Source organism: Arenibacter catalasegens, assembly GCF_002909235.1.
GTDB classification, from domain to species: Bacteria; Bacteroidota; Bacteroidia; order Flavobacteriales; family Flavobacteriaceae; genus Arenibacter; species Arenibacter catalasegens.
This window is the reverse complement of the sequence record NZ_PHQQ01000032.1, coordinates 1-57,671: the sequence shown is the minus strand read 5'-3', so window position 1 is coordinate 57,671 and position 57,671 is coordinate 1. Positions and strand designations below refer to the sequence as shown.

The 57,671-nt window shown below is 37.7% G+C and carries 46 protein-coding genes, 2 tRNA genes and 1 pseudogene (1 of these 49 running past the window's edge); 23 read left to right on the top strand and 26 right to left on the bottom strand.

Features of this window, described 5'->3' with window-relative positions:
• Together CWD90_RS20325 and CWD90_RS20320 are read right to left on the bottom strand one after the other, a co-directional pair.
• A protein-coding gene (locus CWD90_RS20325) for an AsmA family protein (protein ID WP_103477893.1) crosses the window boundary here: on the bottom strand, window positions 1–102 show its beginning. The gene continues 2,631 nt to the left of window position 1, outside the view; the window shows 102 of its 2,733 coding nt (coding positions 1–102); it begins with the start codon at window positions 100–102; the stop codon falls past the left edge of the window.
• Window positions 103–500: 398 nt separating this feature from the next.
• Entirely contained in the window at window positions 501–1,226 is a 726-nt protein-coding gene (locus CWD90_RS20320) for a queuosine precursor transporter (protein WP_103477892.1), read from the bottom strand.
• A 138-nt stretch (window positions 1,227–1,364) separates the two neighbouring features.
• Between CWD90_RS20320 and CWD90_RS20315 the strand changes: the two genes are divergently transcribed.
• On the top strand, window positions 1,365–3,356 hold the full coding sequence (locus CWD90_RS20315) for an OmpA family protein (RefSeq protein WP_103477891.1): 1,992 nt from the start codon (window positions 1,365–1,367) through the stop codon (window positions 3,354–3,356).
• Window positions 3,357–3,459: 103 nt separating this feature from the next.
• Here CWD90_RS20315 and CWD90_RS20310 read toward each other — a convergent pair whose 3' ends face one another.
• Together CWD90_RS20310 and sppA are read right to left on the bottom strand one after the other, a co-directional pair.
• Complete coding sequence (locus CWD90_RS20310; protein WP_103477890.1) at window positions 3,460–4,353, bottom strand: alpha/beta fold hydrolase; 894 nt, start codon at window positions 4,351–4,353, stop codon at window positions 3,460–3,462.
• Between the two features lie 266 nt (window positions 4,354–4,619).
• Window positions 4,620–6,380, bottom strand: a complete 1,761-nt coding sequence (gene sppA / locus CWD90_RS20305; RefSeq protein WP_103477889.1) for a signal peptide peptidase SppA — start codon at window positions 6,378–6,380, stop codon at window positions 4,620–4,622.
• A 186-nt stretch (window positions 6,381–6,566) separates the two neighbouring features.
• Between sppA and folK the strand changes: the two genes are divergently transcribed.
• Window positions 6,567–7,712, top strand: a complete 1,146-nt coding sequence (gene folK / locus CWD90_RS20300) for a 2-amino-4-hydroxy-6-hydroxymethyldihydropteridine diphosphokinase (RefSeq protein WP_103477888.1) — start codon at window positions 6,567–6,569, stop codon at window positions 7,710–7,712.
• A 203-nt stretch (window positions 7,713–7,915) separates the two neighbouring features.
• On the opposite strand, the gene CWD90_RS20295 is transcribed toward folK, so the two are convergent.
• Window positions 7,916–8,446, bottom strand: a complete 531-nt coding sequence (locus tag CWD90_RS20295) for an RNA methyltransferase (protein WP_103477887.1) — start codon at window positions 8,444–8,446, stop codon at window positions 7,916–7,918.
• 209 nt (window positions 8,447–8,655) lie between these two features.
• On the opposite strand from CWD90_RS20295, the gene mutS reads away from it, so the two are divergent.
• The 3 genes from mutS to CWD90_RS20280 all read left to right on the top strand — a co-directional run bounded on the left by mutS (window position 8,656) and on the right by CWD90_RS20280 (window position 11,588).
• Window positions 8,656–11,232, top strand: a complete 2,577-nt coding sequence (mutS, locus tag CWD90_RS20290) for a DNA mismatch repair protein MutS (protein ID WP_103477886.1) — start codon at window positions 8,656–8,658, stop codon at window positions 11,230–11,232.
• A 165-nt stretch (window positions 11,233–11,397) separates the two neighbouring features.
• Window positions 11,398–11,473 (top strand) — tRNA-Gly (locus CWD90_RS20285).
• Between the two features lie 31 nt (window positions 11,474–11,504).
• Window positions 11,505–11,588, top strand: a tRNA-Leu gene (locus CWD90_RS20280).
• Window positions 11,589–11,874: 286 nt separating this feature from the next.
• Here the strand turns inward: CWD90_RS20280 and CWD90_RS20275 are convergent.
• From CWD90_RS20275 to CWD90_RS20265, 3 genes and pseudogenes are all read right to left on the bottom strand, one after another.
• The gene (locus CWD90_RS20275) at window positions 11,875–14,175 is read right to left on the bottom strand and encodes a relaxase/mobilization nuclease domain-containing protein (protein ID WP_103477885.1); all 2,301 of its coding nucleotides are present in this window, start codon (window positions 14,173–14,175) and stop codon (window positions 11,875–11,877) included.
• A complete protein-coding gene (locus CWD90_RS20270) occupies window positions 14,172–14,558 on the bottom strand; it encodes a hypothetical protein (protein ID WP_103477884.1) in 387 nt (128 codons plus the stop codon). Before CWD90_RS20270 ends, CWD90_RS20275 begins: the two co-directional genes overlap by 4 nt.
• A 476-nt stretch (window positions 14,559–15,034) precedes the next feature.
• Window positions 15,035–15,331: pseudogene (locus tag CWD90_RS20265) on the bottom strand (immunity 53 family protein).
• Between the two features lie 828 nt (window positions 15,332–16,159).
• On the opposite strand from CWD90_RS20265, the gene CWD90_RS20255 reads away from it, so the two are divergent.
• The gene (locus tag CWD90_RS20255; protein ID WP_103477882.1) at window positions 16,160–16,993 is read left to right on the top strand and encodes an alpha/beta fold hydrolase; all 834 of its coding nucleotides are present in this window, start codon (window positions 16,160–16,162) and stop codon (window positions 16,991–16,993) included.
• A gap of 492 nt (window positions 16,994–17,485) precedes the next feature.
• The gene (locus tag CWD90_RS20245; protein ID WP_103477880.1) at window positions 17,486–18,874 is read left to right on the top strand and encodes an FAD-binding oxidoreductase; all 1,389 of its coding nucleotides are present in this window, start codon (window positions 17,486–17,488) and stop codon (window positions 18,872–18,874) included.
• A 446-nt stretch (window positions 18,875–19,320) separates the two neighbouring features.
• On the opposite strand, the gene CWD90_RS20240 is transcribed toward CWD90_RS20245, so the two are convergent.
• The 9 genes from CWD90_RS20240 to CWD90_RS20200 all read right to left on the bottom strand — a co-directional run bounded on the left by CWD90_RS20240 (window position 19,321) and on the right by CWD90_RS20200 (window position 25,470).
• Window positions 19,321–19,536 carry a hypothetical protein gene (locus CWD90_RS20240; RefSeq protein WP_103477879.1) on the bottom strand — a complete coding sequence of 72 codons (216 nt, stop codon included), beginning with the start codon at window positions 19,534–19,536 and terminating at the stop codon, window positions 19,321–19,323.
• Window positions 19,537–19,728: 192 nt separating this feature from the next.
• The gene (locus CWD90_RS20235; RefSeq protein ID WP_103477878.1) at window positions 19,729–20,025 is read right to left on the bottom strand and encodes a type II toxin-antitoxin system RelE/ParE family toxin; all 297 of its coding nucleotides are present in this window, start codon (window positions 20,023–20,025) and stop codon (window positions 19,729–19,731) included.
• Complete coding sequence (locus CWD90_RS20230; protein WP_103477877.1) at window positions 20,022–20,246, bottom strand: type II toxin-antitoxin system ParD family antitoxin; 225 nt, start codon at window positions 20,244–20,246, stop codon at window positions 20,022–20,024. The genes CWD90_RS20235 and CWD90_RS20230 overlap by 4 nt, the downstream gene beginning before the upstream one ends.
• A 106-nt stretch (window positions 20,247–20,352) precedes the next feature.
• On the bottom strand, window positions 20,353–20,940 hold the full coding sequence (locus CWD90_RS20225; protein ID WP_103477876.1) for an O-methyltransferase: 588 nt from the start codon (window positions 20,938–20,940) through the stop codon (window positions 20,353–20,355).
• A gap of 160 nt (window positions 20,941–21,100) precedes the next feature.
• Window positions 21,101–21,661 carry a hypothetical protein gene (locus CWD90_RS20220; protein ID WP_103477875.1) on the bottom strand — a complete coding sequence of 187 codons (561 nt, stop codon included), beginning with the start codon at window positions 21,659–21,661 and terminating at the stop codon, window positions 21,101–21,103.
• 59 nt (window positions 21,662–21,720) lie between these two features.
• The gene (locus CWD90_RS20215; protein WP_103477874.1) at window positions 21,721–21,930 is read right to left on the bottom strand and encodes a hypothetical protein; all 210 of its coding nucleotides are present in this window, start codon (window positions 21,928–21,930) and stop codon (window positions 21,721–21,723) included.
• Between the two features lie 72 nt (window positions 21,931–22,002).
• Window positions 22,003–22,749: a trypsin-like peptidase domain-containing protein gene (locus CWD90_RS20210; protein ID WP_103477873.1), complete on the bottom strand. Its 747-nt coding sequence runs from the start codon at window positions 22,747–22,749 to the stop codon at window positions 22,003–22,005.
• A gap of 47 nt (window positions 22,750–22,796) precedes the next feature.
• On the bottom strand, window positions 22,797–24,779 hold the full coding sequence (locus tag CWD90_RS20205; protein ID WP_192878049.1) for a tetratricopeptide repeat protein: 1,983 nt from the start codon (window positions 24,777–24,779) through the stop codon (window positions 22,797–22,799).
• On the bottom strand, window positions 24,769–25,470 hold the full coding sequence (locus tag CWD90_RS20200; protein WP_205161283.1) for a recombinase family protein: 702 nt from the start codon (window positions 25,468–25,470) through the stop codon (window positions 24,769–24,771). The genes CWD90_RS20205 and CWD90_RS20200 overlap by 11 nt, the downstream gene beginning before the upstream one ends.
• 309 nt (window positions 25,471–25,779) lie before the next feature.
• Between CWD90_RS20200 and CWD90_RS20195 the strand changes: the two genes are divergently transcribed.
• The 11 genes from CWD90_RS20195 (at window position 25,780) to CWD90_RS20145 (ending at window position 32,568) form a co-directional block, all read left to right on the top strand.
• Window positions 25,780–26,634, top strand: a complete 855-nt coding sequence (locus CWD90_RS20195; protein WP_103477871.1) for an AraC family transcriptional regulator — start codon at window positions 25,780–25,782, stop codon at window positions 26,632–26,634.
• A gap of 72 nt (window positions 26,635–26,706) precedes the next feature.
• Window positions 26,707–27,384, top strand: coding sequence for an SRPBCC family protein (locus CWD90_RS20190; RefSeq protein ID WP_103477870.1), 678 nt, complete (start codon window positions 26,707–26,709; stop codon window positions 27,382–27,384).
• Between the two features lie 2 nt (window positions 27,385–27,386).
• Window positions 27,387–28,067, top strand: a complete 681-nt coding sequence (locus CWD90_RS20185; RefSeq protein ID WP_103477869.1) for an SRPBCC family protein — start codon at window positions 27,387–27,389, stop codon at window positions 28,065–28,067.
• A gap of 7 nt (window positions 28,068–28,074) precedes the next feature.
• Window positions 28,075–28,476, top strand: coding sequence for a hypothetical protein (locus CWD90_RS20180; RefSeq protein ID WP_157941284.1), 402 nt, complete (start codon window positions 28,075–28,077; stop codon window positions 28,474–28,476).
• Window positions 28,477–28,483: 7 nt separating this feature from the next.
• A complete protein-coding gene (locus CWD90_RS20175) occupies window positions 28,484–29,467 on the top strand; it encodes an NAD(P)-dependent alcohol dehydrogenase (RefSeq protein WP_103477867.1) in 984 nt (327 codons plus the stop codon).
• 95 nt (window positions 29,468–29,562) lie between these two features.
• Window positions 29,563–30,009, top strand: coding sequence for a hypothetical protein (locus tag CWD90_RS20170; RefSeq protein WP_103477866.1), 447 nt, complete (start codon window positions 29,563–29,565; stop codon window positions 30,007–30,009).
• A gap of 1 nt (window position 30,010) precedes the next feature.
• A complete protein-coding gene (locus CWD90_RS20165; protein WP_103477865.1) occupies window positions 30,011–30,223 on the top strand; it encodes a helix-turn-helix transcriptional regulator in 213 nt (70 codons plus the stop codon).
• 5 nt (window positions 30,224–30,228) lie between these two features.
• Window positions 30,229–30,930, top strand: a complete 702-nt coding sequence (locus CWD90_RS20160; RefSeq protein WP_103477864.1) for a DUF4386 domain-containing protein — start codon at window positions 30,229–30,231, stop codon at window positions 30,928–30,930.
• Between the two features lie 15 nt (window positions 30,931–30,945).
• Window positions 30,946–31,251, top strand: coding sequence for a hypothetical protein (locus CWD90_RS20155; protein WP_103477863.1), 306 nt, complete (start codon window positions 30,946–30,948; stop codon window positions 31,249–31,251).
• A gap of 150 nt (window positions 31,252–31,401) precedes the next feature.
• Complete coding sequence (locus tag CWD90_RS20150) at window positions 31,402–31,863, top strand: GNAT family N-acetyltransferase (protein WP_103477862.1); 462 nt, start codon at window positions 31,402–31,404, stop codon at window positions 31,861–31,863.
• 6 nt (window positions 31,864–31,869) lie between these two features.
• On the top strand, window positions 31,870–32,568 hold the full coding sequence (locus CWD90_RS20145) for a hypothetical protein (protein WP_103477861.1): 699 nt from the start codon (window positions 31,870–31,872) through the stop codon (window positions 32,566–32,568).
• A gap of 139 nt (window positions 32,569–32,707) precedes the next feature.
• Here the strand turns inward: CWD90_RS20145 and CWD90_RS20140 are convergent, their stop codons facing one another.
• Window positions 32,708–33,922: a site-specific integrase gene (locus CWD90_RS20140; RefSeq protein ID WP_103477860.1), complete on the bottom strand. Its 1,215-nt coding sequence runs from the start codon at window positions 33,920–33,922 to the stop codon at window positions 32,708–32,710.
• 1,039 nt (window positions 33,923–34,961) lie between these two features.
• Here CWD90_RS20140 and CWD90_RS20130 point away from each other — a divergent pair.
• On the top strand, window positions 34,962–36,875 hold the full coding sequence (locus CWD90_RS20130; RefSeq protein ID WP_103477859.1) for a glycoside hydrolase family 97 protein: 1,914 nt from the start codon (window positions 34,962–34,964) through the stop codon (window positions 36,873–36,875).
• Window positions 36,876–37,048: 173 nt separating this feature from the next.
• Here CWD90_RS20130 and CWD90_RS20125 read toward each other — a convergent pair whose 3' ends face one another.
• From CWD90_RS20125 to CWD90_RS20105, 5 genes are all read right to left on the bottom strand, one after another.
• Window positions 37,049–38,866, bottom strand: coding sequence for a DUF5060 domain-containing protein (locus CWD90_RS20125; protein WP_103477858.1), 1,818 nt, complete (start codon window positions 38,864–38,866; stop codon window positions 37,049–37,051).
• 24 nt (window positions 38,867–38,890) lie between these two features.
• The gene (locus CWD90_RS23115; RefSeq protein WP_157941283.1) at window positions 38,891–39,028 is read right to left on the bottom strand and encodes a hypothetical protein; all 138 of its coding nucleotides are present in this window, start codon (window positions 39,026–39,028) and stop codon (window positions 38,891–38,893) included.
• Between the two features lie 265 nt (window positions 39,029–39,293).
• The gene (locus tag CWD90_RS20115) at window positions 39,294–41,180 is read right to left on the bottom strand and encodes a heparinase II/III domain-containing protein (RefSeq protein ID WP_103477856.1); all 1,887 of its coding nucleotides are present in this window, start codon (window positions 41,178–41,180) and stop codon (window positions 39,294–39,296) included.
• 97 nt (window positions 41,181–41,277) lie between these two features.
• The gene (locus tag CWD90_RS20110) at window positions 41,278–43,053 is read right to left on the bottom strand and encodes a RagB/SusD family nutrient uptake outer membrane protein (RefSeq protein WP_103477899.1); all 1,776 of its coding nucleotides are present in this window, start codon (window positions 43,051–43,053) and stop codon (window positions 41,278–41,280) included.
• A gap of 19 nt (window positions 43,054–43,072) precedes the next feature.
• Window positions 43,073–46,300 carry a SusC/RagA family TonB-linked outer membrane protein gene (locus CWD90_RS20105; RefSeq protein ID WP_205161282.1) on the bottom strand — a complete coding sequence of 1,076 codons (3,228 nt, stop codon included), beginning with the start codon at window positions 46,298–46,300 and terminating at the stop codon, window positions 43,073–43,075.
• A 757-nt stretch (window positions 46,301–47,057) separates the two neighbouring features.
• On the opposite strand from CWD90_RS20105, the gene CWD90_RS20100 reads away from it, so the two are divergent.
• The 4 genes from CWD90_RS20100 (at window position 47,058) to CWD90_RS20080 (ending at window position 51,026) form a co-directional block, all read left to right on the top strand.
• The gene (locus CWD90_RS20100; RefSeq protein ID WP_103477855.1) at window positions 47,058–47,909 is read left to right on the top strand and encodes a 3-keto-disaccharide hydrolase; all 852 of its coding nucleotides are present in this window, start codon (window positions 47,058–47,060) and stop codon (window positions 47,907–47,909) included.
• Window positions 47,910–48,479: 570 nt separating this feature from the next.
• Entirely contained in the window at window positions 48,480–48,932 is a 453-nt protein-coding gene (locus CWD90_RS20090) for a hypothetical protein (protein ID WP_103477853.1), read from the top strand.
• A gap of 175 nt (window positions 48,933–49,107) precedes the next feature.
• Entirely contained in the window at window positions 49,108–49,743 is a 636-nt protein-coding gene (locus tag CWD90_RS20085; protein WP_103477852.1) for a SanA/YdcF family protein, read from the top strand.
• Window positions 49,744–49,775: 32 nt separating this feature from the next.
• A complete protein-coding gene (locus CWD90_RS20080) occupies window positions 49,776–51,026 on the top strand; it encodes an NRAMP family divalent metal transporter (protein ID WP_103477851.1) in 1,251 nt (416 codons plus the stop codon).
• 161 nt (window positions 51,027–51,187) lie between these two features.
• Here the strand turns inward: CWD90_RS20080 and CWD90_RS20075 are convergent, their stop codons facing one another.
• From CWD90_RS20075 to CWD90_RS20065, 3 genes are all read right to left on the bottom strand, one after another.
• Window positions 51,188–53,116, bottom strand: a complete 1,929-nt coding sequence (locus CWD90_RS20075; RefSeq protein WP_103477850.1) for an OmpA family protein — start codon at window positions 53,114–53,116, stop codon at window positions 51,188–51,190.
• A 13-nt stretch (window positions 53,117–53,129) separates the two neighbouring features.
• Entirely contained in the window at window positions 53,130–54,122 is a 993-nt protein-coding gene (locus tag CWD90_RS20070; protein WP_103477849.1) for a PorP/SprF family type IX secretion system membrane protein, read from the bottom strand.
• Between the two features lie 8 nt (window positions 54,123–54,130).
• On the bottom strand, window positions 54,131–57,671 hold a 3,541-nt coding region (locus CWD90_RS20065), incomplete at its 5' end, for a Calx-beta domain-containing protein (RefSeq protein ID WP_157941282.1).

Here is a 57,671-nt window from a genome sequence, read left to right as displayed (position 1 = left end):
GATATCGGCAATTTTTCCCTTTAAGAAAAATGGAGTAGCAATTAATAATAAAACTAATACCAAAAATACCCCACCGACAATCTTTAAAATTTTCTTTTTCATCTGTTGCTATTTAAACTTTTTTGTATCTGAAAGACCTGTTTTTTATTGGTCTATGTAATTAATTCCCAGGCCTTGCATGTATATCAACCCATTATTCAAGATAATCCCGAAGGCCTTAAATACCAGCTGTAGCATACAAATCCTTTTCTACGATATCCTTTATCTAAACCAAATCGCCCAATATTACTTAAAACGGGGCTATTTCATTAAACATATGCATTAAAATTTTGACGCAATTCTACAATAAATAGACAAGTCCAAGCCCAATTTCCATATAGTTTAAATAATATTTAACATAGAAAGGAAAAACAGTTTAGGCCTTGGCCATCACCATTACAACGCTTTATCAAAATTGAACTATTGGGTTCTTCGTTAAGAACAACAAAAAGGTGATTTTATTATGCTTCAAGGTCAATTTCCTGGTTTACTTTCAAATTAAACCGCTTTCTAAATAGATATACGAAAAAATATAGAAAAGGGGTGTCGAAGAAGGCCACAATTATCTTAAAAATAAAACCGCTGATAACTAGTCCGTAAAACATAGACCATGGCAGTACTTTAAAAACACACAGAAGCCCCACTACCGTAAACGTATCTATAAATTGGGAGAGAAAAGTCGAGAAATTATTACGAAGCCATAAGTGTTTCCCATGCGTTATTCTTTTCCAAAAATGATAGATACCGATATCTATATATTGGGCAAAAAGATAAGCCAACATTGAGGCTAAAACAGCAATAGGGGATAATGCAAAAACATGGTTAAATACCTCATCGTTGACTGGTGAGTTTGGTAGTGCGGGAACACTATTGGCCAACAGAACGATTCCCATTGAAAAAAAGGACGCAAAAATTCCTGCGGTTACAATCTGGTTTGCTTTTTTTCTGCCATAAATTTCCGATATCAGATCCGTAATCAAAAACGTTAAGGGATAGGGTAAAATGCCCACAGAAATTTCAAAAAGCGACGCTCCCAAAACCGTAACATCCCCAAAAGGCTTCCAATAAAAAAACTTTTGAAAAATTAAATTGGAAACCACCAAAGAGGTAATGAACAAAGCTCCCAAATAGAGGTAAATCTTAAAAGCTAGCTTTTTATCCTCATCCTTTAAGACTGAATTCTCCATACAACAATAAAATATTTTAACATATTATAATTTAATTCCAATAAAAACGTTTCTACACTTTGATTCTTGAAAAAAAATCAAATTTAAGGGAACAAGAATCGATTAACAATAAAAAAGAAATAAACAAAATTTTTAAGCATGAACAAAAGTATTTTAGTAGCATTCCTAATTCTAATAACCGCAGTAGTAAAGGGTCAGTCTTATATTGGACTAGGTACTGACAATTACAATGGGGTGCATGGGCTAATGTCCAACCCGGCCAATATAGTGGACTCTAGATTTAAAACGGACATAAACCTTATAGGGGTTAGTGGATTAATAGGAAACGACTATTACAGTGCAAAATTTGGCGATATTTTTAAAGACAGTTTTGATTTTGATGATGATGGAACAAAATCGCCCAAAAATGCAAATAACGCTTATGGCAATGTTGATATTTTGGGACCATCATTCTTGTTCAACATCAACTCTAAAAATTCATTAGCTGTTTTTACCAGAGGTAGGGTATTTTTCAATGTCAACGAAATAAACGGAGATACCTATGATAATATTTCCAATGAGTTCGATGAAAATGAGGATTTCAACGTAAATGAAGGCGATTATCAGATGAGCGCCAATGCTTGGGCAGAAACAGGGATTACCTATGCCACAGTGCTTATGAACGAGGAACAACATTTTCTTAAGGGAGGTATCTCCTTAAAATACTTAATGGGTTATGGCAACGCTTATTCCAGTGGAAAGAATATAATTATAGATTATGACGCTGACGGTTCCGGAACTACGGGAAGCATTGATTCCCAAGGTGAAATATCCTATGGCAACAGTGACAACATAACGAACGATTTTGAAGACTACGAATTTGTTAAAAGTGCGGACGGCTTTGGGGTAGACCTAGGTTTTGTTTACGAATGGCGCCCAAATTTTGCGGACTATACGGTGATGGATAAGGATGGCAATCCCTACGCTCCCAAAGACATTAACAAATACAAATTGAAATTTGGACTATCCTTAACGGACCTAGGTAGCCTTAAATATAAAGGGACCGAAGAGGCTTATGACATTACCAATTCTATTAGCGAAGACGATTTTGACAACGAAGAAGGATTTGAGGACAAACTAAACAATCTTTACACACAGATTAGGTCTGGAAACGCATCCAAAGCCGTTTTGCCCACAGCCTTGCATTTAAATGCTGATTGGAATATCAACAATCACTTTTATATGAATCTAAATACCGATTTATCAATAACCTCAAAAAGTAATACCAATACCAATAGTATTGCCAACATTGTTTCGCTTACCCCTAGGTTCGAAAGCAAATGGTTCAGTTTTTATTCTCCTGTTAGCTATGTCCAAAACATAGGCGTACAGTGGGGAGCTGGATTAAGGGCAGGGCCATTGTATATTGGTTCCGGATCTATTCTAACAGTATTAACAAGCGACCAATCTAAAGGTGCGGATGTTTATGCAGGTTTAAAAATTCCAATTTACCAATCCAGACCAAAAGACAAAGACGAAGATGGCGTATTGGATAAGGTAGATGGTTGTCCTGAGGTTCCAGGACCAGTGGAAAACAACGGTTGTCCTTGGGAAGATACTGATAGTGACGGTGTATTGGATAAGGATGACAACTGTCCCGAAGAAGCGGGAGTAGCAGAAAATAATGGCTGTCCTTGGCCTGATACGGATGATGACGGTGTATTGGATAAAGATGACAATTGCCCTGATGTAGCTGGAACAGTGGCCAACAAAGGATGTCCCGAACTTACTGAAGAGGTCCAAAAAACCTTAAACGAATACGCCAAGACCATTTTGTTCAATTCTGGAAAGGCCACGATCAAAATAGAATCTACCAATGTCTTGGTAGACATCATTAAGATCCTTAACGAATATCCCAATGCCAAATTTACGGTTGAAGGGCATACCGACAGCATAGGCAGTGTACCGTCCAATCAAAAACTTTCCGAGGAAAGGGCACTTTCGGTTAAGAATTTCTTAGTTGAAAAGGGAATCGACAGCTCTAGGTTAACATCCATTGGATACGGCGAAAGCAAACCAATTGCTACCAATATGTACAAAGCAGGACGTGCGGAAAACAGACGTGTAGAAATAAACTTGGTTAAAAATTAATTAATAAATTAAACCAAACTAAATAAGGCCGTCCAACCATTTGTTGGACGGCCTTATTATTATCAATATCGTTGTCCAAAAATCAAAACCTGATTTTCAATTATTAAAAATCCCTATCCCTATCCTCAATTATCCTGTATTTTGTTGTAAAGAAGTCATCGGCAACTTTATTAAATTCATCTGTATGGGTCACCAATGTATAATGCCCTGAATTGGGTAAAATCCACAAATATGCATTTGGAATATTTTGAAATATCTTTAAGGTATGATTAGGTCTAATGACATCGTGATCCCCTCCAACAACCAAGGTCGGTAAGGTTATTTTATGCAGATCTTCCACAGTAATATTTGGCTGTTCTACCAACAACTTACTATACTTGAATACTATAGAATCCAAGGGTGTTTTAGCTCCTACTTCGGCAAACATTTTTTTAAACATATTATAGGTTTTTGTTGCCCTTTGAAGCACATTCGGCGAAACTGCCGATGAGTCCGATTGCAGGTTGGCTCCTGTTATAACCAATTTTTTTACTTTTTCGTGGTGCCTGATCGCCATTAGCAACCCATTTACACCTCCGTCACTCCAACCCAAAACAAAAGCTGAATCAATTTTCATTTGCGATAGTAAGGCAGCGTAATCATCGGCCATCATTTCATAGGAAAGTGAATCCAACTTATCCACTGACTTACCGTGATTTCTGCTATCAGCGACAATAACCTTATACTTTTTTGAAAAGAAGGGTATTTGTTTTACAAATGCGCTGATACTTGCTCCATTTCCATGAATTAAAAGCAATGGTTCCCCTGTACCATACGTTTCGCAATACATTTTAAAACCCCTAATATCATAATATTTCCCAGTGTCAGGATTATTGCCATAAACTGTGTTTTTTGTTAAACTATCATATTCCTTCCTGATTTTATCTATTGAGTTTTGTCCTAAAGAAACAAAACAGGAACAGATAAATAATAAACGAAACAAAGTAGTTTTAGTCATCCTATTTTATGTTTTAATCCATATTAAATTTAAAACAAATAGACTATTTCCGGAATAGCATAAAGATGTGATAATTGAAGAATAACAAAACTCAGTGAATAGTTAAGAAATCAATTGCCACAAAGGGTTAACTGGCCAATTGGGATATCCGAAGGTAACAGGGAAAGGTTTAGTTATTAAAACCGATGATCTAGAATTAAAAAAGACCGCCCAATTGTTTTTGGACGGTCTTTTTTGGTTTAATTATATTTTCGATTTAATAAATCCTATTTGATATTCAAGGTAAAAGGCATTCTGGCCTGAACTCCTTTATTTTCCATCGCGGATTTTATTTCCTTTAGAATGGAATAGGCTTCTAACCCAATTTCCTGCTGAATAAAGGTCTCTTTGCTCTTGGCACTGGCACCACCCATATCTTCCATAAACTTCTCGAAATCAGATTTATATTTTGGAAGTTTTTTAATGCCATATTTGTCAAGATTCACCATTTTGGCTGCCTCGGCAATAGCTTCATCGAGTCCACCGAGTTCATCAACCAATCCCAATCGTTTAGCATCTACCCCGCTCCATACTCGGCCTTGGGCCAGACTATCTGCTTGAGCCATAGTAATACCCCTGCCCTGAGCCACCCTTTCCAAAAACGTTTCGTAAGTTGCCTCTATCCCCTCTAGCACATTATTTCTAAAATTATCGTTCATTGGTTCAAATAGGGAATACTCCACCGAGTTTTTGTTGGTCCCCACTTGTTCTGCATTTACACCCATATTCTTGGCCAGTTCACTAATATTGGGCACTGTACCAAAAACACCAATAGACCCCGTAATGGTGGTGGGTTCAGCAAAAATTTTATCGGCTCCGGCGGCTATGTAGTACCCCCCAGAAGCAGCAACATCGCCCATAGATACCAACACTGGTTTAGACGCCTTGGTAATTTCAATTTCGCGCCAGATAATATCGGAAGCCAACGCACTACCTCCTGGAGAATTTACCCGAAGCACTATCGCTTTAACTTCATCATCTTCCCTAGCTTTTTTGAGCGCATCATTAATAATTCCTTGACCAATTACATCCGAGCCGCCCTCACCGTACCATATTTCACCCTGAGCATAAATCACAGCTATCTTATCTTCACCGCTTTTAATTTTTATCCTGTTGGCTGTCCTAATGTAGTCCGATATGGCAACATAGTTAATATCTTTATCATCCTCGATCTCCAATGCCTTCTTGATTTTTGATTCATATTCATCAAAGAACACCACATCATCAATCAATCCAGACAAAACTGCATATTTTGGTTTTCTGGTGCCTAAGGTATCCGCTATTAGGTTTAAACTTTCCATGGAAATATCCCTACTATCAGAAATATTAGTAAGCATGGAATTCCATAAGGCGTCCAGTAACTCCTTGATCTGTGTCCTATTGGCATCACTCATTTCGTTTGCCAAAAAAGGTTCAACAGCACTTTTGTATTTCCCATGGCGAATTACCTCCATTTTAATGCCGGTCTTTTCCTGAAGTTCCTTAAAAAATAACACTTCAGTAGAAAGTCCTTTAAAATCCAAGTCTCCCACAGGATTAAGATATACTTCCTTAGCAACACTGGCTAAATAATAATCTTTCTGGGTGTAAAAATCTCCAAAGGCGTATATGAATTTCCCACTACTTTCGAAGTCCAACAGCGCATCACGTATTGCTTTGGTTTGTGATAAACCAGCCATAATCACATTATTATTTAGGCTTATCCCTTTTATCTTGTTATCGTCCTTGGCTACACGAATGGCATGCAAAATATCGTCCAATCCTTGATTTACATTAAAAAGCCCCGCAAAAGGATTGCTTTCGTCCATCCCTACATAATCGTTGATCGGGGTTTGTAATTGAATTTCCAATACGGAATTATTCTTGACTACCACTGTATCTTCACCTCTTCCTATGAGGGCTGCCAAAACCAGGAACATTACAAACACAATTCCAAAGGCAATGAGGCAACCAATAATTGCCGCTAATAAATTTCTTAAAAAGTTCATTCGATATAAGTATTGCTAATAACCAACAAAGATAGCCAAAGTGGAATTTATGCAATTATAAATATTGAATTATATCCCTAAGAGCCATTAGAATTAGTAACTTGAATAAGTCCTATAAAATTTACCCGTGTTTTTGTTATTTCCCTTTATGAAGTAAATTTCTTTTGTTTACTTTGCCCGCTGATTATGAAAAAGACTGTAACAACATATCTTTCACTTGGAAGTAATTTAGGGGACAAACTAAACCACCTACAGGAGGTGGTGTTTTTGATCCAAGCCACTATTGGAAGAGTTGTTAAGATATCACCGATCTACCAAACACCGGCATGGGGTTTTGAGGGTGAAGATTTTTACAATGGCTGCATTGCTGTAGAAACCTCCCTAACGCCATTGGTTTTATTGGAAAACTTATTGAAAATCGAAACTAGGTTGGGTAGGGAGCGCAATCAAGGAACTGGTTACGCTTCCAGGACCGTAGATATCGATATTTTATATTATGATAGGGAAATAATTAAAACCGAGGCCCTGACCATACCACACCCCAACCTGCAATTGAGAAGGTTTGTACTCAAGCCACTGGCGGATATAGCCCCACAGTTCTATCACCCTATCTTAAACAAGGATACTAGAAACCTATTACAAGAATGCAAGGACAAAAGCAATATTACCCGAACCGAACATACCTTATACCCTACCAGATCACAACTTTTCTCCCAATTGCATTATATAGCCATTGAAGGAAATATTGGTGCTGGCAAAACCACATTGGCCCATAAGATAGGACAGGATTTCAACGCTAAATTGGTGCTGGAAAGATTTGCGGACAACCCATTTCTGCCCAAATTTTACGAAGACCAGAGTAGATTTGCCTTTCCTTTGGAAATGTCATTTCTGGCGGACCGCTATCAGCAATTTATGGACGACACCTCACAATATGACCTGTTCAAGAACTTTATGGTGAGCGATTACGACATTAACAAATCCCTTATTTTTGCCAAGATCACCTTGCAAGAGGAGGAGTTTAAACTTTACCGGAAGCTCTTTACTCTAATGCACAAAGAGATTAAGAAACCAAAAATGTACATCTACCTTTACCAAAACACGGAACGTTTACTTCAAAATATACAGCAAAGGGGAAGAGATTACGAACAGAATATTGCTCCTGAATATTTAGAGAAGATAAACCGAGGGTATTTCGACTTTTTCAAAAGTTTCCCAGAACAGAACAATCTAATTTTAGATGTTAGTGAACTAGATTTTGTCGAGAACAATGACGATTATGAGGTGATATTGGACCAAATCCAAAAATTTGCGATGAAACTATCATTTTAAGATAATTTTCACATATTACTTGCACAGAACAAATCAATTTATTTACTTGCGCCTCCAAGAAAGCGGTTTTGAGTGGTAATTATCATTAAAAATTACGATGGAAAGACGCTTAGGTTTTGAACTAACTAACTCAAACTATATATTGCCGACCCAACCAATAGGTTGGGTTTTTGGTTTTATATAGGCATTCTTTTTTATTGATTTTACGCCTTCAATTTGGCCCAGAGATCCCATACCACGATACCCACACTTACCGAAATGTTCAAAGAATGTTTGGTGCCGTATTGCGGAATTTCCAGTACGCCATTACTGTTTGAGACCACATCTTGGGAAACCCCTTTTACCTCATTGCCAAAAATCAAGGCATATTTTTCGTTTTTATCCACTTTGAATTCGTTCAACATAACCGCATTTTCCGCCTGTTCCACAGAAAGCGTAGTATATTCGTTCTTCTTTAATTCCTCCAACAAATCCCTTGCGTTTTCACGATATTCCCAGGCAACACTATCTGTTGCCCCCAGGGCCGTCTTATGAATTTCCTTATGAGGCGGGGTTGCAGTAATGCCACACAGGTAGATTTTCTCGATCAAAAAGGCATCCGCCGTCCTAAAAACGGACCCAATATTGTTAAGACTTCTTACATTATCCAACACAATGCAAATTGGAGTCTTTTCCACCTGTTTAAACTCATCCACATTAAGTCGGTCCAATTCGCTATTCTCCAGTTTACGCATTCAATTAAATTTAAATATTCACTTTTTACAATACCGATAATCTTAGTCAAACACCTCTCTAACCAACATAAAGTTATTCCCAAAATATCAACAATAGTGTACATTCCAGTAGATAAACCTTACATTCGTTGTTTCAGAAAGGAATGCAAAAATAAGTTAATAAAATCGCTTTGGCCGACTCAGGAAAAACAAAAAAGGTAACCCCTTTAATGAAGCAGTACAATACCATTAAGGTGAAATATCCTGATGCCTTATTATTGTTCCGCGTTGGGGATTTTTACGAGACTTTTGGAGAAGATGCCGTAAAGGCTTCAAAAATACTGGGCATTATCCTTACCCATCGTAACAACGGAGGAGACAGAACAGAACTGGCCGGCTTTCCACACCATTCCTTAAATACTTATTTGCCCAAATTGGTAAAAGCGGGGCAACGTGTTGCCATTTGCGATCAGCTGGAGGACCCCAAACTAACCAAGACCATTGTTAAAAGAGGTGTTACTGAACTGGTGACCCCAGGCGTGGCCATGAACGATGATATTCTATCGGCCAAGACCAACAATTTTTTATGTGCTGTCCATTTTGGACGAAAGCGATTGGGGATATCCTTTGTAGATATATCTACAGGAGAATTTTTAACATCGGAAGGCAATGAAGAACAGATAGACAAATTACTTCAGAATTTCTCACCCAACGAGGTATTGGTATCAAAAGCCAATAAAAAAGAATTCCTTGAAGTATTTGGCAAGAACTTCCATACCTTTTTTACGGAAGATTGGATCTTTCAGGATGATTATGCCCTGGAGACACTTACCAATCATTTTAAAACTAAAAGCTTAAAAGGGTTCGGTGTAGACCATTTATCCCATGGAATAGTAGCGGCAGGGGTGGTGTTACATTACCTTTCCGATACCCAGCACAGACAATTACAGCATATCAATACCCTTCAACGTATTGCGGAAGAGGAATACATTTGGATGGATCGGTTTACTATAAGAAACCTGGAACTATACCATTCCAACAACCTAAATGCGGTTACGCTTATAGATGTCATAGATAAAACCATTTCGCCTATGGGTGGAAGAATGCTAAAAAGGTGGTTGGCACTTCCTTTGAAAAATATCGAAAAAATCCGAAGAAGACATCAGGTCATTACCCATCTTACCGATAATGAAGTTGCCCACCATAAATTGCAAAGTGGCATTAAGTTGATCGGGGATTTGGAACGGTTAATTTCCAAAGTGGCCACGGGAAAAATAAATCCCAAGGAAGTGGTTCAGCTTAAAAATTCCTTGGAGGCCATTGTACCCATAAAACAAATCACCACCCAAAGTAAAAACGAAGCCCTAAACCTTATTGGGGATCAGTTACATACCTGTGATATGTTAAGAGCCAAGGTCAAAGAAATGATCAGTGAGGAGGCTCCTGTCAACATGCTAAAAGGCAGTACTATTGCAAAGGGATATTCAGCCGAATTGGATGAGCTCAGAGGTCTTGCTTTTTCTGGCAAAGACTATTTGGATAAAATGCTGAAAAGGGAAACTGAGCGCACTGGCATTAGCTCCCTGAAAATAGCCTCCAACAATGTCTTTGGTTATTATATAGAGGTACGCAACACCCATAAGGACAAGGTCCCCGAAGATTGGATCCGAAAGCAGACCTTGGTAAATGCCGAACGTTATATTACCGAAGAGCTTAAAGAATATGAAGCTAAAATATTAGGTGCGGAAGAGCGAATTCTAAGTTTGGAGCAACAGTTGTTCTCCCAATTGGTAGTTTGGATGCAGGAATATATTGCCCCAGTACAAAATAATGCTTATCAAATAGCCCAACTGGACTGTCTTTGTGGATTTACCCAATTGGCCAAGGAAAACAATTATGTTTCTCCGGACATGGATGATTCCACCGAACTATCCATTATTGGAGGCAGGCATCCAGTAATTGAAAAGCAATTGCCCTTGGGAGAGGCCTATATTGCCAACGATGTAAACTTAAATAGGGACGAGCAACAAATAATCATGATTACCGGTCCCAACATGAGTGGTAAATCGGCCATTTTAAGGCAAACGGCGCTAATTGTTTTGTTGGCTCAAATGGGCAGTTTTGTACCGGCCGATTCCGCAAAAATTGGTTATGTGGATAAAATATTTACACGTGTAGGTGCCAGTGACAACATTTCCATGGGAGAATCTACTTTTATGGTGGAGATGAACGAAACCGCCTCCATTCTTAACAATCTCTCCGAACGCAGTTTGGTCCTATTGGACGAAATAGGACGTGGCACTAGTACCTATGATGGTATCTCTATTGCCTGGGCCATTTCGGAATACCTTCATGAGCACCCGGCGCGGGCAAAGACCTTATTTGCGACGCATTACCACGAGCTAAATGAAATGACCTCTACATTTAGTCGCATTAAAAATTTCAACGTATCAGTAAAAGAATTAAAAGACAATGTCCTCTTTTTAAGAAAATTGACCCCTGGGGGCAGTGAGCATAGTTTTGGGATACACGTGGCCAAAATGGCCGGCATGCCACAGCAAGTCATCCATAAAGCCAACAAAATTCTTAAGAAGCTGGAAAAATCACATTCCAGCGAAGAACTCACCGATAAATTACAATTGGTACAAAATGAAATGCAGCTTAGCTTTTTTAATTTGGACGATCCATTATTGGAACAGATAAAAGAGGAAATTACACACTTGGATATCAACACCTTAACCCCTGTTGAAGCCTTGATGAAACTTAACGAAATTAAGCGTTTGCTCACCAAAAAGAAAAATGCCTAGGAGTTGTACCAAAAGGCCGTATCGCTCATAATTCCTTTCTAATATATTCACCTTGGGCATATTATAAATATTTTGATTCTTTTTAGCGAAAAGTTCTTTGCTTTTTATAGAATTATATTAAATTTGCTCCCGCATCCTGAAAAGGATGCACGTTCATTTTAAATTGCGAAAATAGCTCAGTTGGTAGAGCGCCACCTTGCCAAGGTGGAGGTCGCGGGTTCGAATCCCGTTTTTCGCTCCATTGTAAAAATGCTACTGCACAGAGCAGCTAGGCTCGAGTGGTGGAATTGGTAGACACGTTGGACTTAAAATCCAATGGACATTAGTCCGTGCGGGTTCAAGTCCCGCCTCGAGTACAAGGGAGATAGCCGAGGTTTTGCCTCGGCTTTTTCATTCGAAAAAAAGTACTTGGTACAACATAGGTACAACAAATCGTATTTTTCCTTTGCCTTTTTGTTCCTTCATTCTAATTGTTATTAGCTGTCTCGGGCTAAAATTCATAGACTAGGTTTCTATTTTCATTTAGTGAAACACTATATCATACTTTACCTTAGCAAGGTTTTAACTTTCTTTTTACTCCCTATCCATAAAAAAGTACCCCATAGAGTGCTAAATCCAATTACTAAATCACTTTTTTGAGTTCTAAAACGAAAGTCCCCTACCCTTTTTCTTAGAATAATCAGTCATTTCATCCTTGAACCCGTTATAGACCTCTTCTTGTCCTTTGCCCCGATTGCCCAATAATGAACTGATGGCATAAACACCTTTTCTGATCAAACGGTTTTGTTGGATACTGGATTGCCTTTTGATTGCTTCGTCCAAACTTTTACGAAGTCCGCTGTCCATATGGTGCTGCACCATCTCTGGATGCAGGTTGGGATAAACCTTTTCCTCCGTCAACATAAAAGCTACCCTATCGTACATCTCCCTTTCCATTAAATGGCCCGCCCATAGGTTTTTTAGATTATCTCTACCATCTTTAACAAGTCCGCCGATGACGGTATATTGTTCCTCTAATAGTTTAGTTATATCGGGAATGGAGTTCAAATAAAGGCCTGTCTTTTTAGACAGCGTATAACTAGTTCCGTTGTCCGTATAAATGGATTTGACTTCGAAATCATTTTCCGTTCTGGTAAAACAGAACCCTTTGGCGTTGAAAAAAGCGATATAGTCTTTCGGTGATTTTTCATAGGGTGCGTGCATGCGTTCGGCATATTTTAGGTAAGAACCCAATGCCGCACTCTCGTACCGTTGCCTATACATCGGTGCCATTGTTTGATAAAGTTTCGGAAATACCATGGGAAGAAAAATGGCAGATGCCGTCAGCTTAGTGCTGTTATTGGAATTCTGTGCCGTTAATAGTTCCAGCACCGAATGATTTTGACGTACAAATCCAGCGGACACATATTCCTCCATGGCCTTGGAAAAGGGCAGTTCGCCCAAACGAACGGGGACCTTATGCCTGTTCGAATTGGCAAAAGACAACTGGTTATCGTGATACTTTACACCCAAAGCTTGGAATAAAAGCCGGACGCTTCCCTTTTCCATCCCAACATCGAAAATGCCCTTTTCCAATACCTTGCCGATAAGGTTGAACTTACCTTTCAAGGTTTCTATTTCCTTCTTGGTCTCCAATTGGAACAATCTATCCCTTACCGTTGGGAACTCTCGTTTAAGTATTTCCGGCAGCAATTTTTTTTGAGCCCCTGGTAGATAGCGTTCAAAGAATATGTGGATTTTTGAGTCTATAATAAACGGAAGGATATCCATTAGATTTTTGGTCATAATACTTTCCGAGAGCAGTCCCTCCCGTTTTGGGGATTTAAGATAGGTTGTTTGGAATGCCTCCTTTATCAGTTTTTGGATCTCTATTCCGAACTGTTTGCTGTCGGTATCAATTTCGGTATTTTCGATTCCATTTCCGAAAATTTTGGGTCGTTTCTCCATCCTGATGTATTGCCCCAGCTCCCTTTCCGTGAATACATATCCAGATCTGTCATAGATGCTATATCCCTTGATGGCATCCCCTTTTCTGTCCAGTTTGATGTCGATATCCTGATATTCCTTGAGTACTTCTGGTAGTTCGTGTGGACAGATGGACTTGAAAAGACCATAGGTAGTTTCTATTTGTTTCATCAAACGCTTGCGGTGCATCGGAAGTAGCTTCGATTTTGAATTGGCCTCGAAATTTTTTTGTAGTTTGGGGCCGCTCAAGCTTCGGTGCACGGTGGAGCCGTTGATGAACCGGGTCCTATAGCCCTTTTGATTGTCCAGGCCATAGGCCACCCCTATCCTCCCCGATATGTTTTTTGTTTGCCTTACCTGTATGTGATAGGGTTTTACGAGTTTTGCCAGTTCCCCGAAACTCCTCACTTTGTGTTTCTGCAGGATGCCGTTCAGTACGTCCTGCAAATAGAACTTCGTCCCTTGGGCAGGGTCCGTGCCGAACTGTAGTTCTGGCGACCTGTAGACGGGGAGTTCCCTCTGCTGTTTTATCCGTGGCGATGGCGATAGGCCGAACTTTTTTTCAAGGTATTGCTGGGTCGCCACATTCCTTCGGTAGCTGTTGAAGATTCCGAGGACCTTTCCATCATTGTCCACATTGGTCGTAATTATATGGACATGCTCATGGCCGGTATCGGTGTGCCTTACCATTACATAGGGCTGTTCCCCGTAGCCCATTTGCTCCATATATTCCCTTGATACTGCTTGGAAGGTATTGTCATCCAGGTGTTCCCCTAGGGGAAGGTTTAGGGTAATATGGACATAGCGGTTCTTGGTGGCATTACGTTGCCCCTGGAAATGGAGTACGCTACCGAAGAATTTATGTGATATGTACTGTGAGTACATATTCCCATAACCGAGTATGCGCATACCTTCCTTGCCGAAGACATAGTTCAGCATTCCCTGACAGCTTTCCCCATATCCTATCCTTCCTATCATCCCAATTGTTCTTCTTTTGTGATTTCGATAAGTACATCCATAAGTTCATTGGTCCTTTGTATCTCGTCTACCAAACTACTGTTGGGACTTCTCTGGTTCTTGAAGTGTGCCAGTTTTACCAACTGGTTGATGTTGCTGCCTATCCTGTTGATAAGGTGGGCTATGTCCAAGGTGTTCGGCAGCCGTTCCTTTTCCTCCGATTCCCTGTCCAATACCAACCTTCTCAGAAGGGGGCTTATCACGCCCCGCTGCGAAATGTCCAGGTTGTAGGTTCCGGCAATTGTCTTGAGTCTCTCATATTCCATATCGTTGAACCGGAGCATTATGTTATGGTACCGCTTACTTTTTCCCAATCGTTTTCGGCCTCTTTTCCGTTGTTCCATTTTCTTTGACCTTTTAGGCAAACACTTCGTCAGAAGTAGACAATTCTAAGTTACTTAGAATACAACTTGCTATCTTTTTCAAAGATAAATGTAGTTGATTAATATTACATATAACTATCTTATAATCAATAATTTAACCTCTTAAAACATATGAAGCCATATCAGTATAAATGGGTGCAGACAGAAAGTTTGTCTGGTCCAATATGGTATTGAAAAAATTAAGGAATCATGGAAATATCCAAGTTTTTTGTGGGTAGGGAAAGGAAAGGGCAAGCGGCTTTTTTTGCCGTTTGTTCTTTTGAGCGGTTCCGAGGGGGTTAAAAAACCAGAAACGGAATGACCCTGGATGCGGATTGGCGGATTTTGTCCGCTAAGGTGGTTTTGGAGTTGAGTGTTTTTTAACTTCCGCAGGGGCAAGGGAAAAACTATCCTTTGTTTGAACTTTGGTGAAGCACAGTTCTTTGTTAACAATTGTATTAATTTTCGAGTTTCTCTATCATCTCTTTAAATAAGCCTAATAGAAATTTTAGTTTTCCGGAATCAACTGCAGTATTAAATTTTTGATTCTCAATTTTCACACCATACCAATCTTGTTTTCCATTTTCGTTAAGAATCCAATTTATATTAGTATTTGCTATAGAAGTTTACGAAATGTCAATTTCTACATCCCACCCTGAATTGTCTAGAGTGGTTATTTGGATACCTGTGCCATGTTCCCATTCCCCATCACAATTATCCTTAAACCATTTCTGTATCCAATCTAAAATTTCCATTTACCTTAAATTATTAAAATTTGAATTTTTATTTGGACTTTAAAATGCCTAATAACTTGAACGAAGATATCGAAAATGTTATTAAGGGGTAATGCCAGATGAACACCTAATCACTTACCCTGTTAACAAAGATGTCTATAGCCATAAAGAGCATTCCAGCAGGGTTGAAATCACACGGCCATTGCAATATATGGAAGGTGAGTTTGGTTAATGGTATTTTCTGCTTAATAGTGGATGCTGTTATTTACGTTCAACAAAAAATAATCCTAATTTTTATAAAAGGTTTAAAAAATAGTCTTACTTTTAGATTACAACAATTAATTCTACATTTTGTTGCTTGGGTTTTAAGACCTAAGATATTTTTCAAGCATAAAAAATATCCCCCCCGTTTTAATTCCTCTTAAAGGGGAATATAAATAATTCCCTCATTCTCTTGCAGTTGTTTAAGCACTGAATTTTAAAGGGATAATAAGCACAGTTGTCTTTGGCAATGTGAGAATATATAATAAGTGTTTCCTCTCAAAAGCACGTATTATTGGGGAAAGGGTTACGACATTCGGAAGTGTTATAATTTGTTATTAATTCTTGTTAAGAAATTGAATAATATTTATTTACAATTCCAATTGAACTGAAGTTGACCTCTATTTAGCAGACACATCTTTTTTTTTTGGAAATCGAGTGTTTGATACATTAATTATACAAAGAATATATGATCAATGACGACATTCATATGTTGTAAGCAAACCGAACAAAGACCTTCTTAATTGCAGTGCTTAAAAAGTTTGCTATGAAGCAGAATTTTTTCTCACCCATCTAATAATAGAAATCATGATTTTACCTAAAATGCAACTTACCGAAATCAATGGTGTGGAACTGGAAATCCTGGATATTGGATCGGGAGAACCCGTCATGTTTGTACATGGTGGTATGGGAGATGAATGCTTTGCGATGCTCGAAGAGCCTGCCCTCACCAACCGTTATCGTCTAATTCACTATCATCGGCGGGGGTTTGGAAACAGTGAACGCCCCAAAGCCCCAGTCAGTATTTCACAACAGGCGGCAGACTGTAAAGCGGTTTTGAAACATTTGGGAATTGAAAGGGCGCACGTGGTAGGTCAGTCCTACGGCGGTGTTATTTTGTTGCAATTCGCACTGGATGCCCCAGACTCCGTATATTCACTTGCCCTGTTGGAGCCCGCCTTGCCATCAGTGCTCTTTAACTCTCCCGAGTTCGGTGCGGGGGCTGCAAAAGCAGGATCCCTGTATGAGTCGGGTAATAAGGTGGGCGCAATAGACGGCTTCGGCCAGGAGGTAGCCGGTGCTGATTACCGTGCAGACTTTGAACAGACGTTGCCGTCAGGCTACTTTGAACGCTGGGTGGCGGATGCCGATACGCTCTTTCAGTCTGATGTATCGGCACTTCAACCGTGGATGTTCACGCCGCAGGATGCAACCCATATCACTCAGCCGGTGATCAATATGAGTGGAGCTGATAGCAGGCCCTATTTTCGTGAAATTTTCGCGACGATACAAACATGGTTGCCAAATGCAGAAAATTTCATTGTACCTAATGCAACTCATGCGATGCTGCAAACGAACCCAAAAGCTGTTGCCGAACGATTAGCAAGCTTCTTCTCGAAACACCCATTGCAAGCAGGATGACATACCGCCTGGTGGAATTCATTATAATGACGGCCACAGGATTTAAAAGTAAAAAATTTTTTACCGATGTATAAGAGATTTATGAACATCTTATTCATCTGCATCATCTTTGTTGCATCAAACAAAACAGCGCAAGAGGCAATACCATCAAATGATAAATTCGCAACCATTAATAGTTTAAAACTTAACTACGAGGAATCAGGCAAGATTCTTACAACAAAAGTATTTGCAATAGCAGGGGGCGACGTGCGAGTCCTCGTCTCCAAAATTACTATCAGCAGTAGTTCAGCATGACGTTAGTAATTTAGCTTTGTGCTTAAGTTCGGGTAGAGTTTTTCAATCAGCGATAGTCCGGGCTGGACGTTTTTCAAATATCCCACCAACGCAAAGCCGTAGACGTTGGCAACAATTTATTATGCCAGGTATATAGATTAGTTTAAGAACCACATGCTTACAGGAAGTTATCTAAATATTCATTTAAAATTTTAACGCATGTTAGATCAAATAACAATTCAGGAATTTTCGCAAACCTTAAGTCAACCATTAATTATGCCTTTCGACCCAGGGTATGATGAAGGCCGTTCTGTCTGGAATGGAATGGTTGACAAACGACCAGTAATGATAGCAAATTGCAGAAATGCAGAAGATATAAAAAAGTGCGTGAATTTTGCTCAAAGCCATGATTTATTGGTCTCTATCAAGGGTGGGGGACATAATGTTGCAGGAAAGGCAGTTTGCGATGACGGCTTGATGATTAATCTTTCGCAAATGAATGCTGTTGCTGTTGATCCGGTTAAAAGAACAGTCAGAGTTGAATCGGGAGCTACACTTGGTGAGCTAGATAAGGAAACTCAAAAATTCGGTTTGGCTACCCCTGTGGGTATTGTGTCAAAAACGGGAATAGCAGGTCTGACTTTGGGAGGAGGCATTGGCTATTTAGGGCGTAAACATGGCCTTACTATTGATAATTTATTATCCGTAGAAATAATTACTGCTAAAGGTGATTTAATATCTGCAAATGAAACCGAAAATTCAGATCTATTTTGGGCACTTCGCGGCGGTGGAGGAAATTTTGGAGTGGTTACATCTTTTGAGTTCAAACTACATGAATTAGGTCCGGAAATTATGACTGCACAGATATTTTATCCTATTGAAGATGCTAAACAGGTGCTTAAGTTTTATAGTGAGTTCACATCAAGTGCCGCAGAAGAACTTGCAGGTTATGCTTTAGTTGTAAAAGTTCCGCCCGCAGATCCGTTCCCTGAGGCACTTCAAGGAAAAATTGCAATCGCACTTGTGGTAAGCTATGCAGGTAGTTTGGATGATGGTAAAACGGCTCTGGAACCCCTTGAAAATTTTGGAAATCCAATTCTTCGGGTAATAATGCCCATGTCCTATATAGCACTGCAAACAAGTTTTGATAAGGGTGCTCCTAAAGGAATGCGATATTACTGGAAAGCACATTATATAGATCATCTTTCAGACGAAGCAATAGATGTTTTTGTTAATAACACCAATCATATCCCAGGAGAACTTTCCGTTGTTGGATTTGAACCGTTTGGAGGTGCGATCACCCGGGTAGAAGAAAGTGCTACAGCATTCCCTCAAAGAAGCGCCTCTTATGTTTTAGGGGTATGGTCAGGTTGGATGGAGGCTGAGAATGACGAAAAAAATATCAATTGGACTCGTGAATTTTATAATAAAATGACACCTTTTGCTTCTGGTGGTGCATATAGTAATTACCTTGATAATGATGATAGCGATAAAATAATTGCTTCATTTGGTTCAAATTATTCGCGCCTGCAAGATGTTAAATATAAATATGACCCTAATAACTTCTTTAAACTTAATCTAAATATTATACCAAAACCAGATTTATAAGTGTACTAAATGGATTAATAATTTCTTAACTCCATAAAGAATTTTATTATAATAGTGAAAACGGTGGCCTTTAAAGAACTGTTGCCATTCGAGTAAGCAAGGGGAGTTTCAACTCAACCTCCTCACAGAACCGTACGTGAACCTCTCGATTCATACGGCTCTTCAAGATCATGTTGGCAATTTGTCGCATGGGCATACACTTCAATGGGCAAACAAACTGGGTTGCATTTTTTACAACGTGTTGAGCCATCGACGGCTCTTGCGTTCATCATGGTGTAGATAGTGAAGAATGGAGTGAGGATGGTTTTTCGAAAAAGATATAATTTATTGTTGTAGAACTCTATTAGTAGCAAAAACAATGTGTCGATAATGGCTTTCGATTTGAAAAATAAAGTCTCTGGTTTAATCCAGAGTTGATATTAGGTTTTCGTACCCTTTATAGAAATTTATCTATCTATTGGAGTTGCCTGTTTCATTATTAGGTTCTGAAACAATTTCACGGTTCTTTCTTGGAAGGCTTCGGGAATTCTACCACCTATAATCCATTCGTTCTTGACCAATTTCCCGTGTTTGACATTGAACTCTTTCTTAAGGCAGGCCAATGCTACTTCCCTGGTAGGGACATCCATTTGCTCGAATAAACGCCTAATATTGTCGGTCATGGGGTGGTTTGGTAAGCCATAAAAATATTCGAAAAAAGGGATCAAAAAAATGAAAATTGACTAAGTACTAATAAAGTTGTCAACAGATTGTCCAGTGCAAGTAGTGGTTAATAATAGGCCCAATTTATAAATTGCTGTTTTTATTCTCAGTTCATACCTGGAATATTCAGTATTCAATCCTTTATTTGAACTTTAGTCTAGAAATTTAATAAGATCTCTTCCTCCATATAAAACTCTGACAATTCTTATTCTGTCTTTTAAAATTCGGTAAAAGATAATATGTGAAATATAAGGCAGACTATATAAACCTTTTTTGATGTCATTCCGTGTCCGACCTATATGATAATTAGCACTCAACTTATCAAAGTGCTCTTCAAGTCCTATTAAATATTTGATGGCTTGGTCCTGTCCGAACTTACCTTCACCGAATTCATAGATTTCATCTATATCGGCTTTAGTTTCTTCAGAAAGAAAATATGGGTATTTCATGAACTCTTCTTGGATGCTATTATTTGGCTCATTGACAAATTACTGTCTGGGCCATCCCATCCTTTTTCAATTTCCTTCCTTAGATCCTGAATAACCTTTTCTCTATAAATACCATGCAACCTTAAGGCATCTCGTATCACTTCGCTATTATTCTGATACTCGCCTGAAGCAACTTGCTCGTTTATGTATTCTTCCTGTTTTTTAGTGAAACTAACATTCATATCTGAAATAATTTACAACTAAATTAATAAAAAATGTCCAAATAAGATATATTTGGACATAATAATTAAAATTAAGTAAGGTTCAAACTATAGATTTATTGAACTTCTAGTTGTTCAACTTCTTAGTCATAACTATTATTCCTGTTGACCAATTCAGTTTGGTCATATTAAAATCATTTCGAGTCTCCAATTTGGTGGTTAATTGATTGGCAAACTCATCATGTCCATCAGGCCAGTTGGGTTGTCTAGTCATATCATCAATTATATAAAATCCCCCGGGCTTTATTAAATCCAAAATTTCATCCAAATCACTGTACTTCCCTGGCCATGCATCCGCAAAAACCAAATCAAATTTTTCTCCCTTGTAATTTTTGATCCATTTGCTACCATCTTCGCAAATGATAGCAATCCTAGAATCGTCGCCAAAAAAACCTTTAGCAATTTCTTGTAGGTCAGGATCATTGTCAATTGTTGTAAGGAACGAGTTCTCACACATTCCATCAGCCATCCATGATAATGATAGGCCAACACCTGTACCCAATTCCAGAATGTTTGCATTGGGTTTAGAACCTACCAGTGTTTTAAGCAGCGCCCCTACCAATTCATCAGATGGCATAGTGAAACCTATTTCTAGGGACTTAGATTGAATTTGAGAAAGGATTTGGGGTTTGTTTTGTATATTGGAATCGACCATATTGAGCTTGTTTTACGCACAATCTCCTTAATATTCTGGAAAGCGAACAACTGAATGCTTTGCATCTACGATACCCAAAGCATATTTTAATCCTTTATTTGAACTTTAGAGAACTGGACTATGGCTTTCCATAGGATACTGTTGTGCGCAAGCCTCCTCACTATTTTTTTGTTATAATTCGACCAGAATTAATTTCATAGTTATTAATTTTATAAAGTAGTTCTTGTTTTTGTAGTTCAAATCCCGCCCGTACCACGCCATTAACTCCTCTATTGGAAAGTGCAACTACATAAAAAGAATAGGAGTCTTTCGGACTAATTGTAACTTGCAATTCAGACGGTTTATCTATGTTTTTATCTAAAAATGATTTTAAATCTAATCCGTAACCGAACAAGTGATCTTTTTCAATGGTCATTTTTTCCTTTGGTAGATAAAAATTAAAATTTACGTCCGGTGAAGAATGAACCGTGAATGAATCAATTGGAAAATTTATAGTTATTTCCATGTCAGATTCAGTCTCATTAGTTATACAAGTCCAAAATACGGCAAAAACATATTCTTTACCATTAGGATCTGTGTATATATCTCCACCTTTTGGATAACTATTCTGTATCGAGATGCCTTTATTAATGGAATCAGTATACTTAAATTCAGTATCAAAATTTTGCCCCGTTACCGAAAAAGTGAACAAAAATAGGGCAAGAGCAATTAGAAGTTTCATTTATCTCTCTATTTTTTTAGACTTGCGCACATCATCTGAGCTCGTATGAATCCAATCGTTTAATTAGACTTTGATCGTTGATAGTTATCAATTAATGCTTCCGACACGATTTGGGCCTTTTCATCGCTTATGCAATCAAAAGTAATTTTTTGGGTGGTTGTAAATTCTTTTAGCAGCTTGCCAACATCCTCAGCGGTCAGAAAACCATTCTCACTTAAGTTGCCCAATATATCGCTATATCTATGCGACCTAAAACCATCTTCTAACATATCCTTTATTTAAACTTTTAAATCTAATTGAATGGCTAGCATAATTGTAAATTGACCCTAATCTTCGTTATATTAAACAAGCAAATTTTCACCATTCAAATAATCTCTAAAAGTTTTTCCTAAAATTTCGGAGTGTAGGTCCAATAAGTTGTCAACTAAAATTGCAATACCATATTTTGTCGTTTCATATTTCTGAAAGACTGATATTTTATTTTCTTTTTCATCAACTTCCTTTTCTTCGAAGATCATCATTTCTGTTGAAGCGTTCCCAATTATAAATCCTTGAATGTAATGTGTCCTTGAATTATGAAGACTCGCACCTGATATCCCTTTTGGACAATGAAACGATAATTCATGGATTCTAGGTGTCTTTTTGAATTCATGAAACTTTCTTGAAGTAACAACATAACCCTTAAGTCCTCTTACAATTAATTCTTTCTCTAATGCATTTAATCCAAATGGAAAGCCATAGGAGTAAACGTCTTCCAATATTATGGGATTTTTTAAAGACCATTTTTTAGCCTTAGCAATTTTATTGCTCCCTTTCAACTTAAGAATTCCGATATCTAAATCTTCAAAAAGTTCAAACTCTTCGAAGCGGTGATAGGTATATCCACTTTTAGTTTGAAAACTATTTCGAATGGCTATACCCATAATTTCTGATTCATGTGCATTGAGAATACTGTGCGCTGCTGTTATAAAGATGTTATTATTGATGTAAGAGGCTGTGCCAAATAAATTATCAGCAATAGCCTTACTATTTGCAAGATGATAACCAATTACCGGGAAACAGAACTCTTCTATTGATTCGGATGACATATTCTACTTTATTTAAACTTGTAAAAATTTCGATATAGTGTGTTTTTTCAACCTCTATTTGAACTTAATTTACTTTCGGATACTAATTTTAATAAATTCTGAAATTCTGGTTTAAGACGAATAGGATTTAAAATTTCTTCTGTATTCATCCAATTAAAATCATCATATCCCAGGGATATTGCTTTTTCAAGATTTTTAAGGGCCAAATCATTTTGTGATTTTAGAATATTGTAGCACGCTAAATTTCTATATGCCCAGCTATTATTCTTGTCTAGCGAAAGCGATTTATTGATGTCAAGAATAGCTTCTGATGGCTTATTTAACTTTAAAAGACAGTAGCCTCTATTATTATATGCATATGAATCGCTTGGTTCAAATGCAATTGCCTTATTGTAATCTTCAATTGCCTTTCGATATTTAGTCAATTCGCTATATACTATCGCTCTGTTATAATAGGAACTCGCATAAGTCGAATCTAAAGCTATTGATTTATCAAAAATTCTAATTGCCTCGACGAATTTTTTTAAATAACCATAGGTCGCACCTAAGTTATTTATTGCGCTGGTTGAATTTGGATTTAATTCAATTGCTTTTTTAAAATCTTCAATACTTCTTTCATACTGTCGCAATGAGTAATATGATGACCCTCGACCATCATACGCTCCAGAAAAGTTAGGGTTTAGAGAAATAATAGTGTTGAAATCGTCTATTGCATTGTTATATTCCCCAATTGCGTTAAATGCAATGCCCCTATATTCGTAGAAAGCAATATCATTTGGGTTCAATAAAATAGCTTGATTAAAATTGTTTATGGCCTCTAAGTACTGCTTTATAAGACGATTTGTGTTTCCTTTGTTATAGTAACCATGTGCTTCTGTAGGACTCAAGGAAATGTATTTGTCAAAATCTTTTAAGCTCCTATTATATTCCCCTAATTCACTATAAATCGCTCCTCGATTTTGATAAAATGCTTTTTCATAAGGAAACAAAGAAATAGCGGAGTCATAGACTATTAATGCCTTTTCATATTGCATTAAATCAAAATAAGTTTGTCCAATAGCGATGAATCGGTTTGATTTATTTTTCTTTTCAGCAATTACTATATATTTGTCCCCTTTTAGGGTGTCACTTTTAAGCTGAATATAGTTCTCAGAATTTTTTAAAATTTCATCTAACTCTAAAAATGCCATATTTGGATTTTCAGCTTTAACATTTACCAACGCTTTCACCCATTTTTTCAAGGTTATCGAATTAATTTTAAGTGAGTCTTGTTCAATTTCAAGGGTATTGGCATAGCCATAGTTCGAATCATGTTTATATGATCTGGCGCTTATTACAGACCCTAACTTAGAAATCACATTGTCCGAAATGTTATATCTAAATACAAGCTCAGCACCTGTACAATCATTCGTCACGTCTTTGGCTAAACCATAAATTATTAAATCTGCATTATGATTTTTTTGAATTTTTTCCGCATCTTTCCTACTTCTAGGGTTTTTTATACTGTCAACATATTGATTATTAAGGAAAAGACTTAAATCACTATTTGCTGATATGTTATTTAGATTTTCCTGAATTGATCTTCCTATACAATTGGTCTGTTTTTTTCTAAAATCTTCAAAATCTAATATTAACACATTAAAAGAGGTCGTATCGTTATCTTGGAAAATGGGATTGAATTCAATTTTAGTCAAATTAAGGTTGGTAGTCTTTTTTTGATTAATATTATTAATGCCAATAGGAATCCATAATCCAATGACGCAAGCAGCAAGAAAAAGATAAGGTGTCTTTTGAAATTTAGTGACGGTAATAATTGTTCCCTCACTTGTTTTCCATTTGAATTTAGGGAAATAAAAGAGGAATAAGAACAAAATAATTATAACAACAGTACCCCAAATTGCTATGGGTAAGTTTATAAAATCAATAGAACTACTCAACCCATCAGCAAAACTAAAGAATAAAACAACAACAACAAATATGTAGTAAATGCTTTCAATTACGGCTTGGTATTTAGGCTTTCTATTTTCCAACAAAATTATTTTTAGGTTCAAGATGTTTCTGACAAAATGCATTCTCTAAATCTTGGGTCTCATCCCAAAAGATAACTTTACATTCTTTGCAATTTCTTCTTCCTTGGATTGCCAAATATTTATATAGAGTAGGTTTTGACTTTATCCCTACTAATTTCATAATGTCTGTAATAGGCAATTTATTTTCTTTGTAGTAAGAAGATGCTAACATAGCCTTTTGTTTAGCTTCTTTTCCTATTCCTTTTTTACGACCAAGTTGTATTCCTCTGCGCCGGGCACTTTTAAGACCGGCAGTTGTGCGTTCGATAATAATATCACGTTCCAATTGGGCCACAGCTCCAAAAAGCGTAATGATAAACTTACCATGGGCAGAAGTAGTGTCAATAAACGGGTCATTGATACTTTTAAATCTTACACCAAGTTTTTCAAACTGGTCCACTAATTTCAATAGATGTGAAATACTTCTGGCAATACGGTCCAGCTTCCAAACAATGACTGTATCTCCTTCTCGAAGTTTCGAAATCATCAAATCCAAATCATGACGTTCAGCTTTCGCCCCAGAAGAAACATCCCGATAGATATTTTTCTCAGAAACCCCCTCTTTTAAGAGAGCATCAATTTGTAAATTAGGATTTTGGGGTTTAGTACTTACCCTTACGTAGCCAAATAACATAATGGTATAATTATACATCTAAAATTAAACTAGAAAACTATACCGGAAAAATGAACTTACTAGGAGTTATTAACCAAGAAAAATGAAAGTTTAATAATACGGTCGTATAAACGAACTCTAAGTGTCGTATAAAAAGGTAGTTAATGGGAATATTGAAATGGCCCAGAAATGAACACTCTGGGGATTTTTTTTGCACTTGAATAACTATCTTGTATCGCGGCTGCTTTACAGGACCAAGAATATCGGTTTTAAAAGTAGTATCTTGGTAACGCCCATATAATAGATATATGATCGTTCTCCTACTTTATCCGCAATTAAAAGATTTAGATGATAAATAATCACAATTCTATAGACTTATTTGGCAATCCTCTATTTTCCTTATTAGACTTCAATACTCCTATTGATGAAAAACTTCCAATACCCGCGGCCGCCTGCTTTTGTTACATTTTGGAAGGAGAGAATCAATATATAGATAAGGCATCAAATATTGTTGCTACTCGGGGAAATGTAATAATGTCTTTATGTGGAATCACTTTGGGAAGTATGTTGGCAAACCAACAGCCAGGGAAGATAGTTTCCATAATCGTTCACTTTTTACCTGAAAATTTAAAGATTGCTTTCTCTGACAAGAAACCAAAAAAATGGGAAGAGATAAATAGCCCTGTATCAAAGTATGTCGTACAAATGGCCACCAACAAACTCATTGAAAACTATATTAGTGGAATAGAGCATTTATTCGAAAACCAAGCTGCTATAACTGATGAACTACTAATTCTAAAGTTCAAAGAACTCATCACTCTACTGCTTCAAACAGAGAGTTCTTCGGACATCCTTAAAATGGTAAGGAGTTTATTTTCGGAAAGGGAATTTTCATTCAAAGAAATCATCGAAGCACACCTGTTTGAACCTTTGTCAGTAGCAGACTTATCCCAATTGACAGGAATGAGCCTTACTTCTTTTAAAAAAACTTTTAAGGAGATATTCAATGCCACTCCGGGTTTGTACATAATTGATAAAAGAACCGAAGAAGTTGCCAAGCGACTGATGACTATGGACTTATCAATTAGCCAAATAGCTTACGACGCGGGATTTACGAATCCTTCACATTTAAGTAAATGTTTCCAAAAAAAATATGGCGTTTCTCCTTCTCAATACAAACTAAACTTCTTAGACAAGAAATAAGACCTTAGAGGCAACCCTGCTCTCATTCTTCTGTAGATTTTTGCATCTCATTAGTTTTTAAAAATTTGCACGATGAAGAAAAGGACATTTACATGGCACGCATTTACATTTATTCTACTATTTGGCTTGGGCAATGGCTTTCCTATAATAGCACAAGTACAAACCAAGGTTGACCCGGAATGGGAACTCATTAAAGAAAATAATAGAGAGGACTGGAAACTGTACAAAAAAAATGTATCAGGTTCTAAGGCATTTGAATTCAAAATAAGCGCAACGATTAATACATCTATCAAAGAAGCACAAAATGCCGCTATAGATATGATAACAAACCCCAAGTTCTACCAATCAAAAAAGGGAAAATCTTACGGATACTTCAAGATTATTCAACAAAAGGAGAAATCATTTATTCTTTATTCATATATGAAAGGACCTTTAATATTTAGAGACAGGGATGTAGTGGTACACTATGAATTATATGAAAATGAAGCAAAAACGGAAATGGGAATGAAGTGGCAGCATACTAATGCGATAGGTTTTGAACCAAGAGAAAAAGTAATTCGTATGCCAATTGATATTGGTGATTGGAATTTTAAACAGATAAATTCTAGCAAATGTGAAGCTTCACAAACATTACAATTTGATCCAGGTGGGAGCATGCCAAAATGGATGATAAATATGATGGTAAAATCAAGGCTGCCTGAAGATTTCAATAATTTAAAGATGAGTGTTTCATTAATAAACGAAAACTAAAAATGATGAATAAGATAAAACAACTTCAAAAACCAATAGTATTCCTTTTGTTAACAGCTTCTTTTGTGCTTCACTCCTGCACTTCCTCAAAAAAAGCAAACACATTAACTACAACTCCAAAAGACTGGGAGTTAGTTAAAGAAGATAAATCTGGGTGTAAACTTTATTCTCGAGAAACCAATGGTACGGATATAAAGGAATTTAAAGTAGTTGGAATCATAAAATCAGTGTCAGATACCCCACTTTATTGGGTAAAAGACAAAATCATTCAGAATTCAAACTATGAAAAAAGGGATCCAGTAATAGAAATCTTAGAAGATACTCCAACTGGTCTGCTCACCTATTCTATTTCTAAAATGCCGTGGCCGATAAAAGATCGAGAAATGTGCGAACGATATATATATTACCAACAAACGGATAATGGTATTAATGGAATCCGCTGGAAAGAAGCTTGGGAGGAATGTCCAAAACTAGCAAGTAATAAATTGGTTCGTATGCCCATTATCAGAGGGAAGTGGGAATTTGTTTCAGTGGATAATAAAAATACAGAGGCAATATATGTGGCTCAGTTCGATCCAGGTAAAGGAATGCCATCAGGAATGGTGAACAGAATGGCAGGAAAGTTTTTAATAGAAGAATTTAATAGTATCAAGAATTTGTCCGAAGGAAATGAAACTAAATGATCACAAAATGGATGTTAAAATAAAACTTGCAGGTATCTGGACATCTGTAATGTTCTGCTTTGTTTATGGAGATTTTATGGGGCTTTATGTTCCGAATATCGTGCCGGACATAATTGATGGTAAAATGGCAGGAATTGGCAAGGTTACGCCGTACAATTTAGTAGGTACTTCAGCAATGATGATAATATGTTCCTTAATGCCATTTTTCTCTGTTTATCTCAAAGCTGATATTAATCGTATCATAAATATGATATGTGCCGTTTTATTTATTTTTATTATGCTGTTGACGATGATAATTGGAACGCCTGACTCATGGGATCTATATTATTGGTTATTCGGAACAGTTGAAATAACGCTGTTGCTGATTGCTTTTACTACTGCATACAAATGGCCAAAGGAAATAAATTAAAACGTCAATGAAAATTTTATCCTACAAAATCTATGGAGGACCAGAAGTGCTTCAAGTCGAAGATATTCCTATACCAAAACCTAGACCTAATGAAATATTGGTACAAGTACAATCAGTTTCACTTAACCCTATGGATCTGCATTATTTGCGTGCCACTTTATTTCCCTTGCGATTGGCGAATGGATTATTTCAACCTAAAAACCCTTATTTAGGAGCAGATATTTCTGGAGTAGTGACTCAAATAGGCTCAGAAATCAGGTCCTTTAGGAAAGGAGACAAAATCTTTGGCAGAACAAAAGCCGGAGGATTTGCTGAATATACTTGTATTGAAGAAACCAGGGCTTGTATAAAACCTTCAAATATCAACTATCAGGAAGCATCAGCAGTACCACTTGCGGCTATCACAGCACTACAGGGGTTGGATAAGGGTTCAATAAAAATTGGACAAAAAGTACTGATCAACGGTGCATCAGGAGGGGTTGGTAGTTTCGCAATACAAATGGCAAAATATTTCGACATGAAAGTTACTGCTGTTTGCAGTTCAAAAAACATAAATTTAGTAAAATCCTGTGGTGCAGATTTTGTGCTTGATTATACTGAAGATGAACTCAAAGAAAATAAAGAAAAATATGACTTAATTCTTGATATAGTAGGCAATTTATCAGTAAAAGAAACGAAGGGGCTGTTGGCAGAAGGTGGTATTTGTGTTGTTATTGGATTTGAATCTTATACAAAAATGTTCAGTTCATTATACTATAACTTTAAGAAATATGATAGAAAAGGAAAGAACATTAAAATTCTTAATACAAATATAGACCCTGAAGATTTACATTGGATTAAAACGTTAATTGAAAATGGAAATATTAAACCTGTTATTGATAAAACTTACCCTTTCATTGACATAAAAGATGCTTTTCGCCATTTGGCCACAAAAAGGACAAGAGGGAAAATTGTGATTTCAATCAATAATTTCAGTAAAATCAGCCTGTAAACTATCCTTTTGTGAAAATTATGTTAAAAATCTTTTACATTGTGTATAATATTTTTAACTTTGTGTTAAATTTATTTAACTTAATATAGAATATAATGACAACACAAGAAAAACGACCTATAGCATTTTTGATCATCGATATCATAACCTTTTTTAGTTATTACGCCATTTTACTGAATGTTTATAGTGACAAGGTGATATCTATGGGAGAATTACCTTTTTGGGGAGCCTCTATAGTACTATTAATACCGATTATGATTCTTGCTAGAATAATATTATATGTTTTATACAGTATACTTAATTCAGCTTTTACCCGAAAGAAAGAAGAAAAATTTCTTACAGATGAATTTGGTGAACTAATAAAACTTAGGGCTACTAAAAATTTTAGCAACACTTTTATGTTGGGTTTTGTAATAACGATGGGGCTACTTGTTCTGGGGATATCAATTTCAACCATGTTTAAGCTACTCTACTTTTCCGTACTTGCAGCCTTCATAGTTCAGAATATATCTGAATTTTATTACACTAGAAAAGGCATTTAAAATGAAGGATAGCAACATATCAAATACCATAAGGACATTACGGTTTCTCAACAATGAGATGACTCAGGAAGAGTTAGCGGATAAGGTGGGTGTCACAAGACAAACAATAATGTCAATAGAAAAAGGGAAATATTCGCCCTCTTTAGAGTTAGCATTTAAAATAGCAGAAATTTTTGGTAAACCATTACAAGAAATATTCACATACAAAAAATAGAAAAAATGAAAACCATCAAATACAGAAAGACCCACAAAAATGCATTATTTGCAGGACTGTTTTACTTAATTCTCGCCATAACAGGACTGTTTAGTCTTATGTATGCCCTGCCTCAAATAAAGGTTGAAGGGGATATAGCAAAAACAATAACAAATATTAATAATAATCCATTTTTGTTTCGAATTGGAATAGTTAGCATGCTTATTATGAACATAGTTAGTGTTCTACTGGTAATATATCTATATAGATTATTATCGGGTATCAACAAAACTATGGCTTTATCCATGATGATATTAATGCTATTTGGTGCAGGCATATCTGCGTTAAATGAAAATAATCAATTTGCTATGATAGTCATTAACGGCATGAATAGTTTCTCGGTTGAAGAAAGCCAAAATCTAACTAATCTTTTTTCATCAATTTACAATCACGGCTCACATATCTCTGTAATATTCTGGGGACTTTGGCTATTTCCTTTAGGTGCGTTAATTTTTAAATTAGGTACACCTGTTTCAAAATTTTTAGGAATTATGTTAGTAGTGGCTGGAATTGGCTATGTTTTAGATTCCATATTTCTTTTTGTCTATCCAAATTTGGAGGTTCCAACACTCTCGGACTATACTTCATACGGTGAAATTTTATTTATGACATGGCTCTTGATTAAGAGTAAACATATTGAGCAATTAGTCCAATTTCATCATGTTTAGAAAAAACAAAAATTTATGGCTGCTGAGAGTATAAATATTCTAATTCTTAAAACTAATATTAAGTCCAAGAAAAAAGTAAAAATTATCAAACCTATTTTCAACCAACACCCGAGTATTATCAAGTGGTCTGTAGACATAGAAGATATTGATAATGTTTTAAGAATTGAGGCGACTGGAAATATAGAAGAAAGGGATATTATTAGGATTCTAAAATCAAACGGTTTTTACAGTGAAGATTTGAATGACAATGCAATAAAAATGTATACTACAGCTACTTATAAAAATCAGATGACAAAGGTTAAAAACAATAAAGGTTTTTAGTGCTTCAACCCAAAAGACAATATGAAAAGGAAATGTATTAATGTTTGGAACATGGATATCACTTAGGAGCTTTGACCGGAATAATAGTTAAAAATGGAAAGCACATTTTTGGTTATGGACAAAGGGCATTAATAGATAATATGGTACCACATGAAAATTATTGAAAAACATAAAAATGAGTATCTAATTTCAACCAACAAGAAAAAGTTGGATATTTTATTGATTCATGATTTTTTGACAAATGAATCAGATTGGAGCAAAGGAATCACTTATGAAAAGGTTATAAAATCTATTCATAATTCACTCAATTTCGGAGTTTATTTTGAGCAAAAACAAATTGGATATGCAAGGGTAATTTCTGATTTTTCAACTATAGCATATTTGGGAGATATTTTTATTTTGAAGGAATATCGTGGACTCGGATTGAGTAAATGGCTTATGGAAATAATTATTGAGCATAATGATTTACAAGATTTAAGACGCTGGATTTTATTGACAAGTACAGCGGAATGGCTTTATGAAAAATTCGGATTTACAAAGTTACCAAAACCTGAAATCTATATGGAAAAGTTTAACCCCAACATATATCGAAATAATAAAAATACTATTTGAAATGCCATGGAGAAAATAGGTAGCATTAAACATAAACAAAACGAAAGAATATATACTTGGTTGATAGCGCTAATGGCATTGTTAATCTTTGTTAATAGAGCTTTAGCACAAAGTACTAAACCTAATCATACTAAGAGTACAATTGAAAATAATATTAATAATTCAATCTCGTTTATTAAGATAATTGATCACTGGAATGAATCATCTAAAAATGAAGAATATAGAAAAAATGATGGGTTAGGTTTTCTTTACGAATATAACCTTCCTGATGCCCAGGGAATTTCTTATGCGTTGTTTAGAACCTATAAAGGAAATATGAATAATGGGTATATAAGGCTAGATATAAGCAAATTTTCCAACACGCTCATAAGTTTAAATGGACGGTACAAATTCTCTGGATCAGACATTGACCAAGCAAAAGACACACTTATAATTGCGATTTCTAAATACAATAAAGAAAGTAACTCAGAGCTAAAAAGATTTGATGATGGACAAATTACTGAAAACGATTTCTATGAAATGTATTCAGACCCTCAGGCACAATTCCAAAACTTTCATATTAATTTGAATAATTTATATATCCGAGATAATGAATTTCTGGCAATTCAGTTTATTATTAAATCTGGAAGTGATGATAGCTTTTACTATGGTACTTCAAATGCCGTTATTGATAACTTAAGGATTTGCTTTAAGCATCTAAATTAAATATCACTCCAAAACTTATTGGGGGCTAAAATACCTATATCTCTTAAATGAACTTATAGTACTTAATCCCACGTTTATTTAGACTTTTAAAATTGAAAACAATACAAAGAAATTTTTTATAAAATGTGAAGTTTTAAAGTTAAAAGTTTACCACTTTTTCCAAGGCATCATCCGTTTCTCTATGCATAAAATTAGCTTGATAATTTATTGTTGTCGTAATGGAAGAATGACGATACAATTTTTGAAGCATCTGAATCGGAATCTTATCTCCTGCTATGTTCCCGAAACTATGCCGGGCAATATGCATCGTTAGCTTCTTGTCAATCTTCGCCTTCTCTGCAATTAATGTCAAATATTTATTGAACTTTTTTGTCGCTGTCTTTGTTTTGGCAAAAACGTCCTGTAGATTTTCTGTCTTCGCTTTCTTCATTTCCGGAAAGATAAAATCCTTTTCGCTAGCTTTACCTTTGTCATACTGATTCAAAATAGGTAAAAGCTTCTCAGGCAATTTGAGGGATAGTAATTTATCATTCTTGTTCATACGATAGTGCAAGCGATCATCATAAATGTCGCTCCATCTAATCTGCAGCACATCACTTATCCGCATACCTGCCATATAAAAATTAAACAACCAGACATTTCGAGCATGGCTTTCTTGTTTACTTAAATTTTCCAGCCCTTCTATCTCCTTAATTTCTTCTATCGTTAAACCAACTTTTTCTGTTTCAGGAAACTTGATGCGGATTTTATCTGCGCCAAAAGGATAATACTTTCGTTCAACAATCCCTTGTTTGATTGCTCTATTAAAAAGTGTTCGAATGACTACAAGGTTATTTACAATGCTTCTTTGTGACAGCTTTTTACTGACTTTCAAATAACTCATAAAATTCCTCAGAAAGGCCTCGTCTATTTCTTTAAAGGTTAAATAACTATTTTTAGCAAAACGTGCCACATGGTCTACACGCACTTTATCCGAGGCATATCGGGTTAATTTCCCATTTCCTTTGATTTCTTGAAGATAGCCCTCTGACAAATCTTTGAAGGTGGTTTTATTTAAAGGGGCGCTGATTTCATTCTTTATTTGTTTTGACGAAATATCGTCCTTAGTTGTTTGAAGTTCCAATAATTTCGTATTAGCCTCTGATAGCTTAGCAAGCAAGAGATTGTTAAGCCGGACGGCATTAGGATATGATTTCTTTACAATTCGCTCTGTAGCATCCCAATGTTTTAAATCGATAAACTGACCTGTGTAGAGATATGAAGTTCGCCTATCTTTGGTAATTCGGACCGCAAGAGGATAGAGTCCTTGTTTGTTTGGTTTTTTACGTAAAGTTACTTTTACACTTGATGCCATAATAGTTGTTCAACTACTTAAAGATACAAAATTGGTACAACATAGGTACAACAAATTGCGGTTTTGCTCGTATTTTTATGATTTCTGAAAATTATAAATAACTTATAAACAATTGATTATGAGACCACATAGAGCCAAAAGAGACCAATAGTAGTTGGACTTAAAATCCAATGGACATTAGTCCGTGCGGGTTCAAGTCCCGCCTCGAGTACAAATGAAGAAAGACCAAAGTGAAAGCTTTGGTTTTTTTGTGCCTTCAATTTTGCCAAATTTATTTGAGTAAAAATGCAAGGAACAAAAAGAGTAGTCCTGCAAGGACAAGTCCTTTCTTATCAACATGTTCGAATGGGACTCGCCGACAGGCAATTGTCGCCTCGAGCAAGAATACTCTTATTAATCTAATGATTATCAAGGGTTTTTTATTTAACTTATGATTTTCCCCCACACTTTCCCCATATTCATCAAGTAATATTTACAAGACTGTTAAATTGTAAATATCATAGGCCTGTACCTTGTCTAACCTAAACCCCTTGGTGTAATGAAGGCAAAAAACCGCTCCCCAAAGCCTAAAAATTAAAGGTTGCAGGGCCGGATTTCCGCTGCCATCCGAAAGTAGAACGCAAAACTCTGGGAGGTTTTATTGGAGCTTCCTAGTCCATAACTCAACCAAAACCCCATACAAGGTTTTCCGGGTTGCTGAGAATCTGTCTTAAAAAAGGTAATTGACGGGTCATGGTTAATGGCATCGATATTTGTTTTATTATTAGACCAATATTATTTCATTGATAAAAATTTATACCTGGATTCAATCAGAAGTAACCAACCATGCTCCCTCCTTTTGGGTTTTCTCGAAAATAATTGTTGATTTCAGCCCTGCCCAAGCCTGAATATTCAGCAAAATAATACTACCTAATAAATAGGGAATTACGATTAAATGAAGTTGTAAAGTCCGGCCGTGCTAAGAATGTCACTGTTTTGAGTTGGGTTTCAAATTATATTAGCTTTCATTTGCAATGTACAACTATTGACAAAAAGCGAAATGGGAAAAAATACTCGATATGTAATAATGCTGGTCATCGCCATGAACTTTATATCCTGCAAGACAAAACAGAGGGATGTTATAACTGTTAAAAGTCCATCTGGTATCTTATCCCTAAATATCGCAAAGGAAGGCCAGGATGTATACCTCAACTTAACTAAAAACAAAGAATTTCAGCTTAGGATTGGATTGGATAGCATCCTCAAAGACACTGCCGTCTTTGGTAAGGCTTATATTATAGGGAAGGCAGAATATACCTCAGAAAACAATGTGTGGAGTCCGGCTTATGGGGAACGGGAAGAAGTTAATGACATCTATAATCAAGTTGTTATTCCATTAATAGGCAACATGGGTGCTGGAAAAGAGATAAGGATAATGTGCAGGGTTTATGACGAAGGTATTGCTTTTAGGTATCAATTTAATGCCGAAAATTTTAAGCAATTTATTTTGAGCGAAGAAACTACTTCCTTTAGTTTTGAGAGTGATCACTTGGCTTGGGTCAGTACAAATGCCCAAGGAAGCTATTCGGAAACAAATATTAGTAAGATTGATGCTGCATTAGAACGGCCATTGGTTTTGAAGAAGACCGATTCAACTTATATGGCTTTGGGCGAAGCGGGATTGGTTAATTACGCCAGAGCCAAATTTAAAAAAGACCCGACAAAGGCCAATACATTACTAATTGACTTGGATGGGGAGGTAAGCCTTGAGAAGGCCGGTTATGTTTCCCCATGGCGCTATGTTATGGTTGGAAATAGTCCAGGGCAATTGCTGGAAAACAACTTTTTTGTAGAAAATCTAAATGAACCCAACAAATTGGAGGATTTATCATGGATCCAACCAGGCAAGGTTATAAGAGAGGTTACGCTAACCACTAAAGGTGGTCTGGCCTGTGTGGATTTCGCTGTAAAACACAATTTACAATATGTAGAATTTGATGCCGGTTGGTACGGACATGAATATGAAGACAGTGCAGATGCCTCTACGATAACAGTAGACCCAAATAGATCTCCGGGCCCATTAGACCTGCACAAGGTTATTGCCTATGGTAAAGAAAGAGGTATTGGAATCATATTATACGTTAACCGAAGGGCAATGGAAAAACAATTGGATGAAATTTTACCATTGTATCAATCCTGGGGAATAAAAGGAGTAAAATATGGTTTTGTAAATGTAGGCCCCCAAGACTGGACATCCTGGCTGCATGATGCGGTAAGAAAGGCAGCTGATCATAAATTAATGGTAGATATACATGATGAATACCGTCCAACCGGGTATTCTAGAACGTACCCTAATTTAATGACTCAAGAAGGAATAAGAGGAGATGAAGAAAGTCCCAGCATTTCACAAAGCATAACGACACTTTTTACACGAATGTTGGCTGGGGCAGCTGACAATACCAATTGCTATCTAGCCTCACGAGTATCCGAAAAAATGGGAGGTAAAACGGCCCAAATGGCCAAATCTATAATGCTCTACAGCCCTTGGCAGTTTCTATATTGGTATGATAGACCAGAGGGTTCGCCACACAAAGTTGGTGGAGCCGGGGATAATGAAAAAATATTAAAAGAGGACGTTGGTTTTCAATTTTATGATCAACTGCCAGTGGTTTGGGATGAAACCAGGGTATTGGAAGGGATTATAGGTGAATATGCCACTGTAGCACGTAGAAGCGGGACAAGCTGGTATATAGGATCCTTAACGGCCAATGAAAAAAGAGAAGTTATTATTCCATTGGATTTTCTCGAAGCATCTGCAAATTATGAAGCCATAATCTACTTTCAGGATGCAAAAAGTTTAGAAGAAGGCCAAGTTATGATAGAAAAATTAAGTGTTGATGGCAATACTACCATCAACAAAAGTTTAGAAAATAATTCAGGTTTGGCAATAGTCTTACACCGAATAGATATGTGAAGTTTTAACAACATATAAAATGGAAAAAACCATTCAAACTCTAAACTAGGTTTGCCAATCTGCAAACCTCTACCCTATTTGTGATATCTCAAAAAACAAGCACCAAGCCAATCGATTTGGATTGATGATGTTTAAAGAAACAATAAAAATTTCTTAACAAATACGGACTTAAACTAGGCTTTCTTAACGACCAAAACCACCCAATCTTGGTCTTTTTCTTTTGGAGGCATTCCCAAGGATTGTGGACCACTACCCGAGATAGCCTTTATTTTTCCTTGTTTTAACGGACCTCCCTTTCTGGGGTTGTACCACTGTACTTCAAACTCCAGGTTGTTATCACCCAGATCCAAAGTAGATTCGCCCCCGTTCTTAAGATAGACTACGTAATTAGTCCCTGTCTTGGCCAAAACATAGTCCCCCTCGGAAGAAATTAGTGAATCGTTGGATTCCATTTCCCAAACTGGAACATTATTATTTTTAAAGAATTCCAAGCATAAACGGCCCTGGTCCCAGAAGAGATCACGTGAACGAAAGTCTTGACAGCTTAGGTCCGAGTGTGGGTGTTTGTATCCAAAATACCACTCTGTACCCCAGGCCCCGGCCATCATAGCTCCCCATAATCCATTTTTTCGAGCATTATTATGTTGAGGGTCTTCCGTATCGGTAATAAGTGCGTGTTGCGCATCCCCCGGTTCATCGCAGGCTACCGCCCAAATTTTCCCACCTTCCTTAGATTCCTTAAGTATTCTTAAAACCGATTTGTGCACATTACTAAAATCGTCCCTATTGGTCTGTAGGGATGCTCCTGTAAATTTGGAATTTGGACCGTATAGCCCATCAAACCAATCGCCGTTATGGATTACGATATGATGTTTGTAAGGATCAATGGAAGAAAGGTATTCCGCCAAGCGTAAACGCTCCGCAACATCAATGGGAAAGGTAGGAGGTGTCGCGGTCCAATCCCCCGTCTCTTCTGCCAAATTCCAGTTTAGGGCCAAATGATGCCCAAATCGGGCAATTAGTTCTCGAAAGTACAATTTGGTATAAAGACCGGTCCCTCCATTGTCGAGTAGTCCCTGGTTTTCATGTTCCAAGGTTTTAAAATGCAAAAACATACCGAGTTTATCGGCATGTTCAAAAAGCACTTCCCATTGATCCAATTTAGAGGTATCAAAACGATCGTAGGTATCATAATCCACATATGGGAAGACGTTTTGATCATCACCTGCAATATTCATGGTAAGAAAGGAAAAGGCGTTCATGCCTTTTGAAGCCAAGTAATTGATCGCTCCAACCAGCTCTTTTCCCTTTCCACCTTTCCAAGTAGGGTCTCCTTCTTTCCAGTCCTGCAAATGTGCCTCCCAAGTTTTCACCAAATTGTCTTTATGTCCGTCATTGTGGAAAGTACCATCAAACTGATCGTATGCCAATAAGTTCTCTGGTGCATCGGAACCACATTTTAAAAAGTATTCACCTGTTTCTGCAAATTTGAGGTAGCGTTCCCCTACATATTGTAGGCGGCCTTTGCCCCTAAAATCCCGACCCGACTTATCCGATTCCACAATGCTGAAGACACCTGTTTCCCCATCCATGTATTCGCCACTAGATAGCTTTTCCGAAGTCCGGATAGCAGCCCATTTCCCTTTTTTAAATGCTACTTTATAGGTCCACTCCCCAATTTCATCTGGCGCAAAATGGACTTTCCAACTATTTCCCGCAATAGCACCTGTGTTGCCGGCACTACCATCGGCTGCATAATATCCAGGTATTTGGTATGATGTCCCACTTTCGGTATGGGTGAAAACAACATTTAAACGATAATTCAGAAAGGGATTGTCATCTGAGGTTTCTGAGGTCTCAGGCCCTTCAAAATTTAAAGTTACTTTATGCCATTTTTTAAGTTCGCCAGATATTTTTTGTCCAATTAGGCCGCTTTGAATAAGAAAGAATAATAAGCTAGTTAGAAAAAAAGTAGATTTAAATGATTTCATAACAAGTGGTTATATGGTTTTAATTTAGCATTTCAATATAGGAATAAAAAGCACCATAGGTTTAATCCCCTTCAAGAAAATTAGTTTACTGTATCCTTTTCCTGCAGCCAGGTCCAGCACAAAATTCACCTTATCAATTTCCTTTCCATAGAATTTTTCCATCAGTCCGTTTTCTACGCATTGGTTCGAAGTGACTTTATTGGATAGGCTTATATTGTCAGTATTTCTGCGTTTATATAAATGACGGCATCTGCCCATATTGACTTAAAAATTATCATCAATCTCAAAAACCATCTTAAATAAACTTTAATGGCCTTGATCAAATATTAATGACCAAGGCTATTTAAGATATAAAAACCACTGAATTCCTTTGTAGACCATTCTACACAATGTAAATCCAAAGTTGAATGGCTCCTAACTACCTACATTAATCTCCGGAAAGACGTACTCTAAGTGTCGTTTTACGGTCGTTAATAGTGTACGCTGGCAGTCGTAATTCGATACGTTTTAAGTTCTCTATTTGTCTATCTAATTCCAATGGCGCCGGATGTACAGAAACAACGGATACCGATATTTCGGGATGAGACAAATTTTCCAACTTTAATTGCTTACCGTCTTGGCGTAAAATTGCCCCACCTTTAACAATCTCTACGTCTGCCACTGTAAGCATTTGCCAAGTGACCAATTGCGTTGAATCGGAAACTACTAAGGAGTCCTCTATAAGCAATGATGTTGGGCTATCTTTAACAAACCGACGCTGTGCTCTTTCTAATTGTCCTTCAAAGGCTGCACTAAGGTCCAAGGTGGCCTCTGGTTGATTACCATCCTTAAAGTCTGTAAAAGAGGCCATTCCATCCACCTTATGGTGTTGGTTGTTCACGGTCAATGTACTATGTCCAAAATTATTTTTCGTTAAAAGCGACCAACGTTCGCACTCTTGGCATCTGTGCCAAAGGTCAAAGCCTGTCTTTTCTAGATTATGATAGTTTTGGTTTCCGGCGTCTATAGACCAACGCACCCCGTTAAGTTCAAATATGAAAGACCCTCCATCCATATTCCCGTGATTAACGGTCCCTCTTCCCCCTTTTCCACCAAAATAGTATTGGTGGGGATCGCTAGGAGGAGATTTAAAAATAACAATAGGATTGTCTCCATCACCTTTCCAAGCCAAGGGAGTTTTTTGGTCCTCTTTTTCCTTAAATTGGGAAACCCATACCAGTCCTGCTCCAGCATTTCTACCCAATTTTCCCATTTCGTTGGCGGGCGCTAAAAAACGGTCTTCCTCAAAAAAAGCCTTATTGCCAGTTTTGGAAGCGAACCAAGCCAAAGTAATATCCCCCTGTTCGCTACGTTTATCACCACAATCCGCAAAGTTATAATACCACCCTGAGGGTGCATTACAAAGCAATCTAAAATTAGCACTTTCCATAAAAGCAGGAAATTCCGTCAATCCGAAATCAGTATCAAATGCACTTTCGAACATAGCAGCCGTGAATACCGTAAAAGAAGTACCATAGGACCAATAGGTTGAACCTTCAGGATAAATACCATCGGGACCATAGGAAACAAGAGCCTGTGGGATACTATCTAAAGCCCTGCCAATGGTCCTGGCCGCCAATTCAGGATCTTTATCGGCTGTAACTATAGCCGCGGCTATCATACCCCCATGACATACTTGATTCCAATTATTGTTACCTCCTACCCAGCCTGTATTGCCTTTTTCATTGTAACTCGGTTTAATTCCTTTCTCGATAAGCGATGTTTTGGCTAAATCGACGGTGGTGGAAGGCAATGCCTCACCGGCCCAATCGATGCCAAAGGCCACAGCCATCGACATCTCTGCCACATCCAGGTAATGTGAAGGGTTCCAGTCCGAAAAATTACAGACCGCCTTCAGTTCTGCATCAATACGAGCCAGGATAACCGGATCCTTTTCAATGCGATATACCATCCCTAAAATATTCATACGATACAACATTTCCCTTGAGACATGAAGCAACCGTCTGCCTTCCAATTCTCTTTCCAGTAGCGGTTCTTTTTGAATGTCAATGGCGTTGGCCTGAATTGCCTTGTATAGATTCTGAACAACGGGATCGGTTTTTAGTTTTTTTATAAGGTCTTTTTCGATTTTAGGGTTCAACACCAGTTTTGGTCCGCCTTTTTTAAGTTTTTTTTGGAGGTATTGTACACTAATCGGGTTCTGTAATTTCGGTAGATTACTTGTAGCCTTCTCTTGGGTTCGCGCTAAGTGTATATTAAATAGACACATTACGGGCACTAGCAAAAGAAAGCGTTGAACTTTTTTACATGACATTTATATTAGTTTTAAAATTAATTAGGAAATGGTTAAGGCCGTTAAAAGAACAAAGCCATCGACTGAGGATGGCTTTGTCTTATTAGATTTATATTTATTACCACCCAGGGTTTTGACCTAAATCCGGGTTTTGCGAAATTTCCGAAAGTGGAATTGGCCACAAATAATGTTTGTTCTCATCAAATTGTGGTGTCGCCCAATCGGAACTGCCATAAGGATCTATATAGGTCTTTCCGTTTCCAGCATCAACCGCCGTTTTAACCGTAGCCCCTGCATAACGTGCCTGAGCTGTGGCATCCCACAACAGACCCAAATCTTTTTTCTGCAATTTGGTTCCTTGTTTCCAACGTCTAAGGTCATCATAGCGAAAACCTTCCATAAATAACTCCACGCGACGTTCCCTACGGATCTCCGCTAGCAATGGTGTAATTCCGTCTCCCACATAACGTGGATCAACTGGGACATTGGCCATATCAAGATGTGGCATGGCCACCCGATCCCGCAAGGCATTGATTGTCATATCCAAAATGTCAGGAGTAATAGTGCCCAACTCGGCTGCCGCTTCTGCATAGTTAAGCAAGGCCTCACCTAAACGCATGGTAATAGCCGGTGTCCATGAAGTGTTGTACGACCTATAAGCTGCCGCAACATCATAGACTTTAATAATTTGATAGCCAGTAGCACTTTTTTCTCCTCCTACCATACCAGTAACACGAGGATACGTAAAGTCACCACTATTACCAAAATTGTAATACCCACGATCATCTGGATGCAGAATGGTTTGTCTTAGTCGCGGATCCCGGTTTTCAAAAACATCTTCAATTTGACCATCTCCTGCATACAGTCCGGACAAGGTAATGGGCAGACCATCGGTACAAAGGTAATCTTCGACCATACTTCTAGTGGCCCCTCCGTTATAACCCCTCCAATAGGACATTACATGATTGGTATACTGTCCTGGATCATATTTTCTCCATAGTATAACCTCAGAATTACCATCAAGGTCCAATTGACGGTGATAAGCGTTGTAGTCATGCTCAGAATCTCCAGTACTATATAGTGAATATGGCCCGTCCTCTATAAGTTCTTTGGCCGCATTGGCCGCCTCGGTAAGCCACATTTCACTATTGGTCCCTCCGTGGTATTTTTGCCAAGTACCTTCAAAAAGACAAATACGTGATTTCACCAACAATGCTGACCATCGGTTCAGTCGTCCATGATTGCCACCATCTCCCCATGCTTCCGGTAGATTTGCAGTGGCAAAATTTAAATCTGCCAAAACATTTGTCATAACCTCACTACGTGGAGTTCTGGCACTGAACAACTCTTCTGACTCTGTGGAAAGTTCTTCATCGATCCAGGTGATGTCACCAAATTTTGAAACCTTATCTGCATAGAACCAACCTCTAAAAAGACGGGCTTCGGCTCTATATTTATCTTTGACCTCTTCTGAAACATTTGCTAAATCGTAGTTCTTCAATCCAATGTTCAAGGAGCGAACAAAGTTCCATCCCTTATAACCATACATTTCGGGTCCATCGGGTACTACATGAATGCCTGCCCGTAAGGATCGGTACCTATCATGCCTACTATGCTGCGCTGTGATGTTATCAGAGGCCTCATCCAAATACCATAAACCCCATTTATGGCTGTTAAACCCATCAAAATGCCCCATCATAATAGGCACATTATCATCATTTCTGGCAAGGTCATAAAAGTTATTGTTATAGACCTGAAGGTCACTTTCAGTAGACCAGAAAGTGGCATCACTCACACTATCAAGTGGTACTCTTTCTAAAAAATCATCGTTACAGCTAAACAACAGAAGTATTGCCGTAAACCACATTATGTTTTTAATTATATTAGTTTTCATAGTATATATTTTCTTTAGATTAAAAGGATACATTGACTCCAAATGTGAAAATTCGCTGTAAATAGTATTCCTGTGTCACTGTAAATATCGATTCAGGGTCTAGTGGTTTATGCATCTTTGTAGACTCCCAAAGGTTCTGTCCCGCTATGTACAATTGTGCTTTGCTCATACCAAGGTTCTCTAAAAGCGTGCTTGGCAAATTAAAACTTAAGGTAACATTCTTAAGTCTTATATACGCGGCATTCTGTACATAACGAGATTGTGGTAGAATATTACGCTTATCGGAAGTACCGATCAAGGGCGCAGCAAAATAAGCATCCGGGTTATCCGGGTTCCATGATTCGGTTATGTAATATTTTTCAACAAGATTGGCGTTGTTGGGGTAAAAGGCATTCCAGTTACCGTTGCTAGGAAGGTAATCTCTAAATAATCCCTGAAAAAATAGATCTAGTGACCAGTTTTTATATTTGATGTCTGGGTTGATTCCAAAAGAATAACGGGCCGTAGTATTACCAATTATTTTATAATCCCCCGGATCGTCAAGCGTCTGACTTCCACGATCTATTTTACCGTCATTGTTCAAATCTGCATATTGAATATCCCCAGCAGACCAATTGTTACCTATAGGCGATTGATCAGGTGCCGCTGCTACCTCAGCATCTGTTTGAAAAATCCCTACCGTTTCATAACCCCAAATATCTCCTACTTGTTGCCCAACATAATACTCTGATAAGGCTCCGGATGGGTTAATGTATTTAGTTATTTCGGTCTGACTGTCGGCCAAGGCTAGATTCAAGCCCCATCGACCATGTTCCCCGAAGGTATCTCGCCATGTAAGGGAAAGTTCCCATCCTTTGGTACGTAAATCAGCCGCGTTGCTCGCTGGCGCGCTTACACCTAAAAGTCCTGGATAATCTACAGACATCAACATGTCCTTGGTATCCCGGGTAAAATAATCAGCCGTAATAGCTAGCTTATTTTTAAAAAGTGCCAAATCAAGACCTATGTTCTTTGATTCTACTGTTTCCCAAGTTAAGCTAGGACTAACCAAACCGCCTGGACTTACGTAAGGCGTTCTACCTGACCCCAAAATGTAAGGTGAGGTGCTAGATCCCAAACTGGTGATGTATGGGTAATTTCCATAATTTTCTTCCACCGACTGATTTCCCAAGGAACCCCAGGAACCACGTATCTTAAATTGCTCTAACCATCCCTCAGTACTAGCCATAAAGGGCTCTTCAGATATATTCCATCCTGCAGAAAAAGAAGGAAAGAAACCAAAACGATCGTCCGTTGGGAAACGTGATGTACCGTCATAACGCCCATTGGCTTCAAACAGGTATCTATCTTTATAAATATAATTCAAACGATAAAATCCACCTCTTAGTGAAAACGCAGTTTCATTTCCATTCGTAGTCTGAGCCCCAGTGGTTGCACTAATATTATTGATCAAGGGTGTTATTAAAGTCTGCGCGCGAGCAGAAAAAAAACGCTTATGCCCCCATTCTTGGTTGAAACCGATCATAGCTTTTACGAAGTGATCTTTATCTGTCCTATCAGCATTGAACTCGTATTCTGCGAAAGCGTTAAAAACATAATACTCATTGCGATTATTCGTTTCTTGTATATAATCATTTCCACTAAGACCGTTATTAAGTATAGGGTCGGCATTTAGATCTGTATCAACGATTTCAATTTTACTGGCCACATCCTTGTCATTTCTGTTAAAGGAATTATACGAAAAATCACTTCTGATTTTTAGGCCAGGAGCAGGATCTAAGGTAACTCCTTGAGTCAACCAAATGTCACCGGCTACAAAAGTATCGCGGCCTCCATCTTCAAAATATGGAAAAAAGGTTCCGAAATATTCACCTATAAGTGGCGCATAGGTATCCCGGTCACCAGGAGTTTGATAAAAGGGAAGGTCCGGAAATTTCAGCGGCGTAATTGCCGTAACCCTCGCTACGGTATTTATGTTAACGTCCCAATTGTAAAAATGGGGCTTGTCACTATTTTGATTGTTATATACAATCTTAGAATCAAAATTCAACCAATCATTAACCTGATAATCGGTTTTCATCAAAATATTGTAGCGCTTGTACTTCTCGTTCTTTTCTGAATTGTTGATGTATCCGTCTTTACTCAGGTATCCAAAAGACACATAATAGGATGCCTTTTCAGTGGCACCGCTAATACTGAAGTCATAAGTCTGCTGTGGACTAAAGTCTGCAATAGCCTTATTGTTGTAATCGTTGTTTCCGAAATAACGTAAATTACCGTTTTTAACACCCCATTCGTTTTCGGGTATGGGATTTTCTGAATACCTTTTAGCTCCAGCTACATAATCCTCATCATATCGTGGCTGTCCACTAGTACGAATAGTAGCTTCATTAAGATAATTTACCAGGTCATATGGATCGGTTACAGGATCGATAAAAAAAATGGGTTTGGCATAAGATTGTTGTGTACTAAAATTGATACTGGTTTTACCCACCCTACCTTTTTTCGTTTCTACCAAAATAACCCCAAAAGCACCCCTTGCACCATAGACAGCGGCTGCCGAAGCATCTTTAAGAACGGATACACTTTTAATATCATTCGGGTTAATACGTTCAAGATCCATAGGAACCCCATCTACCAAAATAAGGGGACTACCACCATTAATGGATTCGAAGCCTCGAATGTTAAAATCGGCGCTTCCTGTAGGATCGCCGTTTCTAATAGATATATTAAGGTTGGGAACCACCCCCTGTAAGCCTTGACCTGCCGAGGTAATAGGCCTGTTCTCTAAACGTTCTGCATCGGCAATACCTACCGAACCTGTCAAGTTCTTCTTTTTCTGGGTACCATATCCTACCACAACAACTTCTTCAAGTTGTCCGGCATCGATGGCAAGACTTGCATTTACAGTAGACTTACCTGAAACAGCGACCTCGGTTGTTTTATATCCGATATAACTAAATACCAAAATAGCATCTGAAGCCACCTCAATTGCATAATTACCGTCAAAATCGGCAACTGCACCAGTTGTAGTGCCTTTAACTACAACACTAGATCCGGGCAGCGGAATTCCATCTTCATCAGTGACGGTACCTTGTACAATCGATTGTATTTTTTCTGTAAAAGAAAGAGGTTCAGTTAATCGAGTATGCGCCGATGCTGTCGGCATGCCCATGGAGAACAGCATAACAGGCAATAGAAAGCCCGTCGATTTTGGCATCCATTTTTTTAAGCGATTTTTCATCATAATAAAAAGATTTAAGTTAGTTGTTAATTAGTTGAGATACTTTCGTTAAAGAAAAATCACTACAATTCTTGAAAGCACCTTTATTTTAGCAAAAATCAAATCCTAAAATAATTTAGATATTTTCTAAATACCTTTTTGTCAAAATCACAATTAAGTATTGAATTACTAAATAAGTAGTCCAAAAATTACATGTTAACAATTCTTTAACTTTTCGAAGATAGGAATTCATTTCAAAAAAAAAAACTTTTTTTCATCTATTCAAAAAGATAATAATGCAAAACAATTGACAATTTTATTAAATCAAGTGACTGGCCACCCCATCTATCGACTTAAAGTCCAATGTTTAGGAAGTTCCAACTAAGCCCAAATTTTTTTGGCTACCCAGCTTTAGCATTTAAATTGGGGGATGAAGTAATCAATCCATTTGAATATTCCATTGGATCTCTGGTTTATGTCCGCTCTAACTAATTCAATCTACCTATATTTAACACACCACAAAACCGTTCCACACAGAAGACATCCCTTGGCATTCGCTAACATTGTTCCCTTTTCAAAATTTGCAATGGCAATACACCTTACCGTCATAAATTCAAGGTTCTTTAAGGATTCTCTAGCAATTGTTTGGCCCAAAGCCAATTGAATGACATTTACAGTAACAGCATAGGCACATGAACAAAATGTTAAATGACGTGAATTATCCGGACTCACTTTTAAATTAAAATACTATTTTTAGGCCATTCAAACTAAATTTCATCCCATGAGAAGCAAATCTAATCATATACTTATTTCCATTCTTTTTATCCTTGGTCTGGTTCTATTTTCCAATGTCTGCCAAGCACAAAAAAGTGGAAAATGGAAACAATTATTCAATGGTAAAGATCTGACCGACTGGCAAATAAAAATCAGACACCACAAACTAAACGACAACTTCAGCGAAACCTTTCGGGTCAACGATGGAAATATTCAAGTGAGGTATGACCAATACACTAAATTCGACGAGCAATTTGGACATTTGTTTTACAAGGAGCCATTTTCATCTTATTTAATTGGAGTCGAATACCGGTTTATTGGAAATCAAGTTGCGGAAGGGCCTGGCTGGGCCTATAGAAATAGTGGGATTATGATTCATGGTCAAGACCCGACAACTATGACTGTTGATCAAGATTTTCCAAATTCTATTGAGGTACAGTTATTAGGAGGAAATGGCAAAGATGAACGTTCTACTGCCAATCTTTGCACACCTGGTACCCAATATGTAAAAGACGGTAAAACAATAAAACAACACTGTACCAATTCCACTTCCAAAACATATCATGGTGACCTATGGACAAGAGTAGAAGTTCTTGTATTAAGAGATTCCTTAATTGTTCATTACGTAAACGGTGAAGAGGTTATGCGCTATACAAAACCCCAGTTAGACCCTGTTAATGGAGATATGGAAGGAGAATTATTAAAGAGCGGAAGTATTTCCCTACAAAGTGAAAGTCACCCTATTGATATTAGGAAAGTAGAAATAGTCGATTTGGAAAGATATGTAGATAAACCTAAAAAACTCGAAAAGGTGATTGCAAAACTTATGGCTATAAAAAGAGTGGCGTCAAACCGCTAACTTTTTATATTAGCTTAATTACCTATTAGCTCTTTTGAGTCTATAAAGCCCCATCCACATTTGGTTACTGCAATTTCAAAAAAATTGTCTTCATGTAAAGACCAGTGTGAATATTCATTACATTTGATAAAAAAATCATCATGGCAAAGAGTCAAGACGCAAAAAAAAATTCAAAAAAAGAACCTCTTTTAACTCCTAAGGAAAAAAAAGAGGCAAAAAGGGAAAAGAAATCCAAGAGATCCTAAAGTAGTAGGTACCGATTTATCCTTTCATCTAATCTACGGGTCTAATGAACTATATCGCATACCTAATAAAGGTATGCGATATAGTTCATTGAGGTATATACAAATAAAATAATACCAGATATGACTCCTCCTTTTTATACAAAATAACTACCACAAATATTTTTCCTTTTGGAGCTTATTCATGGTTTTATCGGAGTTAATTTTAGCTCAAATACATTTAAAGTAGGTATTTCTTACAATTCGTCGATTTTTTATACCGATTAAAGTTTTTATAGAATATTGACCTATTTATTTTAGAATCTTTGGCTTATAAATCCTCCATAAAATGAAAAAATATATTTATTTATTCCTAGTATCGATGTCTTTAATTATTTCTGGATGTAGCAAAGATGATTCTTCTACAAAATCCTCCACAAGTGTTAAAGTGTATACATTGAGCCCTGTTTCCAATTCCAAAATTTCTGGTAAAGTTACTTTTAAAAAGAATGAAGATGGATCAACTACGATTCTGTTGGAGATAAATGGCTCTTCAACTGACATTCACCCCGCATTTATTTATCTTAACAACTTAGAAACAGGTGGGCAAGTCGCCATTACATTAGCACCAATAGATTGTGATTGCGAGTCGAGTAGTACAGTTATCACCACATTGGACGATGGAACACCAATCACTTACGAACAACTTCTAAAATTTGATGGACACATAAAGATTCATCAAAATGAAGACCATTTGGAAATTATCATCACACAAGGTAATATTGGTGCAAATTCCAACTAAACTAATTAATTTTTAACGATAGTACTTAAACCCCGACCTTATACGTCGGGGTTTATTTTTAGAACATGTTCAATTACGACTTCAGGAAACAAACAGAGGCAAATCAACTAATCATTATTTATTCACCTTCAGAAATGGTAGCATTAACTACATTTAAAACTAAATTTAGCGAGGTATGATAAAGAAAATTGGCATTACGTTTCTTCTAGGGGTGTTTTCTGTGTATGCCATACTTGTCTCCTGTAACCATATCATTGAGAAGGCTACTGAAGACAAAACTTTTTGGAGTGTAGTTGAGATTCCTAAAAACAAGGTTGGCGTGGTACTGGGAACCTCCAGCAAATTGGTCGGTGGGGGTTCCAACCCATATTACACCAATAGGATTAAGGCCACTCTTGATTTGTATAAGGCTGGAAAAATTGAATATGTTTTGGTAAGTGGGGATAACAGTTCCCTATATTACAACGAACCTACCACCTTTAAAAAAGACCTTATTCAGGGAGGTATACCCAAGGAAAAAATATATTTGGACTACGCCGGTTTTCGTACCTTGGATTCCATGGTTCGGGCCAAGGCGATTTTCGGATTGGAAAATGCTACCATAATTTCGCAAAAGTTCCATAATGAACGTGCCATTTTTCTAGCTGAAGAAAAGGGATTGCACGCTATTGGTTTTAATGCTGATGATATTTCGTTAAAGAATGGATTTAAAGTGCAGATAAGGGAATATTTTGCACGTGTAAAAGTATTTATTGATCTAGGACTTAATACCCAACCCAAATTTTATGGTGATAAAGTTGAAATCAAGTAATCTTAGTTATATTTAGGCTTGATATGTCCATAATGTCCACCATAAGGAATCTGATTCAAAACCTTGGCCCAGGCCTACTTTTTGCTAGTACTGCAATAGGAACTTCACATTTAGTTTTATCTACCAAAGCAGGAGCCCAATATGGGTGGATTATGGTAATTCCCATTATATTGGCCAACATACTAAAGTATCCTTTTTTCGAATTCGGAATTAGATACACCAACATCACCGATAAAACACTTATAGAAGGCTATCTTAATCGAGGCAAAGGCTATTTAACTTTTTATGCTATCATAACCCTGTTCAGCACCTTTACCATTCTAGCAGCCCTATATGTAGTTACCTCCGGATTGCTCATAAACCTCTTTCAGTTAATAAGTACGCCCGTGAATGTCGTGGCCGGCGGCCTTTTTATATTAATCTGTGCCTTACTTATCGTAGGACGTTATAAATTTTTGGAAATCTCCCTAAAATATGTAGTATCTATTTTATTTATAGCACTTTTCGTGACAACAATATTGGTAATCGCCAATGGGCAGGTAACTCCAATAGAGAACTTTAAGGCACCCATAATTTTTAATGACGTAGGCATCCTTTTTTTAATAGGATTAATTGGGTGGATGCCAACTACAGTAGAAGCTTCTAGCTGGATAAGCCTTTGGAGTATTGAAAAATTCAAAAACTCCAATCGCAAACCTTCCTTAAAGGAGGCCTTGCAAGAGTTCAGATTTGGCTATTTTACTACGGCAATACTGGCTATTTTCTTTATGACCATTGGCTGGCTTACGCTCTATGGAACCAATACTGAACTAAGCAACAGTGCCATCATTTTTGCGGATCAGTTAGTGCAATTGTTTACAGCCAATATTGGCTCCTGGGCGTATATTTTTATTGCCATTGCGGCATTCGCTACCATGTTTAGCACCTGTATTACCGCCCACGACGCCATAGCCCGTGTAAGTATTGATATTATTACTTTATTGCTTCCAAAAAAAGGGAATATAAAAAAAAGAGGTTTCCCCATTGCAATAATATCATTGGCAATTATTAATTATATCGTCATCCATATCTTTTCAGCTAATATGGGCATGCTAGTGGCATTGGCCACTTTTGTTTCTTTTGTAGTAGCCCCGATCATAGGGTATATGAATCTAAAAAATGTAATGAGCCATGAAATACCAGAAATTAATAGGCCCAATAGAAACTTACAAATTTTGACCTACTTAGGTATTCTTTTCCTTACCCTATTTTCTATTTATTATTGTTGGATGGTATTGTTCTAAGAAATAGAACTACAAAGTTTTCCCATGTTTATTTAGCTCAAATAGCCTGCTCCAGGTCTCCCTTTCTCTCCATTAATTAAGACTTACTACCAGGGATTTTAAATAAGTAAAGATCAATCAACCACCATTTTCTTAAAAAAAGTAGAAGAAATATAAATCCTCTAGAACATTAGCTTGTAATTAAGCACTACTATTAGAGATCTTTCATTTTTGTTATGCAACATTTCCAAGCAAAAAACACCATCCTTACAACCGTTCAATAATTTGTCTTCTCCATACCCAATAGAGTATAGAATATTTCCATTTGGCACTCCTTGCTTTAAAAGGTATTTTTTAATGGCATCGGCCCTTTTTTGGGAAAGGTTAAAATTTGAGCTACTACCTCCACGACTATCGGTATGTGATTCTATTCTAAGTTGCATTTGAGGAAACAATTTAACTGCATTCACCACTTTATCTAACTCCGGTGTTATTAAAGGAGTGATTTCAGAAGCGCCCTTGCTAAAATAAAACTTATTCATCTTGATGACACTTTGATCTTCACTCTCCTCTACAATATCATCTATAAAGGCTAGATCCACATTAAAACTATCAGTGTTCAAGTCCTCTAATTCATCCTTGCTGTAGGCTTTCTTATACATGGAATAGCGCTCTTTAGAGACTTGAAGTACTATTTCATCCCGCCAAGGTATTTCAATCTCATAATCGCCAGACTCCTTTGTATATACCTCTTTAATGGACTTGCCTTCAGCATCAAGAATATTTACCATTGCCTTATGAACTCCATTTTTATTGGGTGTTAAGATTTTACCTTTAAGTGAGAGTGTTTTTAATCCAGGTTTTTCCTTAACATTAAAACCATAAATATCATCCTTCCCTTTTCCCCCATCCCTATTTGATGAAAAATAACCTAATAGACCATTGCTATCATTATTTTTAATAATGAAGCCAAAGTCATCTTTCGGGGAATTAATACCCTCTCCGAGGTTTATGGGGATACTAAAGCTATCGTCTGCATGAATGTTGGACCTGTAAATATCCATTCCTCCCAAGCCATAAAAAATGTCCGAAGAAAAATAAAGGCTATTTTCAAATATAAAGGGAGCAATTTCATTGCCGGGAGTATTAATTCTTGGTCCAAGATTTATTGGCGAAGACATTATTAAGCCATCATTCGTGTATACATAATAAATATCCGTACCTCCCAAACTATCGTCGAAATTTGCTGCAAAAAATAATTTTCCAGTAGCTGCTTCGTAAAACGGATAATAAAAAGAAGTATCCGGATCTCTTAAAATAAACTTAAACGAGCCTTGCCCATTGCTCATACCAATTGACAATGCATTTTTGCCATTTTCACTGAATTGTAAATTCTCCCCATCTGAATTGGACAGGACATAAAATACATAACCTAGTTCCTCCGAATAATAGGGCGTAGAACGATGAAAATTACTATCGGAAATATTTTTGAACTCTTGAGGACTCTTTATGTCGCCTTGAGGTTCAATGTTAGACTCAAATATGTTTAGATAGGAGTCCCCAGAAGGCCCATAAACCTTCTTAGACCCATCTGGCCTACTACTGGAAAACAACAGCTTATCCTTATAGAAAGTAGGTGAAAAATCGGCTTGTGGGCTATTCCCGCTAACATTAAAAATCTTAAAATCCAATTCTTGATTGGTATTCGATGCTATTAACTCATAATTAAAATCAGCATTTTCCAATAATTCCCCTGACAGTCCATCTTTTTTTGTTGCCAAATACGCCCTGACCTTTTCAATTTCAGAGGTTTTGGACAACGACTGTAACATCTTGTTAAAATGGTGGGTAGACATCGTTGTGTCTTTCTGATAAATATTTACATAAATTTCGGAGGCCTCTTTATAATTCCCAATATACAGATAAGCATCTGCAAGATTTAAGTACTGCTTATTGGAGAGCACACCTTCCCTCAATTCTTTCTGGTATTCTTTAATTGCCTGCCCGTAGGAATACTCAAAAAACAGTATATCCCCTTTGGTTTTTTTCTGCTGTGCGAAACCGAAGGATGATAAAATGATAAAAAATATAACTACTACTTTAAACCTCATGTTCATAACTGTTTTAGAAAAACCTTGGGGTATCTATTTGCTTAGGCATACCTTTTTGCTCTCGATTTTTGTCTTTTTTACTTTTTCCGCTGGCCTTGCCTAGATAAAATTTCAATATTACTTCATGTGAACCCTGACTATACTCCCCTAAGCCATTCGTATTATAATCATAGGAATAACCAAAGAAAATACTTTCGGATACCTGTAACCCTGCCAATCCGCTAACAGCATTATCCAATCTATAAGACGCCCCCAAAGTTACAAGGTCACGAATTAAAAAATTGGTAGAAAGGTTTAAGTTTAAAGGTGCTCCATTTAAGTAATTCATTAAAAAGGCAGGCTTAAACTTTAGACCTTCGGAAAGCTCAAAAACATAGCCTCCTATAAAATTAAACTGTACCTTATCTTCAACTATATTAGCTACTTCATCGGCATAAATTCCAGAGGTTAAAAAATTCGGCACTGATAAGCCCATGTACCAATTTTGTTGATACATAAATACTCCAGCCCCCACAGTAGGATAGAATTTATTAAAGGTATCCGCACTATTGATCAAAGGCTCATTTGGATTTTCAAAATCTCCTTTAGTATAGTCTACATCAAGTAAGGAACCCCCTGCATCTACACCAAAAGACAACTTGGTATCATCCGAGAGTTGGACCTGAAATGAATAAGCTAGATCTATGTATGTTTGGGATGTTGGTCCCAATTGATCACTAACAACATTAAATCCAATTCCATTTTTTTCATTGGCCAAAGGTAGGTTTACACCAAATCGCAACGTTTTTGGCGCTCCCGGGATACCTGACCATTGAACGCGATATAAGCCTGTAATATCGGGCGTCTCCACTGTACCCACGTATGCAGGGTTAAAACTCCCAATATTGTACATATATTGGGTATACTGAGGTTCCTTCTGTCCGAAAAGCACAGTTACGGAAAATAACAGCAAGCTGCAAAGCAATAAAGGATTTCTATACCTTATCCTGTATATTCTATAATTCATAGTCAATTTTATCTTATGATTTGGATCCAACCTTTTTGCACTTCCGTTCCATCGCCGAGATCCAGTATATAAAAGTAAGTTCCTTTTGGCAAATCTCCATTTTTACCTGTTCCCATCCAAGAATTGTCATAGCCATTGGCCGTAAAGACCTCATTGCCGTAACGATCAAAAATTTGAAGGCTGTTATTGGGATAATCCTCAATACAGTTAATACGCAACAAATCGTTTGTGCCATCTCCATCAGGAGATATCATATTAAAAAGAAATCCACATTCATCTGTCGATCGCGGCGTAACTGTTACACTAGCCGTTGCCCTATCATTGGTCGCATTACTATCTTCAGGGAAAGAGTCTACTATAGCGGCTATATTCTGGTAAGTACCCACTTCAGTCACCTCAGCGGTAATGGTCAAGGTAACCACCTCTTCCGCCAAAATCTCATCCAATTGCCATACTCCAGCCACTGCATCATATATCCCCTTAGTAGCAGAACTACTCAAGTACAGGAACCCGGTTGCACGGCTTACAAGATCGTTAACCGCAACATTGGTAACCATGATCTGGCTTAGATTGGTCAGGGTAATGGTAAAGATAACTGTGCGATCTCCTCCTACAAAAACACTTTCCTTATCTACTATTTTCTCTAAACTAAGATCAATTCGGCAGACATCGGAAATATTAGGGATACAAGGATTATTGTTCGCAGGATCTAATTGATCTACAATACCGTCATTATCCGAATCCAGGATATTGGACTCCAAAGCATCAATTATCCCATCACTGTCCGTGTCTATCGGATTACTTATATCAGGTCCTACTTCTACACCATCGTTAATGCCATCGGCATCGGTATCCCGATTATTCGGATTCAAGCCCAAAGCAATTTCATCCCTATCGATAATACCGTCATTGTCACTATCCATGGTACAAGAGGTCACCGTAATAGTAACATCAACACTTTCGTCTGCACATGGGGAAACAGCTGTATTGGTCGTAAATCTAAAAATGTAGTCCCCGTCTACGGCACCCTCAAAATCAACAATGTTATCGGCACCTATAGTGACTGTTCCCGGAGAGCTGCCTACTAAAGTCCAAACCCCATTGCTACCTGCAGTCCTAGTGGTATCCAAATCTATAGTTGTAGGTCCTCCTCCGCTTATACTACAGACTGAATCATCTGTAGTGGTACCAGGATCAACTGGATCGGCAACCGTAACAATAACTGGCGTCCGTACCGTGATACAGTCGTTAGCAGAAGCCTCCACATAATAAGTGGTGGTAATATTAATACTGGGTGTTTCAAAGCTACTACCTTCTCCCAGTGGAGCCCCACCAGATTCTGAAACATACCAAAACAAGCTACCTCCGGCCGTTATAGTGGCACTAATTGTTGCCGTACCTGATCCACAAATAGTTGTCGGGGTGGTACTTAGTATTTCAGGAGGCACGTTGCGCACCAAGGTCACCTCCAAGGGTGGACTAATACAGCCTGTGCCTTCATTATACAAAAACCCGTAAAAGGTAGCCTCAAAATCTACGACACTGGTATTTAATCTGGCACCCTCAATAGAGAAATCACTATTACTGCTCCATATCAGCTCAAAACCAGCAGGAACAGCACTGTCTGTATAGGCATCCAAGTCCTGCGTAAAAGCAGCACAAAAAATAGTAGGCGTACTATTTATTAGGGGTGCTTCCATGCAATTATCGTTATCCGCAATGGTCCCTACCCCCTGGGCCTTATCTATTTGGACCAAGCCAGTGGCATTGGTGAGGTTAACAAAAAAGGTCTCCGTGCCTTCTGCCACACCGTCATCTAAAATATTGACTGTGATTGACTGGGTTTCACTATTTAATCCCAAGAAAATAAGTGCTCCGGAATTAGCGTCATAATCCGATCCAACCGTAGCTGTATTATTGGCGGTGGTGTAGGTCACCGTGGTTCCTGAAGGAACATTGGCATTTAAAGTAACTGTAAATGTAGCGGTGCCATCATCTTCATTTACCAAAACATCATCTATTGAAATTCCAGCGATATCCTCACTAGCTATATTCACTGTGGCGTTGTTGGGCGCACCAGCTGTATATCCCGTTCCTGTTCCCAGAGTCACTATCACCGTTTCCAAACCTGCTTCCACTTCGGAATCATTGATGGGGGTAACCGTAATCGTACTACTTTCCTGACTATTTGGGATAGATACCGTGCCTGCTAGTGCTATATAATCCGAACCGGAAGTAGCAGTACCACTAACAGTATAATTTATATCAATAGGTCCGCCTGTTAAGTTTGTAGTGTTTAAACCAACAGTAAAAGAACCTGAATCTAATGGGCTTTCTGCCGCATTAGCATCGGTTGCGATAATGCTAGCGACATAGCTATCGTTATCCACAATAGTTCCGATCCCCTGTGTCTTGCCCAGTTGGGCAAAACCAGTAGCATTGGTCAGGTTTACAAAAAAGGTTTCCGTGCCTTCAACCAGGATATCTTCGTTAATATCAATTGTAATTGTTCGTGTTTCATTATTAAATCCTAGGAAAGAAATTGTTCCTGAATCAGCGTCATAATCCGATCCAGCCAAAGCGGTATTGTTGGCGGTAGAATAAGTAACTGTTGTCCCAAGAAAAACAGCTCCGTTTAAGGTTACAGTAAAAGTTGCTGTACCATCAGCTTCATTGACTAAAATATCATTGATTGAAACTCCCGCGGTATCGTTGTCAGCAATGGTCACCGTAGCTGTATTATTAGGTGCCGCCGCTATAGAATAGCCTGTACCCGTCGCCAAAGTGAGTATCACCGTCTCGGAACCTTCGGCAATTGCATCGTCCACGGGGGTAACCGTGACAACTCCCGTCCGCAGCCCATTGGCTATTGAGACGCTCGTGCCGATATCCGCATAGTCCGTAGTATTGGTCGCATTAGAGCCCCCAGTAGCGATATTGAAATTCACAACGATGGCGCTTCCAGTGGTGTTCGCCGTACCAAGGTCCACTGTGAATTGTCCCGTGGTCGTGCCGGCCTCAGTAGCTGTCGCATCGTTAGCAGTAATACTAGCTATATAATTGTCATCATTGTTTATCGTATAGGTCGTCGAGGTCGGGGCAACCAGAGAAGCATCGCCAGTGGCGGCACTTAGCCCCAGCACTATCGTCTCGTTCGGCTCCACGCCAGCATCGTTGGTTATCGAAAGGGTCGGTATAGGTATGTCAGTCGCTGTAGTTCCGTCGTACACACCAGCAGGGATGTTCACCACCTGGGGGCTCGTAAAGGTATAGTCAACACCACTGGTCGCCGTGCCGGTACCCGAATTCGTCACCGTTACTGTGGTCGCGGCCGTAACCGTTCCCGTCACGAAAAGCGTAGGGAGGTTCGCCCCAGTGTTCTCCGGACCGGATCCCGTTGCTGAGGAAAACGACACCGTAACGCTGTCATCATTGTTTATCGTATAGGTCGTCGAGGTCGGGGCAACCAGAGAAGCATCGCCAGTGGCGGCACTTAGCCCCAGCACTATCGTCTCGTTCGGCTCCACGCCAGCATCGTTGGTTATCGAA

Bases quoted from the DNA above. Each gene is read 5' to 3' on its own strand.
- CWD90_RS20320 (WP_103477892.1), bottom strand. From the start codon at position 1,226: ATGGAGAATTCAGTCTTAAAGGATGAGGATAAAAAGCTAGCTTTTAAG.
- CWD90_RS20315 (WP_103477891.1), top strand. From the start codon at position 1,365: ATGAACAAAAGTATTTTAGTAGCATTCCTAATTCTAATAACCGCAGTA.
- CWD90_RS20310 (WP_103477890.1), bottom strand. From the start codon at position 4,353: ATGACTAAAACTACTTTGTTTCGTTTATTATTTATCTGTTCCTGTTTT.
- sppA (WP_103477889.1), bottom strand. From the start codon at position 6,380: ATGAACTTTTTAAGAAATTTATTAGCGGCAATTATTGGTTGCCTCATT.
- folK (WP_103477888.1), top strand. From the start codon at position 6,567: ATGAAAAAGACTGTAACAACATATCTTTCACTTGGAAGTAATTTAGGG.
- CWD90_RS20295 (WP_103477887.1), bottom strand. From the start codon at position 8,446: ATGCGTAAACTGGAGAATAGCGAATTGGACCGACTTAATGTGGATGAG.
- mutS (WP_103477886.1), top strand. From the start codon at position 8,656: ATGAAGCAGTACAATACCATTAAGGTGAAATATCCTGATGCCTTATTA.
- CWD90_RS20275 (WP_103477885.1), bottom strand. From the start codon at position 14,175: ATGATAGGAAGGATAGGATATGGGGAAAGCTGTCAGGGAATGCTGAAC.
- CWD90_RS20270 (WP_103477884.1), bottom strand. From the start codon at position 14,558: ATGGAACAACGGAAAAGAGGCCGAAAACGATTGGGAAAAAGTAAGCGG.
- CWD90_RS20255 (WP_103477882.1), top strand. From the start codon at position 16,160: ATGATTTTACCTAAAATGCAACTTACCGAAATCAATGGTGTGGAACTG.
- CWD90_RS20245 (WP_103477880.1), top strand. From the start codon at position 17,486: ATGTTAGATCAAATAACAATTCAGGAATTTTCGCAAACCTTAAGTCAA.
- CWD90_RS20240 (WP_103477879.1), bottom strand. From the start codon at position 19,536: ATGACCGACAATATTAGGCGTTTATTCGAGCAAATGGATGTCCCTACC.
- CWD90_RS20235 (WP_103477878.1), bottom strand. From the start codon at position 20,025: ATGAAATACCCATATTTTCTTTCTGAAGAAACTAAAGCCGATATAGAT.
- CWD90_RS20230 (WP_103477877.1), bottom strand. From the start codon at position 20,246: ATGAATGTTAGTTTCACTAAAAAACAGGAAGAATACATAAACGAGCAA.
- CWD90_RS20225 (WP_103477876.1), bottom strand. From the start codon at position 20,940: ATGGTCGATTCCAATATACAAAACAAACCCCAAATCCTTTCTCAAATT.
- CWD90_RS20220 (WP_103477875.1), bottom strand. From the start codon at position 21,661: ATGAAACTTCTAATTGCTCTTGCCCTATTTTTGTTCACTTTTTCGGTA.
- CWD90_RS20215 (WP_103477874.1), bottom strand. From the start codon at position 21,930: ATGTTAGAAGATGGTTTTAGGTCGCATAGATATAGCGATATATTGGGC.
- CWD90_RS20210 (WP_103477873.1), bottom strand. From the start codon at position 22,749: ATGTCATCCGAATCAATAGAAGAGTTCTGTTTCCCGGTAATTGGTTAT.
- CWD90_RS20200 (WP_205161283.1), bottom strand. From the start codon at position 25,470: ATGTATAATTATACCATTATGTTATTTGGCTACGTAAGGGTAAGTACT.
- CWD90_RS20195 (WP_103477871.1), top strand. From the start codon at position 25,780: ATGATAAATAATCACAATTCTATAGACTTATTTGGCAATCCTCTATTT.
- CWD90_RS20190 (WP_103477870.1), top strand. From the start codon at position 26,707: ATGAAGAAAAGGACATTTACATGGCACGCATTTACATTTATTCTACTA.
- CWD90_RS20185 (WP_103477869.1), top strand. From the start codon at position 27,387: ATGATGAATAAGATAAAACAACTTCAAAAACCAATAGTATTCCTTTTG.
- CWD90_RS20180 (WP_157941284.1), top strand. From the start codon at position 28,075: ATGGATGTTAAAATAAAACTTGCAGGTATCTGGACATCTGTAATGTTC.
- CWD90_RS20175 (WP_103477867.1), top strand. From the start codon at position 28,484: ATGAAAATTTTATCCTACAAAATCTATGGAGGACCAGAAGTGCTTCAA.
- CWD90_RS20170 (WP_103477866.1), top strand. From the start codon at position 29,563: ATGACAACACAAGAAAAACGACCTATAGCATTTTTGATCATCGATATC.
- CWD90_RS20165 (WP_103477865.1), top strand. From the start codon at position 30,011: ATGAAGGATAGCAACATATCAAATACCATAAGGACATTACGGTTTCTC.
- CWD90_RS20160 (WP_103477864.1), top strand. From the start codon at position 30,229: ATGAAAACCATCAAATACAGAAAGACCCACAAAAATGCATTATTTGCA.
- CWD90_RS20155 (WP_103477863.1), top strand. From the start codon at position 30,946: ATGGCTGCTGAGAGTATAAATATTCTAATTCTTAAAACTAATATTAAG.
- CWD90_RS20150 (WP_103477862.1), top strand. From the start codon at position 31,402: ATGAAAATTATTGAAAAACATAAAAATGAGTATCTAATTTCAACCAAC.
- CWD90_RS20145 (WP_103477861.1), top strand. From the start codon at position 31,870: ATGGAGAAAATAGGTAGCATTAAACATAAACAAAACGAAAGAATATAT.
- CWD90_RS20140 (WP_103477860.1), bottom strand. From the start codon at position 33,922: ATGGCATCAAGTGTAAAAGTAACTTTACGTAAAAAACCAAACAAACAA.
- CWD90_RS20130 (WP_103477859.1), top strand. From the start codon at position 34,962: ATGGGAAAAAATACTCGATATGTAATAATGCTGGTCATCGCCATGAAC.
- CWD90_RS20125 (WP_103477858.1), bottom strand. From the start codon at position 38,866: ATGAAATCATTTAAATCTACTTTTTTTCTAACTAGCTTATTATTCTTT.
- CWD90_RS23115 (WP_157941283.1), bottom strand. From the start codon at position 39,028: ATGGAAAAATTCTATGGAAAGGAAATTGATAAGGTGAATTTTGTGCTG.
- CWD90_RS20115 (WP_103477856.1), bottom strand. From the start codon at position 41,180: ATGTCATGTAAAAAAGTTCAACGCTTTCTTTTGCTAGTGCCCGTAATG.
- CWD90_RS20110 (WP_103477899.1), bottom strand. From the start codon at position 43,053: ATGAAAACTAATATAATTAAAAACATAATGTGGTTTACGGCAATACTT.
- CWD90_RS20105 (WP_205161282.1), bottom strand. From the start codon at position 46,300: ATGATGAAAAATCGCTTAAAAAAATGGATGCCAAAATCGACGGGCTTT.
- CWD90_RS20100 (WP_103477855.1), top strand. From the start codon at position 47,058: ATGAGAAGCAAATCTAATCATATACTTATTTCCATTCTTTTTATCCTT.
- CWD90_RS20090 (WP_103477853.1), top strand. From the start codon at position 48,480: ATGAAAAAATATATTTATTTATTCCTAGTATCGATGTCTTTAATTATT.
- CWD90_RS20085 (WP_103477852.1), top strand. From the start codon at position 49,108: ATGATAAAGAAAATTGGCATTACGTTTCTTCTAGGGGTGTTTTCTGTG.
- CWD90_RS20080 (WP_103477851.1), top strand. From the start codon at position 49,776: ATGTCCACCATAAGGAATCTGATTCAAAACCTTGGCCCAGGCCTACTT.
- CWD90_RS20075 (WP_103477850.1), bottom strand. From the start codon at position 53,116: ATGAGGTTTAAAGTAGTAGTTATATTTTTTATCATTTTATCATCCTTC.
- CWD90_RS20070 (WP_103477849.1), bottom strand. From the start codon at position 54,122: ATGAATTATAGAATATACAGGATAAGGTATAGAAATCCTTTATTGCTT.